Genomic DNA, 55,899 nt, shown 5'->3' with positions numbered 1-55,899 from the left:
GTTGCTCGCCACTCTCTACAGCTGTGTTGGAGACGGACGGAACGACTGTACGGCCATGAAGTGCTCGCGGGACACCGGATGACGGGGCCGGCCGGGGCCTGCGGGATCAGCGCTTGCCGAGGCGTTCGGTGAGGGCGGCCAGGATCGTCGGCGGCACCAGGTGGGAGACGTCGCCGCCCCAGGCCGCGACCTCCTTGACCAGGGAGGACGACAGGAAGCTGTAGGTGGGGTTGGTGGGCACGAAGAGGGTCTCCACGCCCGACAGGCCGTTGTTCATCTGGGCCATCTGCAGCTCGTAGTCGAAGTCGCTGACGGCCCGCAGGCCCTTGACGATGGCCGGGATGTCGCGCTGCTTGCAGAAGTCGACGAGGAGGCCGTGGAAGGACTCGACCCGCACGTTCCCGTAGTCGGCGGTGACCTCGCGGATCAGTTCGATCCGCTCCTCGACCTCGAAGAGGCCCTTCTTCGACTGGTTGATCATCACCGCGACATAGACCTCGTCGTAGAGGCGGGACGCGCGGGCGATGATGTCCAGGTGACCGTTGGTGATCGGGTCGAACGACCCGGGACAGACGGCTCGGCGCACTTGAGATCCCTCGCTCTCAGGTCCGGTCATGGTGCGTCTTCGCACGTGGAGGCGGCGCGACCGTACCAAAACGTTCCCTCACCGTAACGGCGGGTACGCAGGGCTTCGAAACCCTCCGGCCACCCGAACTCGCCACCCCTGGTGCTGCGCTCCACGGTGACGAGGGCTTCCTCCGCGAGCCACCCCTCCGTGCGGAGTGTGAGCAGGATCTCGCGAAGATCGTGGTCCGTGACCGCGTACGGGGGGTCGAGGAAGACGAGGTCGTACGGCTCGCCCGGCGGGGAGGTGCGGATGATCTGCTCCGCCTTGCCCGATTTGACCTCGGCGCCGGGCAGGCCGAGGTTGTGCACGTTCTCCCGGACGACACGGGCTGCCCGGGTGTCCGCCTCGACCAGCAGGGTGTGGCCGGCGCCACGGGAGAGCGCCTCCAGGCCGACGGCGCCGGAGCCCGCGTAGAGATCGAGCACGCGTTCGCCGTCCAGCGGGCCGCCGAGCAGGGACTGCCAGGTGGAGAAGAGGCCCTCGCGGGCGCGGTCGGAGGTGGGGCGGGTGCCGGTCCCCGGCGGAACGGCCAGGCGGCGTCCGCCGGCCGCGCCGGCGATCACGCGGGTCATCTCGGGTCCTTGGTCGTGGGGGCCTTTACGGGTTCAGTCTGGCAGGCGGGCGCAGGGGGTGCGTTCCGTCGTGGGCGTCCGCGGCTCCGTCGTGGCTGGTCGCGCGGTTCCCCGCGCCCCTGGTGAGCCGCGCTCACCCCTTCTCCAGGTACTGCTCGCGCTCCTCGTCCAGCAGGGCGTCCAGTGCCGTGCGCAGGCCGGGCAGGCCGGCGAGATCGGGGTCGGCGGCGACCAGGGCCGCGGCCTCCTCGCGGGCCTCGGCGATGATCTCCTCGTCCTCGATGACGGCGAGCACCCGCAGGCTGGTGCGGGCGCCGGACTGGGCCTGGCCCAGGACGTCGCCCTCGCGGCGCTGTTCGAGGTCGATGCGGGAGAGCTCGAAGCCGTCGAGCGTGGCGGCCACCGCGTTCAGGCGCTGCCGGGCCGCGCTCGCCTCGGGCATCTCGCTGACCAGCAGGCAGAGTCCGGGGGCTGAGCCACGGCCGACACGGCCGCGCAGCTGGTGGAGCTGCGAGACACCGAAGCGGTCGGCGTCCATGATCACCATCGCGGTGGCGTTCGGCACGTTCACACCGACCTCGATGACCGTCGTGGCCACCAGCACGTCCGTCTCGCCGGCGGCGAACCGGCGCATCACGGCGTCCTTGTCGTCGGGCTGCATACGGCCGTGCAGGACCTCGACGCCGAGCCCCTGGAGCGGGCCGGCAGCGAGCTGGGCGGCCATGTCCAGGACGGCGAGCGGCGGACGCTTCTCCGCCTCGTCCTCGGGGCTCTTCCTCTGCGCGGCTTTGGGGTCGTCCTCCTCGTCGCCGATACGGGGGCAGACGACGTACGCCTGATGGCCCTGGGAGACCTCCTCGCGTACCCGCTCCCAGGTCCGGGCGAGGAAGTGCGGCTTGTCGGCGGCCGGGACGACATGGCTGGCGATCGGGGAGCGGCCCGCCGGGAGCTGGTCGAGGACGGAGGTGTCGAGGTCGCCGAAGACCGTCATGGCGACCGTGCGCGGGATGGGGGTGGCGGTCATGACCAGCAGGTGCGGCGGCTGCTTGCCCTTACCCCGCAGGGCGTCGCGCTGCTCGACACCGAAGCGGTGCTGTTCGTCCACGACGACCAGGCCGAGGTCGTGGAACTGCACCTTGTCCTCGATCAGCGCATGGGTGCCGATCACGATGCCGGCCTCACCGGTGACCAGGTCGAGCAGGGCCTGGCGGCGGGCGGCGGCCCCCATCGAGCCGGTGAGCAGCACGATCTTGGTGGCGTGCTCCGCGCCGCCGAGCATGCCGCCCTCGGCCAGCTCGCCCATCATCTCGGTGACGGACCGGTGGTGCTGCTGTGCGAGCACCTCGGTGGGCGCGAGCAGGGCGGCCTGCCCGCCCGCGTCGACGACGGCGAGCATGGCACGCAGGGCGACCATCGTCTTGCCCGATCCGACCTCGCCCTGCAGCAGCCGGTGCATCGGGTGGTCGGTGGCCAGGTCGTCGAAGATCTCCCGGGAGACCTTCTGCTGGCCCTCGGTGAGGGTGAAGGGCAGGCGGTCGTCGAAGGCCGCGAGGAGGCCGTCCGGGGCGGGGCTGCGGGGCACCGCCGGGAGCTGGGCGTCGGCGTGCCTGCGGCGGGCCAGGGCGACCTGGAGGACGAACGCCTCGTCCCACTTGAGGCGGTCACGTGCGGCGGCGATGTCCGCTTTGGTGTGCGGGCGGTGGATCTGCAGCAGGGCCTCGGGGAGGGAGACCAGGCCACGGCCCTCGCGCAGGGACTCCGGGAGCGGGTCGAGGGCCTCCTGGGCGCTGGGCAGCACGGTCTGGACGGCCTTGCCGATCTTCCAGGACTCCAGCTTGGCCGTGGCCGGGTACATCGGGATCAGGGCGCCCGCCCAGGTGTCGACCGCCTCCTCGGTGTCACCCTTCAGCAACTCGTACGCCGGATGCGCCAGTTGCAGCCGGCGGTTGAAGACGGAGACCTTGCCCGCGAACATCGCGCGGGTGCCCGGCAGCAGTTCCTTGTGGGGCTTGTGCACTCCGGCGCCGAAGAAGACCAGTTGGAGCCTGCCGCTGCCGTCCGTGATCGTCACTTCGAGACGCTGGCCCTTGCCGCGGGGCGCCTTGGCGGAGGCGAAGCTGTGCAGGCGCGCGTCGGCGACCTGGGCGACCACCGTGACGTGCTCGTCCATGGGGAGGTCGGCGAGGTGGGTGAGCTGGCCCCGCTCCTCGTATCTGCGCGGGTAGTGGTGCAGCAGGTCGCCGACGGTGTGCAGGCCGAGGTGCTCGGCCATCACCTTGGCGGTGGCGGGGCCGAGCACCTTCTTCAGTGGTTCGTCCAGTGCGGGCACGAGATCCATTGCACACCACGGCACTGACAACGGCCCACAGGCCTCGGCGGCGGATCCGTATACGTCTTGGGAAATCCCTGGTCAGGCGGTTCGCTCCGGCTCTAGGATGGCGCGTTCCGGCCATCCTTTCGCGGTCACCGCCTCACCGGGACCGCCCGACCCCGCGCCGAAGCGCTCCCCCCACCGGCGCCGTGACGATGGACTCCCAGACCTCACAGGCATCACAGGCCTCCCCTTCACCTCATACGTTCCAGGTCGATCTGCGCGGGCTGGTGGACCTGCTCTCCCATCACCTCTACTCCAGCCCCAAGGTCTACCTGCGCGAACTGCTGCAGAACGCGGTCGACGCCATCACCGCGCGCCGTGCCGAGCAGCCCGACGCCCCGGCGCGGGTGCGGCTGTACGCGGAGGAGGGCGCCCTGCGGGTGGAGGACTCCGGCATCGGCCTCACCGAGACCGATGTGCACGAACTGCTGGCGACGATCGGGCGCAGTTCCAAGCGGGCCGACGGCATCCAGGAGGTGCGCGCCGAGTTCCTCGGGCAGTTCGGCATCGGCCTGCTCGCCTGTTTCGTGGTGGCGGAGCGGATCCGGGTCGTCAGCCGCAGCGCCCGTACGCCCGATGCCCGTCCCGTGGAGTGGACGGCGACGGACGACGGCTCGTACACCGTGCGGACGCTGCCGGACACGGCCCGGCCCGAACCGGGCACGACCGTGTACCTGGAGGCGCGGGCGGGCGCCGGCGAGTGGCTCACCGAACGGCGCGTCCTGGCGCTGGCGCGGGACTTCGGCTCGCTGCTGCCCTACGACGTGCGGGTGGGCGACGAGGAGGTCACCGACCTGCCCGCGCCCTGGGACCGGCCCTACCCCTCCCCCAGCACCCGGCGGGTCGCCCTGGCCCGGCACTGCCACGACCTGTTCGGCTTCACCCCGCTGGACGCGATCGAACTGAACGTCCCGCTCGCCGGGATCCGCGGGGTGGCCTACGTGCTGCCCTCGGCGGTCAGTCCGGCGCAGCGCGCGCGGCACCGGGTCCACCTGAAGGGCATGCTGCTCACCGAGCGGGCCGAGCAGCTGCTGCCCGACTGGGCGTTCTTCGTGCGCTGTGTGCTCGACACCGACAGCCTGCGCCCGACGGCCTCGCGCGAGTCGCTGTACGAGGACGAGACGCTGGCCGCGGTACGGGACGCCCTGGGCGAAAGGATCCGGTCCTGGTTGACGGGTCTCGCCGCCGGTGACCCGGAGCGGCTCGCGGCCTTCCTGTCGGTGCACCACCTGGGCGTGAAGTCCCTGGCGCGGCACGACACGGAGATGCTGCGCACGATGCTGCCGTGGCTGCCCTTCGAGACGACGGACGGGCAGCTGTCGCTGGAGGAGTTCGCGCTGCGCCACCCGGTGGTGCACTTCACGCGCACGGTCGAGGAGTACCGGCAGGTCGCCCCGATCGCCTCCGCGCAGGGCGTCGGGGTGGTCAACGGCGGTTACACCTATGACAGCGAGCTGGTCCAGGCGCTGCCGTCGGTGCGTCCGGGCACGGTCGTCGCCGAGCTGGACGCGGACACCGTGACGGCGCACCTGGACGCCGTCGACCCGGCCGAGGAGCTGGCGCTGTCGGGCTTCCTGGCCGCGGCGCGGGCCAAGCTGGACCCGCTGGGCTGCGACGTCGTCCTGCGCGCCTTCCACCCGCTGTCCGTGCCCGCGCTGCACCTGGACGACCGGGCGGCCCGGCACGAGCAGGCCCGGGCGGCGGCCGAGGAGGAGGCGGACGGCCTGTGGGCGGGCATCCTGGGCTCGCTGCGCGGCAGCGCCCCCCGCGCGCGTCTGGTGCTCAACCACCTCAACCCGCTGATCCGCCGGATCAGTTCCGTGAACGACCCGGAACTCGTGGGCACCGCCACGGAGTCGCTGTACGGCCAGGCCCTGCTGATGGCGCAGCGCCCGCTGCGGCCCGCCGACTCCGCTTTGCTCAACCGGGCCTTCATCGGCCTGCTGGAATGGGCCACCCACAGCGACTCCGACTCCCCGGGGACGGTCACCGATGAGTGAGATCACGGACTTCGACGCGCTGCGCCGGGCGATGGCGGAGAACTCCGAGCAGCCCGAGGGACCCGCACGCAACGCGCGCGCGGAGCAGTTGCTCGTCCAGGCGGAGACGCTGAACGTCCCCCTCGCCGTGATCGAGGCGCTCGGACACCAGCTGAAGGTCTACAACTACAGCTCCGAGAAGGACAAGATGTTCGTCCCCTTCGCGCGCCTGCTGCGCATGTGGGACGAACACCCGGAGGACTTCGACGAGTACGAGACCCACGCGTTGCACTGGGTCTTCAAGTGGATGTCGGCCGGGATGCTCGACCAGCCGCACATCCCGCTGGCCTCCGTCGAGAAGTGGCTCGGCGAGATGGAGCACCGCTACCGCCTCGCCGGGCACTCCGAACGGGCCGTGCGCAGCGCCGAGTTCAGCGTGGCCGCGCACGTCGGTGACGCCGGCCGCGCCGAGCGGGCCTACGAGGCGTGGCTGGCGGCCGACCGCGACGCCATGGCCGACTGCCACGCGTGCGAGCTGCACGGACAGGGCTGGTGGCAGGTGGAGCGCGGCCGGGACGCGGAAGCCCTGGAGCTGTGGGCGCCGGTCCTGGACGGCGAGTTCGCGTGCGCCCACGAGCCGCACACCGTCCTGGCGTCCTCCCTGACGCCGCTGGTGCGGCTCGGCCGCCTCGACGAGGCGCGCGCGCACCATCTGCGGGGGTTCCGACTCGTGCGCGCCATGGAGAGCATGCGCGGGGCGTACGCGGACCATGTCGAGTTCTGCGCGCTCACCGGCAACGAGGCGCGGGGCCTCGAGCTGCTGGCCGAGCGGCCGGCGTACTTCACCGACACCGGGCATCCGCGCAGCCGGATGGACTTCATGGGCGTGGTGGCCCTGCTCATGGACCGGCTGACCGAGCTGGGGCTCGGCGACCAGGACGTGCCGGGGCCCGCGGACCGGTCGTGGTCCGCCCGCGAACTGGCGGCCCACGCGCGTGCGGAGGCTCTCGGCCTGGCGGCGCGGTTCGACGCGCGCAACGGCACGGCGCACGTGAGCGAGCGGGTACGCGCGCGTATCGAGCAGCGTCCGCTGGTGGGACGGCTCGCGCTGGGGGTGCGCTCGGACCGGCTGGGGTACACCGCGCGTCCGGTCGCCACGGCGCCTGTGACGCCCGCGTCCCCCGCGAGCGGCGAGGAGCCGGACCTGACGGCGCTGCTGGCCGAGGCGCGGCAGCTGTCGGACACGCTGCGGCCGAACGCCGTCGAGGCCTGGGCGGCCGTGGCGCGGGCCGCCGAGGGAGCCGAGCTGGACGCCCGTGACCGGGCGGAGATCGCCGACCACGAGGCGATGGACCTGGGTCCCGCCGGCGCGGAGCTCTTCGAGCAGGCCGCCGAGCTGTACGGGGCGGCCGGCGACCCGGGCGAGGCCCTGGCCGCACGCGCGCGTGCGGCGTACGTCCGCGCGCTCTCCGGTCGCGTCGACGAGGCCGTCGAGGCGGTGGCCGGGCCCTACGACGAGGTCCTCGCGCTGTACGCCGAGGACGGCACGGGCGTACGGCAGACCGCGTCCGTCCTCATGGGCCGGGCACGGATCCTGATGCGGCGGGTGCACGCGGCCGACGAGGCGACCGGGGACGCAGACGCCCGGAAGACCTTCCTGGCGGAGGCCGAGGCGGCCGTACGGGAGGTGATGGCGCTCGTCGGTGGCCACGGCGCCGACGACGTCCGGCTGGCCGCGCGGGCGGCCGAGGCGCGGGCGATGCTCGCCGAGCTGGCCGTGCACCACGGTGACGTCGAGAAGGCCGCCGCGCTGTTCGCCGGGGCCGCGACGGCGTACGTGGAGGCGGGGCTGCCGTGGTTCGCGGTGGAGTACGAGGCGAGGCTCGCCGGTCTCGCCCAGCACCTCGGGGACACCACCGAGGCCGAGCGGGCGCTGCGGGCGGCCCTGGAGCACGGCGGACCGCACCTGGAGGCCACCGGACGGGCCCAGCTGCACCTTCAGCTCGCGGAGGTGCTCGGCGGCCGGGGGCAGTCCGGCGAGGCGGCCGAGCACGCCCTGGAGGCGGCCCACTGGGCGGACGAGGCGGGCGAGGGGCCGACCTTCGGCGTCTGGGCACGGCACCTGCTCGGCGGCTTCCTGCTGCGGCAGGGCCAGTGGGCCGAGGCCGCGGAGGTGCTGGAGTCGGCGTTGCCCGATCTGAGTGCGGAGACGCACGGCGACGGCGCGATCGTGCAGACGCAGTGGTGGCTGGGTGACTGCCTGAGCGAACTCGGCGAGCACCGGGCGGCGGCCGAACGCCGCCTCCAGGCCGCCGAGACCGCCCGGCACTGGCCCGAGCAGCACGACCACGCCACCCTGGCGCACCTGGCCGCCGAGTCCCTGGGGCACGCCGGAATGCCGGCCGAGGCGGACCAGGCATACACGCGCGCGGGCGAGCTGTGGCGCTCCCTGGGCAACGTCCACGGTCTCGTCCGCGCCCTGCGCGCCCGCGCGTGGCTCGCGCTGCGCACGGACGACGGCACCGAGGCCGCGCGCGAGTTGATGGCGGCGGCCGTCCACGAGTGCGTCAGCGCCCTGAGCACCGCGGGGGACGAGGAGTCGCGGCAACGACTCACGGCCGAACTCGGGCACACCCACCGTCAGTTCGGCGACCTGCTCGCCCGCTCGTCGGCCGAGGACGCCGAGGACGGCTCGATCCGGGCCACGTTCGAGGAGGCCCTGACGGAGGTCGAGGAGGCCGTCTCCGTGTTCGCCTCGCTCGGCGCCGACGCCCGGCACGCCCGTACCGGGGCGGAACTCGCCGCGGGCTGGCTGGCGGCCGACCTGGGCCGCGGCAGCGAGGCGGCCGCACGCGCGCGTGCGGTCCTGGAGGAGTACGCCGACGCCGCCGAGGACGACGAGGGGGCGGGAGAACGGCAGACCGAGGCGGAGCAGATGCTGCGGGTCGTACGGGAGGGGCTGGACGACTGAGGGGCACCGACGGGCGACCCGGCGGACCGCCCTGTTCCGGCCCGCCTCGGTCTACTCCACCCCGATCAGCAGCAACGCCCCCTGCCGCCCACCGCGGTACACGACCGTGTCCACGGCGAGATAGGCCTCCCGTACCCGGCCCTCCAGGTGCTCGGCGACGGACTCCGGGGCCTCGTCCCCGAGCACCAGCGTCACCAGTTCCCCGCCGGCCGCGAGCATCCGGTCCAGCACGGTCGCGGCGACGCCCGTGACGTCCGTGCCGATCATGGCCACGTCCCCGTCGATCAGCCCGAGGACGTCACCGGCCTGGCAGATGCCGGCCATGGTCCACGCCTGGCGTTCCGCGAGGGCGACCTCGCCGTAGCGGGTCGCGCCCGCCGCGGAGGTCATGGACACGACGTCCTCGTCGAAGCGGCGGTCCGGCTCGTGCACCGCCAGCGCCGCGATGCCCTGGACCGCGGAGCGGGTGGGGATCATGGAGATCCGGACGCCCTCGGCGCGGACCTGCTCGGCCGCCACGGCGGCCGTGTGGCGCAGCTCGGGATCGTTGGGCAGCAGCACGACCTCGCGCGCGTGGGCCCGCCGGAGGGCCTCGACGAGCTCCCCGCTGGCGGGTGGCTCCCCGGGGCGCGCCAGCACGGTCGTGGCGCCCGCCTCCGCGTACAGCCCGGCCAGTCCCTCCCCCGGCACCACGGCCACCACGGCCCGCTGGACGCGCTCCCGGGGTCGTCCTTCGCCCCGCACCGTGTGCACGTCGTCCGCGCCGAAATGCGTGATCCTGATCCGGTACGGCCGTCCGGCCTCGACGCCCGCCTCGACAGCGGCACCGGGGTCGTCGACATGCACATGCACGTTCCACAGCCCGTCGCCGCCGACCACGACGAGAGAGTCCCCGAGGACGTCGAGCCGCTCCTTCAGCCGCACCACGGCGAGGTCGCCGGCCTCGAGCAGGTAGATCACCTCGTACGCCGGGCCGTCCTCCTCGGTGCCGTCCGCGCACTCGGTCCGGCCGCCGGTGCCCTCGTCGTCGGGGTGCGCACTCACACGCGTGTGCCGTGCCTCGACCGCGACCGCTCCCGGCACCTCCCCCGTGAGCGTCTCCACCAGAGCGGCCAGCACCGCGACCAGCCCGCGCCCGCCGGCGTCCACCACTCCGGCGCGCTCCAGCACGGCCAGCTGCCCCGGGGTCGCTGCCAGCGCGGTCCGGGCCCCCTCGTAGGCGGCCCGCGCGACCGTCCCGCAGTCGCCGTCCGCCAGAGCGGCCGCTTCGGCGGCGGCCGAGGCGACCGACAGGACCGTGCCCTCCACGGGGTGTGCCACGGCCTGGCGGGCGGCGTCGGCCGCCCGGCGCAGCGCGCGCCGCAGGCCCTCCTCGTCGGTGTGGGTCTCGTCACTGCCGGCGGCGAGCACCTGCGCCATGCCGCGCAGCAGCTGCGCGACGATCGTGCCGGAGTTGCCCCGGGCGCCGATCAGCGCCCCGTGGGCCATCGCCTGCGCGGCCTCGGCCAGCGAGGGCCGCCCCGGGTCGGCCGCGTCGACCTCGTGCGCGGCGAAGACGGCCTCGACCGCGGCCGCCGCCGACTCGACGGTCAGATACAGGTTGGTGCCGGTGTCCCCGTCCGCGACCGGGTACACGTTGATCGCGTCGATCTCCTCACGCGCGCGTCCGAGCGCCTCCAGCGCGAGACCGCACCAGGTGCGCACCGCGCGGGCATCGAGGAACGTCTGCGGCACCTGCGCCTCCTAGGACCTGCCCGGACGATCAATGTCGCGGACGCGGAGTCCGACTGCTGGACGTGGGACGCAGCGTAGTGCCGGGACCCGTGACCACCGGAAGAGGGCGGGGCGGTGCCCTGAGCGGTCATGGTAATTTCGTTGAACGGGAGCAGCCGTTGTATGCTGCTCCGGTTGCCCGATCCCGATCGGGCCATTCCCCTGGCAGCGCCACTCAGAACTCAGACGGCTCGCGAGAGCCTAAGATTTCGGTCCCGGCATGCCGGGATCAACCGTAAGTGCATCTGAAGTCTTTGGAGTGACCCGTGGCTGCCAACTGCGACGTCTGCGGCAAGGGGCCGGGCTTCGGCAACAACATCTCGCACTCGCACCGCCGTACGTCCCGTCGCTGGAACCCGAACATCCAGCGTGTGCGTACCGTGGTGGGCGGGACGCCGAAGCGCGTGAACGCTTGCACCTCGTGCATCAAGGCCGGCAAGGTCTCGCGCTGACGCACCTCCCCCGAGTTCTCGGCTTCGCCGGAACAGGGGGACCCCCAACGCGCGCGGCCACTGCTGGTTCGCTGCTTGAGCCGGTCCACCCCAGGTGGACCGGCTTCTTGCTGTGCGCTTCCGCCGGGTGCCCCGCGCACGGATCGCGCGCAGGACGTCAGTGGCGGAACCGCCAGCCGTGATCCACCGGCCCGATCCCGCCGCCGAGCGCGAACCCGGCCGCGATCGCCCCGGTGACGTACTCCTTCGCCGCCCTTACCGCTTCCGGCACGGCCAGCCCTCGCGCCAGACCGCACGCGATCGCCGAGGCCAGCGTGCAGCCTGTCCCGTGGGTGTGCCGGTTGTCGTGCCGGGGCGCGCGCAGCCAGATCTCCTCGGAACCGTCGGAGAGCAAGTCCACCGCCTCCCCGCGCAGATGTCCGCCCTTGATCACGACCCATCGCGGCCCGTACGCCAGCATGGCCTCGGCCGCCTCGCGCATCCCGGCCTCGGACTCCACCCTCAGCCCGGTCAGTTGCGTCACCTCGTCGAGGTTGGGGGTCACCACGGTCGCGGCCGGCAGCAGCTCGGTCCGTACCGAGTCCAGCGCGGAGGCCGCCAGCAGCGAGTCGCCGTGCTTGGAGACCCCCACCGGGTCGACGACGGCCGGGGCGTCCGTACCGATGATCAACTCCGCCACCGCCTCGACCAGTTCCGCCGAGGCCAGCATCCCGGTCTTCACGGCCTGGACGCCGATGTCGTCGACGACGCTGCGGTACTGGGCCCGCACGGCCTCCACGGGCAGTTCCCAGGCGCCCTGCACACCGAGGCTGTTCTGCGCGGTCACCGCCGTGACCACGCTCATGCCGTGCACACCGAGCGCGAGCATGGTCTTCAGGTCGGCCTGGATGCCGGCGCCGCCGCCGGAGTCGGACCCGGCGACGGTCAGCACCCTGGGGGGCGCGCTCATGACTCGATCCCTCCGAAGTGGTCCCAGCCGCCCTTGGAGGTCCAGGGTGCCCCGTCGACGGTCACCTGGGGCAGCGCGGACGGGTTGAGCACCTCGCCGATCACCTTCCAGCGGGCCGGCAGCTTCACGTCCGGCGGGAAGGTCGCCACGATCGCGTGGTCCTCCCCCCCGGTGAGCACCCACTGGAGCGGGTCGACGCCCACCGCCTGACCGATGTCGTGCATCTGCGAGGGGATGTCGATGGCGCCGGACCGGACGTCGATGCGGACCTTGCTCGCCTCCGCGATGTGCCCGAGGTCCGCGATCAGCCCGTCGCTGACGTCGCACATCGCCGTCGCGCCCAGCCCGGCCGCCGCCGGACCGGCGTGGTAAGGCGGCTCGGGGCGCCGATGTGCCTCGACGAAGGCGCGCGGCGAGCGGAAGCCCCGTGAGAGGACCGCGTATCCGGCGGCCGACCAGCCCAGCCAGCCGGTCACCGCGACGAGGTCGCCGGGCTGCGCGCCGGACCGCGTGACAGGCTCCTGGTTGCGCAGGTCGCCGAGCGCGGTGATCGACACCGTGATGGTGTCCCCGCGCACGACATCGCCGCCGACCACGGAGGCGCCCGCGACCTGGCACTCGTCGCGCAGCCCGTCCATCAGCTCGGTCGGCCACGTGACCGGGAGTTCGGCCGGCACGACCAGCCCGAGCAGCAGCGCGGTCGGCACGGCGCCCATGGCGGCGATGTCGGCGAGGTTCTGCGCGGCGGCCTTGCGCCCGACGTCGTACGCCGTGGACCAGTCCCGGCGGAAGTGCCGTCCCTCCAGCAGGATGTCGGTGCTGGCCACGACCCGGCGGTCGGGCGCGGCGACCACCGCGGCGTCGTCCCCCGGCCCGACCCGCACCGCCGGGGTGGTGGTGAGGCGGGAGGTGAGCTCCCTGATGAGCCCGAACTCCCCGAGCTCACCGACGGTCCCCTTCATTTCCCTTGCACCCCTTCTGTCCCTGTGCGTGTCCGGTCGCGGGCCATCAGTGTCCTGGATACGGTCGCGGTGACCGCCGACCGGCCCCCCTCGGCCGTCCTTCCGGCCCACCCGTACGTCAATTTCCGTCCTGCCCGTACCCCGGCGCGCGTGCCCTGGTCGGCGCAGGTCTCCCCGCGACGAGCGGGGACGCGATACCGTGGCGTTCCTTTTCCCCACATGATCCTCGTGGCCGCCCTGGAGGTTCCGTGGTACAGGCGTACATCCTGATCCAGACCGAGGTCGGCAAGGCGTCGACCGTCGCCGACACCATCAGCAAGATCCCTGGTGTGATCCAGGCCGAGGACGTGACGGGACCGTACGACGTCATCGTGCGCGCCCAGGCCGACACCGTCGACGACCTGGGCCGCATGGTGGTCGCCAAGGTCCAGCAAGTGGACGGCATCACCCGCACCCTGACCTGCCCGGTCGTCCATCTGTAGTCCCCGTCTACCCTTGGCCGGTGAAGATTTCCCGTCACCGGCTCATCGGTCTGCCCGCGTCCGCGCTGCTGATCGCCGTCGTGGGCTGCTCCTCGGCAGACGACGGCGCGAGCGTCGCGGTTCCCAGCCCCTCCCCGGCGGTCACGAAGCTGTGCCAGAACCTGGACAAGGCGCTGCCCCACACGGTGGACGGCCTCGGCCGGAACGACCCCGAGCCCGGTTCCGTGCTCACGGCGGGCTGGGGAAGCCCGGTGATCATACTGCGCTGCGGGGTGGTCCGGCCGCCGAAGATGATCGACCCGAAGGTGGCCGAGGGCGGGGACCCCGACGCCGTGGCGGGGGGTGTGAACGGCGTCGACTGGCTGCAGGAGGCGGCCGACGGGGGCTACCGGTTCACCAGCGCGAACCGCACGGCGTACGTCGAGGTGAGCGTGCCCGAGGGGCAGGACAGCGCGGGGGTTCTCGTCGATCTGGCCCCGGCGGTGAAGTCGGCGATTCCCGAGGGGATCGCCGACTGATCGCGGCGACGGGTCAGCGCAAGCCCGTCGATCGGTCCAGGGCCGCCTGGATCAGGCGGTCCACCAGCTCGGCGTAGGTCACGCCGCTCGCCTGCCACATCTGCGGGTACATCGAGATCGGTGTGAAGCCGGGCATCGTGTTGATCTCGTTGATCACGAACTCCCCGTCCTCGGTGAGGAAGAAGTCCGCGCGGACCAGGCCCTCGCAGGACGCCGCCTCGAACGCGTCCACGGCGAGCTTCTGCACCTCGGCGGTCTGCTCGTCGGTGAGGGGTGCCGGGACGAGGCCGGGGGTCGAGTCGATGTACTTCGCCTCGAAGTCGTAGTAGGCGTGCGCCTCCGGGGGCGGGATCTCCGCCGGGACGGACGCCCGGGGACCGTCCTCGAACTCCAGGACACCGCACTCGATCTCACGGCCGCGCAGCGCCGCCTCGACGATGATCTTCGGGTCGTGGCGCTGGGCCTCGGCGATCGCCTCGTCGAGGCCCTCGAAGGACTCGACCTTGGTGATGCCGATCGACGACCCCGCGCGCGCGGGCTTCACGAACAGCGGCCAGCCGTGCTCGCCGGAGAACTCGGCGATCCGCCGCCGGGCCCCCTCCCGGTCGCGCTGCCACTCACGGGGCCGGACCACCAGGTAAGGGCCCACCCGCAGCCCGAACGAGGTGAACACCCGCTTCATGTACTCCTTGTCCTGGCCGACCGCCGAGGAGAGCACGCCGGAGCCGACGTAGGGGACGCCGGAGAGTTCCAGGAGGCCCTGGAGGGTGCCGTCCTCGCCGTACGGGCCGTGGAGCACCGGGAAGACCACGTCGACCTCGCCCAGGGCCTTGGGCACGGATCCCGGCTCGCTGTAGACGACTTCGCGGTTCGCGGGGTCGACGGGGAGCACGACGGCGCCTTCGCCCGAGTCGGCGAGGTCCTCGACGGTGGGCGTACGGCGGTCGCTGATCGCCATCCGCTCCGGCTCGTCGGCGGTGAGCGCCCACCGGCCGTCCTGGGTGATGCCGATCGGCAGGACCTCGTACTTGGTCCGGTCGACGGCCCGCAGTACGGCGCCGGCGGTGACCACGGAGATCCCGTGCTCGGAGCTGCGCCCGCCGAACACGACGGCCACACGCGGCTTGCGGGACGGCTGCTCGGGGCTCTGGGGGAGGTTCTCGGTGCTCATATCGCGTTGAGAGTACCCGGTGGTAGGAGCCGGACACAGCGTCCGTCGGCCGCGTCGCTCAGCGTCGTTCCGCCTTCGCGCTGCGCGACATCAGCTCCTTGAGGGCGACCACGGGCGGCTTGCCCTCGTGCACGATTTCGACCACCGTCTCGGTGATCGGCATGTCGACGCCGTGCCGTCGCGCCAGATCCAGCACCGACTCGCAGGACTTGACGCCCTCGGCGGTCTGCTTGGTGACCGCGATGGTCTCCTCCAGGGTCATGCCCCTGCCGAGGTTGGTGCCGAAGGTGTGGTTGCGCGAGAGCGGCGAGGAGCAGGTGGCCACCAGGTCGCCGAGGCCCGCGAGGCCGGAGAAGGTCAGCGGGTCCGCGCCCATCGCCAGGCCCAGCCGGGTCGTCTCCGCGAGGCCGCGGGTGATCAGCGAGCCCTTGGCGTTGTCGCCGAGCCCCATGCCGTCCGCGATGCCGACGGCCAGGCCGATGACGTTCTTGACCGCGCCGCCGAGTTCGCAGCCGACGACGTCGGTGTTGGTGTACGGGCGGAAGTACGGGGTGTGGCAGGCGGCCTGGAGCCGCTGGGCGACCGACTCGTCGGTGCAGGCGACCACGGAGGCGGCCGGCATCCGGGCGGCGACCTCGCGCGCGAGGTTGGGTCCGGTGACCACGGCGACCCGCTCGGCGGGCACGTCGGCGACATCCGCCACGACCTCGCTCATCCGCATGGCGGAGCCGAGTTCGACGCCCTTCATCAGGGAGACCAGGACCGTGTCCGGGGCGAGCAGCGGCGCCCAGGCGGCGAGGTTGCCGCGGAGCGTCTGCGAGGGGATGGACAGCACCGTGAAGTCGGCGTCGGCCGCCGCCTCGGCGGGGTCGGTGGTGGCGCGCAGGTTCCCGGGGAGTTCGAAGCCCGGGAGGTAGTCGGGGTTGGTCCGGCCGGAGTTGACCGCCTCGGCTACCTCCGCCCGGCGCGCCCACAGGGTGACCTCGCACCCCGCGTCGGCGAGCACCATCCCGAACGCCGTACCCCACGAACCGGCGGCGAAGACCGCCGCCTTGACCGGCTTGCTCACTTGCTCTGCCCCTCCTCGCCACCGGCCTGCCCGGCCGTTTCCCGACCCGTCTGACCTGCCGCTTCACGGCCGGTGTCCCGGGTCGTCTCCCGGACCGGCCCTCCGAGCGTGTGCTCGCCCGGCTCGGCGACGGCGGTCCGCCCGAGCTTCTGGGCCTCCGTCCGGCGCCGCTGCTCGACGCGCTCGTCCTTCGGGTCGTACGGCGACTCGGGGGCCCGCTCGCCGCGGACCTCCTCCAGGTGGCCGGTGATCGCGGCCATGATGACCTCGGTGGCCTCCTTGAGCACGTCCGCGGTCATCTCCTTGTCGTAGAAGCGCGAGAGGTCCACCGGGGGGCCCGCCAGCACCCGATGTGTCTTGCGCGGGAGGAGACTGGGCTTCTTGGCGTACGGCGGCAGCAGTTCGTTGGCGCCCCACTGGGCGACCGGGACGACCGGGCACCTCGTCTTCAGCGCGACGCGCGCGGCACCGGTCTTGCCGGTCATGGGCCAGCCGTCCGGGTCCCGGGTGATGGTGCCCTCGGGGTAGAACGCGACGCATTCGCCGCGCTCCACCGCGTCGATCGCGGCCCGGAAGGCACTCAGCGCGTCCGTGCTCTCCCGGTACACGGGAATCTGGCCGGTGCCACGCATCATGGCTCCGACGAATCCCTTCCTGAAAAGGCCGCTCTTCGCCAGGAATCGCGGAACCCGTCCGGTGTTGTACTGAAAGTGCGCGTACGCGAAGGGGTCGGCGTGTGAATTGTGGTTCACCACGGTGATAAAGCCACCCTCGGCCGGAATGTGCTCCATTCCGCGCCAGTCCCGCTTGAGCAGAACCACCAGCGGCGGTTTACAGATCACCGCTGCGAGGCGGTACCAGAAGCCGATTCTGCGGCGGGGCACACGGACACCTTCCTTCTGAGGCCTGGGGGCCGCACAAGTGTCGCCCCCGGCCGTCGGTCTGTCGAGAACACCGTACGCCCCGACCCCGCGCCCGCCGGGAGGGTCGGGTGACAATGACCGCGACAAGAGAGGGACGAACGCCCGTGCTGTGGACCTTGGTGGTACCCGTGAAGTCGCTTGCGCGGGCCAAGAGCAGGCTCGCGGACGCGGCGGCCGACACGTTGCGTCCGGGCCTCGCCCTCGCCTTCGCCCAGGACACGGTGGCCGCGGCGCTGGCCAGCCCGGCCGTGGGCGATGTGGCAGTTGTCACGGACGACGAACTGGCCGGCCGGGAGTTGGCCGCGCTGGGCGCCCGCGTCGTCTCCGACGAACCGGGGGGCGGCCTGAACGCGGCGCTCGCACACGGGGCGGCGGCCGTACGCGCCCGGCGCCCGAAAAGCCCGGTCGCGGCCTTGAACGCCGACCTTCCGGCGCTGCGGCCGGCGGAATTGGCCCAGGTCCTGGACGCGGCCGCGGAATTTCCGCGGGCATTTCTCGCGGATGCGGCGGCAATCGGTACGACGCTGCTGGCGGCGGCACCGGACCGGGAATTGCTCCCGGCATTCGGTTTGGATTCGCGGGCCCGCCATCGCTGCGGCGGGGCCCAGGAACTCGCTCTCACGGGCGTGGATTCCGTGCGCCAGGACGTGGACACCGCCGAGGACCTGCGCGCGGCACTCGCCCTCGGAGTGGGGCCCCGTACGGCCGCGGCGACCGCGCGGCTGCTGATTTCGGGGCAGTAGGCTGCCGTCATGCACGCCACCGCTTACACGTACGACGCCGCGACGCGCAGCGGGCAGGTGCTGCTCGACGACGGGACCCCGGTGCCCTTCGACGCCGCCGCGTTCGACGCGGGCGGGCTGCGACTGCTGAGGCCCGGGCAGCGGGTCCGGCTCGAGGTGGAGGGGCCGAAGGAGCGTCCGAGGATCACGCTGGTGACGCTGCAGACGCTCTGACCTGCCCCTGAACACGCCGCGGGCCGGGCTCCCCGACGGAGTCCGGCCCGGCGCGTGAGTACCCTGCGCCCTCGTCTACTTGCGGGCGGTGGCCTTCTTGGCGGTGGTCTTGCGGGCCGAGGTCTTCTTGGCGGGGGCCTTCGTGGCGGCCGCCTTCTTCGCCGGGGCCTTCTTCGCCGTCGCCTTCTTCGCCGTGGTCTTCGCGGCGGTGGTCTTGGCGGTCGCCGAGGTCTTCTTCGCGGTCGTCTTCTTCGCGGCGGCCGTGGTCTTCTTCGCGGCGGCCGTCGTCTTCTTGGCCACCGTCTTCTTGGCCGTGGTGGCCTTCTTCACGGCCGCCTTGGCGGTCTTCTTGGCCGCGGCCTTCTTGACCGTGGCCGCGGCACCGCCGGTCAGGCTGCCCTTGGGCGCCTTCTTGACGGCCACCTCGCCGCCGCGCGGGAGCTTCTTCGAGCCGCTCACCAGGTCCTTGAAGCCCTGGCCGGCGCGGAATCGCGGCACCGAGGTCTTCTTGACCCGAACCCGCTCGCCGGTCTGGGGGTTGCGGGCGTAGCGAGCCGGACGGTCGACCTTCTCGAATGAGCCGAAACCGGTGACCGACACCCGCTCACCTGCGACGACGGCGCGGACGATGGCGTCCAGTACATGGTCGACAGCTTCGGCGGCCTGCTGGCGGCCGCCCATCTTGTCGGCAATCGCTTCTACGAGCTGCGCCTTGTTCACGTCTTCCCCTTCGGAGACATCGCCAGAACGAAAGTGTTCAAGCTTTTTCGCACGTTAGGCAGATATATACCGCAAATCAAACACGAAACGGGCTAATCACCCTTGTGCCGCAACCGACTCGGCTGCTCCTGACGCGATTCAGCCTTCCTCTTCGGGGAATCGCCCCGCTTCGAGGTCGTCGATGAACCGCTCCAGACGCTTTGTCGCGTCGGCGAGGTCGTGTTTGGCCGCGGCCGTGATGACCAGCAGCTTCCGGGTCAGCGCCATCCGTACGCCCTCCGGGACTTGCAGTGCGCGCACCCTTGCGTGCGCTTCTTTGAGTTGGTCCGCGACCGCCGCATAGAGCCTGAGTTGGCCGTCGCGTTCCATGCACAGATTGTGCCATCTGGGGCGAGTTGTCGCCTGCCCGGGGGGTAACTGGCGCCGAGAACGGCCCTCCGGCACGCTGCCGAGGCCGCGTTGTCAAGTCCCGCGTACCCCGACAACAACCGGCATAACGTGGCGAGTTGAAGGCACGGAACGGGCCGGGTGCGGCCATCCGGGTGTGAAAAAAGGCCGCACCCCCGATCGGGCCGATCGGGGGTACAGCCGGGGTGTTGGGGTGGCCGAAAAGCGACCGCCGGGGGCCGAAGGTTCAGACCTTCAGCGTGCGCGGCTTGTAGGCGGGCCGCACCGCCTCGTAGGCGGCGATGTCGTCCTCGTTCTGCAGCGTGAGGGAGATGTCGTCCAGCCCGTTCAGCAGCCGCCAGCGGGAGTTCTCGTCCAGCTCGAAGGAGGCGGTGACGCCCTCCGCCCGCACCTCGCGCCCGACCAGGTCGACGGTCACCTCGGCCTGCGGGTCGCGCTCGGTGAGCTCCCACAGCGCGTCCACGACCTTCTGCTCCAGCACGACCGTGAGCAGGCCGTTCTTCAGCGAGTTGCCCCGGAAGATGTCGGCGAAGCGGGAGGAGACCACGGTCTTGAAGCCGTAGTTCTGCAACGCCCAGACGGCGTGCTCACGCGAGGAGCCGGTACCGAAGTCGGGGCCGGCGACCAGTACGGTCGCCCCCTGGCGCTCGGGCCGGTTGAGCACGAACTCCGGGTCCTTGCGCCAGGCCTCGAAGAGCCCGTCCTCGAACCCGTCCCGGGTCACCTTCTTGAGCCAGTGGGCGGGGATGATCTGGTCGGTGTCGACGTTGCTGCGGCGCAGCGGGACGGCCCGGCCGGTGTGCGTGGTGAATGCTTCCATGATCCTCAGACTCCAGCGGGCGTACGGGTCTCGGCGTGGGAGAGGTCGGCCGGGGCGGCGAGGTGCCCCAGGACCGCCGTCGCGGCGGCGACCTGCGGCGACACCAGATGCGTACGGCCGCCCTTGCCCTGCCTGCCCTCGAAGTTGCGGTTGGAGGTGGACGCCGAGCGCTCACCGGGGGCCAGCTGGTCGGGGTTCATGCCCAGACACATGGAGCAGCCCGCGTGCCGCCATTCGGCGCCGGCCTCCTTGAAGACGACGTCCAGCCCCTCGGAGACGGCCTGCAGACCGACCCGCGCGGAGCCCGGTACGACCAGCATCCGTACGCCGTCGGCGACTTTGCGGCCCCGCAGCAGGTCCGCGGCGGCGCGCAGGTCCTCGATGCGGCCGTTGGTGCAGGAGCCTACGAAGACGGTGTCCACCTCGATGGAGCGCAGCGGCTGCCCGGCCTCCAACCCCATGTACTCCAGGGCCTTTTCGGCGGCGAAGCGCTCCGAAGCGTCTTCGTACGATGCGGGGTCGGGGACGTCCGCCGAAAGCGGTGCGCCCTGGCCGGGGTTGGTGCCCCAGGTGACGAACGGCGACAGCGCGGCGGCGTCGATGACGACCTCGGCGTCGAACTCGGCGTCGTCGTCGGTCCTCAGGGTCTTCCAGTAAGCGACCGCGGCGTCCCAGTCGGCGCCCTCGGGGGCGTGCGGGCGGCCCTGGAGGTAGGCGAACGTGGTCTCGTCCGGGGCGATCATGCCCGCGCGGGCGCCGGCCTCGATCGACATGTTGCAGATGGTCATCCGGGCCTCCATCGAGAGCTTCTCGATGGCCTCGCCGCGGTACTCCAGGATGTAGCCCTGGCCGCCGCCGGTGCCGATCCGGGCGATGATCGCCAGGATCAGGTCCTTGGCGGTGACGCCTTCGGGCAGCGCGCCGTCCACGGTGATCGCCATGGTCTTCGGGCGGGCCATGGGCAGCGTCTGGGTGGCCAGCACATGCTCGACCTGCGAGGTGCCGATGCCGAACGCCAGCGCGCCGAACGCGCCGTGCGTGGAGGTGTGCGAGTCGCCGCAGACCACGGTGGTGCCGGGCTGGGTCAGACCCAGCTGCGGGCCCACGACGTGGACGACGCCCTGCTCGACGTCACCGAGCGGATGCAGACGCACACCGAACTCGGCGCAGTTCTTGCGCAGTGTCTCCAGCTGGGCGCGGGAGACAGGGTCGGCGATGGGCTTGTCGATGTCGAGGGTCGGGGTGTTGTGGTCCTCGGTCGCGATGGTCAGGTCGAGTCGGCGCACCGGCCGGCCGCTCTGGCGAAGGCCGTCGAAGGCCTGCGGGCTGGTCACCTCGTGCAGCAGGTGCAGATCGATGTAGAGGAGGTCGGGCTCGCCCTCGGCGCGCCGGACGACATGGTCGTCCCAGACCTTCTCCGCGAGTGTCCTACCCATCGCTTTCCCTCCGGACGGCACATATGGTGTGCCGACCCAACTAGAGATCTTGAGGAGCGGCAGCCCACGCACCGTTCTCCGCGTGTCCGCCGCGAGGCCCTTCCATCCACCGGGCCGCTGTGACTTCGTGACATCAAGGGTGGCGCGTTCCACCGGAAATTGAACTTGCGTTTCACAGAGTGAGACGCAAGTATCGTTTCATGGACAACAGTAGCGGCGTCGGCGTTCTGGACAAGGCGGCACTCGTCCTGAGCGCTCTGGAGTCGGGGCCGGCCACCCTCGCGGGTCTGGTCGCGGCCACCGGACTGGCACGACCCACGGCTCACCGCCTGGCCGTGGCTTTGGAACACCACCGCATGGTGGCGCGCGACATGCAGGGCCGTTTCATCCTCGGGCCGCGCCTGGCCGAGCTGGCCGCGGCGGCCGGTGAGGACCGTCTCCTTGCCACCGCGGGGCCGGTGCTGACCCACCTCCGGGACATCACGGGCGAGAGCGCGCAGCTCTACCGCCGCCAGGGCGACATGCGCATCTGCGTCGCCGCCGCGGAACGCCTGTCCGGACTGCGGGACACCGTCCCGGTCGGTTCGACGCTCACGATGAAGGCGGGCTCCTCCGCGCAGATCCTCATGGCCTGGGAGGAACCGGAGCGCCTGCACCGGGGCCTGCAGGGCGCCCGCTTCACGGCGACGGCACTGTCCGGAGTGCGACGCCGGGGCTGGGCTCAGTCGATCGGCGAGCGGGAGCCGGGCGTCGCGTCCGTGTCCGCGCCCGTGCGCGGCCCGTCGAACCGCGTGGTGGCCGCCGTCTCGGTCTCCGGCCCCATCGAGCGCCTGACCCGCCACCCCGGCCGGATGCACGCCCAGGCGGTCATCGACTCCGCGGCCCGGCTCTCCGAGGCCCTCCGCCGCAACGGCTGACCCGCGAGACCCACAGGCCGGACCGACCACACGGACCGCTCGATCCGGCACAGGCCACGCAAGTCACTCCGGTCACACAGGCCACACCGGCCGTCCATACAGCACGAAGACGCCCTGGGGGCCGGCCTCGACGCCGCGGCGGGCCCCCAGGGCGCACAGTGCTTCAGTGGTTCCGGTCCCGTTCCGCTCAGACCGCCCGGAGTCGCTCGGCCGCCCGCTCACCGCGCCGGGCGACCGGCACCACACCCGTGGCCCGGCCGAGCCCGAAGGCGGGCATGTTCACGTACACCGACTCGTAGCCGCCGGCCGGCACGGCGTACGTCTCGTGCCAGAAGCCGACCTTGTCCTTCCCCTCGCGCACCCGCCGGTTGAACGCCGCCCAGGCGGGCCGGTGCTCCTTGTCCGCGGCGGAGGCGTACGCGAAGAGCTTGTCGGTCGATTCCCAGTACTGCACCACGTACAGCACCCGCGGCCCCAGCAGGGTCTGCGCGCCGAGCATCCCGTGCTCCCGCTCCCGCGACAGCTCCCGCAGCATCCGTGGCATCGCCCGCACCACCGGCAGCCAACTGCGCACCGCCAGAAGGCTGTTGAAACGCATCCCGATCACGAACACCACGACGTCCCCGTGCGCGTCCGCGGTCGTTCGCCCCGCGATCGGCTTGTCACCCATGACGAAACCCACCTTCCCCCTGAGACAGTCCTTGAGGACAGCGATTGGATAGTGCCGCTATCCATGATTGGATAGTGACACTCTCCAATGTGGGACGCAAGGGGAAAGAGCAAGGGAGTCGCCCGGCCATGAGGCTGTCCGAGCTGAGCAGGCGCAGCGGTGTCGCCACCGCCACGGTGAAGTTCTATCTGCGTGAGGGGCTGCTGCCGCCGGGCCGCCGGATCACCGCCACCCAGGCCGAGTACGGCGAGGAGCACCTGCGCCGGCTGCGCCTGGTGCGGGCGCTGATCCAGGTCGGCGGGGTCTCCGTGGCCTCCGCCCGTGAGGTGCTCGCGGCGCTGGACGACGACTCCCTGGATCAGAACGAACGCCTGGGCACCGCTGTCTGGGCCCTGCCCCACGGCGGGCCCGCCGGCCCCGACGACCCGGCGACCGGTGCGGCACGGCAGCGCGCCGACCGCCTGCTGGAACTGCTCGGCTGGAGCTACGGTCCCGTGACCGACGCGCAGCCTCCGGCGTACGGGATGCTGGTGAACGCGATCGCCACGCTGGAGCGGCTCGGATATCCCTGCGCCTTCGAGGACTTGGAGCCGTACGCCCGCGCCCTGGGGCGGCTCGCCGTCAACGACCTGGACCTCGTGGAGCGCTACGGCGGGACGGCGGACGAGCAGGTGGAGGCGGCGGTGGCGCTGACCGTGCTGTACGAGCCGGTGCTGCTCGCGCTGCGCAGGCTGGCGGAGGCGGAGGAGTCACGCCGCAGGTTCGGCAGGCACTGAACACACGACGAGGGGCCCCCACCGAAGTGGAGGCCCCTCGATCACGTACCCCCGACCGGATTCGAACCGGCGCTACTGCCGTGAGAGGGCAGCGTGCTAGGCCGCTACACAACGGGGGCGTGGACTCTGCGTTTCCGCAGGCCCGAGCTGGTCTACCTGGACTCGAACCAAGACTAACTGAACCAGAATCAGTCGTGCTGCCAATTACACCATAGACCAATATGGTTTAGACCAGACAGTACCCCCGACCGGATTCGAACCGGCGCTACCGCCTTGAGAGGGCGGCGTGCTAGGCCGCTACACAACGGGGGCCTAGATCCTTACGGATCAGTACCCCCGACCGGATTCGAACCGGCGCTACTGCCGTGAGAGGGCAGCGTGCTAGGCCGCTACACAACGGGGGCTTTGCAGATAAGCTCTGCGAGCTGGCCTACCTGGACTCGAACCAAGACTAACTGAACCAGAATCAGTCGTGCTGCCAATTACACCATAGGCCACTGGAACGCAAGCCCCTACAGGGGATCTCGTTCTAGTTCGCTCCCCCGGGTTCTGGCCTTTCGGCCCGTTCCCCGGCGGCGCAGGAAGAACATTACCTGAAGGTGGACGGGGCTCCAAAACGACTATCCGAGCCGAGGATCGCGGGGAGTTCGGCGAGGGAGGCGATCCGGTGCGCGCCGGCCGGAGCGTCGGCCCAGGTGTGCGCTCCGTCGCGATCGATCCACACCGAGACCAGCCCGGCGTCGGCGGCACCGCGCCAGTCGATCTCCGGGTGGTCGCCGACGTACGCGACCAGGTGCGGCGGCAGGTCCAGCGCCTCGCACGCCGCGAGGAAGGCGCCGGCCTGCGGCTTGGAGACGCCGAGCTCGGCGGCGCACAGGATCGCCTCGAAGCGGTCGTGGACGCCGAGCACGCGCAGTTTGCGGTCCTGGACGTGCAGGCTGGAGTTGGAGAGCACCGCGTGGCGGTGGCTGGCGGCGAGGGTGTCGAGGACGGGCAGCACGTCCGGGAAGAGGGCCCAGGCGGCCTCGTAGTGCCCGATGTACCGCGCGAACCAGGCCTCCGCCGCGGCGTCCGTGAGTTCCCGCTCCAGGAACACCCGCACGCGGTCGCGTCGCTGCCCCTCGAAGGACACCTCACCGGCGGCGAACCGCGCCCACTGGTCGTCGGTGACCGCCCGCCACCGCGCGAGGGCCTGCCCGGCGCTCCCGAACCCGTCGAGCAGGCCCTCGGCCGCGAGGTGCGCGTGCATCCCCGCGCGGTCCGCGGTCGTGTAGTCGAACAGCGTGTCGTCGACGTCCCAGACCACCGCCCGAATGCTCATGTTCCGACGGTAGCTCCGCCCCCGGCGGCGCGGAGGCGGATCGGCGATCGTCAGGCCGCCCCGTCGCCCGGGTCCGGGGCCACGAAGAAGTCGGTGAGAAAGCAGGTGATCTCGCCGGACGCGGTGCGGCCGATCCAGGTGGGGTAGGCGCCGTCGCCCCAGCCGGAGGTGAAGGCGGCCACGGTGTGCCCCGTGTCGGGGGACGCGACCAGGTGGACCACCGCCGACCAGTCGCTGTCCTCGAAGGCGTCCCACAGCGGGCCCTCGTCACCCTCCGTCTCCTGGAAGCCCTTCTCGGCCGCGGCGTCGTAGAAGCAGCCGGTGCCGGCGTCCACGCCGTAGCCGAAGAACTCGTCGTCCTCCAGTTCGGCGAGGTCCTGGCCGGGGAGCAGGGCCAACTCCCAGGTCTGCGCGGGTTCGTCGCGGATCACCAGCCGGGCCGCCGCCACACGGCGATGGGGCTCGTCGGCCTCGGGCTCGCCGAGGGTCGCGACGGCGGCCTCCACCCGGTAGCGGCCGGGGGCGACGGTGGCCGTGAAGGGTTCGACGTCGCCGCTGCCGAGGTACACGAACGGGTCGCAGGCGACGACCTGGCCGGTCGGCAGGTCCAGTTCCCCGCCGTCGGTCACGTGGATCACGCCACTCGTCCCGGACTCGTGGGTGAACGTGCTGCCCGGCGTGAACAGCCAGGTGTAGTCACGGGAGGACATCGGCATGACAGCGCCTTTCCGGATCTTGTGAGCGAGTGAGCCGGAACACTAGTACGCACCGTCGGCACGCATGCGTGAGGGGCGGCGGCCTTCCCGGCCGCCGCCCCTCATCCGCGGGTGTGCCCTACGCGGCGAGCTTCGCGAGCGCCGCGTCGATGCGGGCCAGGGTCTTGTCCTTGCCCAGGATCTCCAGGGACTCGAAGAGCGGCAGGCCGACCGTGCGGCCGGTGACGGCGACACGGACCGGGGCCTGGGCCTTGCCGAGCTTGAGGCCGTGGGCCTCGCCGGCCTCCAGGACGGCCGTCTTCAAGGACTCCGGATCGGCCCAGTCCGCCGACTCCAGCTTCTCGCGGGCGGTGCGCAGCAGGGCGTCGGAGCCCTCCTTCATGGCCTTGGTCCAGCCGGCCTCGTCGAAGACCGGCTCCGGCAGGAACAGGAAGTCGACGTTGTCGGTGATCTCGGACAGGACCTTCAGACGGGTCTGCGCGTGCGGGGCGACGGCCTGCCACTTCAGCTCGTCGAACGCCTCCGGCGCCCAGGTGGCGAACGGGGCCTGCAGCCAGGGGCGGCAGCGCTCCGTGAAGTCCTTCACGTCCAGCATCCGGATGTGGTCGCCGTTGATCGCCTCGCACTTCTTGAGGTCGAAGCGGGCCGGGTTGGGGTTCACGTCCGTGACGTCGAAGGCCGCGACCATCTCGTCGGTCGAGAAGATGTCCCGGTCCGCCGAGAACGACCAGCCCAGGAGGGAGAGGTAGTTGAGAAGGCCCTCCGGGAGGAAGCCGCGCTCGCGGTAGAGGTTGAGCGACGACTGCGGGTCACGCTTGGAGAGCTTCTTGTTGCCCTCGCCCATCACGTACGGCAGGTGGCCGAAGTCCGGGATGCCCTTGGCGACGCCCAGCTCGATCAGCGCCTTGTAGAGGGCGATCTGCCGCGGGGTGGAGGAGAGCAGGTCCTCGCCGCGCAGGACGTGGGTGATCTCCATCAGGGCGTCGTCCACCGGGTTGACCAGCGTGTAGAGCGGGGCGCCGTTGGCGCGGACGATGCCGTAGTCCGGGACGTTCTCCGGGGTGAAGGTCAGTTCGCCGCGGACCAGGTCGGTGAAGGTGATCGTCTCGTCGGGCATGCGGAAGCGGACGATCGGGGCGCGGCCCTGGGCCTGGTACTCCTCGACCTGCGCCGCGGTCAGCTCTCGGCAGTGGCCGTCGTAGCCGGACGGCTTGCCGGCGGCGCGGGCGGCCTCGCGGCGGCTGTCCAGCTCCTCCTGGGAGCAGTAGCAGCGGTAGGCGTGGCCGCCGTCGAGGAGCTTGCCGGCGATGTCCTTGTAGAGGTCCATGCGCTGCGACTGGCGGTACGGCGCGTGCGGGCCGCCGATCTCGGGGCCCTCGTCCCAGTCGAAGCCGAGCCAGCGCATCGCGTCGAGCAGCTGCTCGTAGGACTCCTCGGAGTCGCGGGCCGCGTCGGTGTCCTCGATGCGGAAGACCAGAGTGCCGCCGTTGTGCCGGGCGAACGCCCAGTTGAACAGGGCGGTGCGGACCAGGCCCACGTGCGGGTTACCGGTGGGCGAGGGGCAGAAACGGACACGTACTGGGGAGGCGGGTGCGCTAGCCACGCTTGACAACCTTGTTGGTGAGAGTGCCGATGCCTTCGATGCTGACGGAGACCTCGTCGCCGACAGCGAGGGGGCCGACCCCCGCGGGGGTGCCCGTGAGGATCACGTCGCCGGGGAGCAGCGTCATGGCCTCGGTGATGTTGACGATCAGATCCTCGATCGGGTGGATCATCTCGCTCGTGCGGCCGAGTTGGCGTTGCTGTCCGTTGACGGTCAGCTGGATGGTGAGGTCGCCGGGTTCCAGGTCGGTCTCGATCCAGGGGCCGAGCGGGCAGGCGGTGTCGAAGCCCTTGGCCCGGGCCCACTGCTTCTCGCGCCGCTGGACGTCACGGGCGGTGACGTCGTTGGCGCAGGTGTAGCCGAGGATCACGTCCTTGACGCGCTCGCGCGGCACCTCGCGGCACATGCGGCCGATCACGACGGCCAGCTCGGCCTCGTGGTGGAGCTCCTCGGAGAAGGAGGGGTACTGGATCTCGTCGCCGGATCCGATCACCGAGGTGGACGGCTTGAAGAAGGCGAACGGCGCGTCGGGCACCTCGTTGCCCAGTTCCCGCGCGTGCTCGGCGTAGTTGCGGCCGAAGGCGACGACCTTGTTGGGCAGGACCGGCGGCAGCAGCCGTACCTTGCTCAGCGGCACCTTGGTGCCGGAGAGCTCGAAGTCGGCGAACGGGATGCCCCTGATGATGTCGAGAACGAGCTCGTCCGGCTTGTCGCCCTCGACCGCGCCGAAGGCGACGTTCCCGTCGATGGAGAACCTGGCGATGCGCACGGGATCCTTGCGCCCCTTACCTGAGCTGGGTGGAGTCTGATCGCTCCAGGCTAACGCGGCAAAGGGCGGGCGCCCCGCGCAATTGCCGCGCGGGGCGCCCGGTGGCGTGGTGGGCGCTACTCGGCCACCGCGGCCCCCACCGGGACGTCCATGAGGATGGTGCGCCGGGGGTTGGCGGTCCGGGTGGGAAGGTCGACGGAGTGCTCCGGGAGGTCCAAGGGTGCCAGCTCGCCGGCGCCGTCGAGGTGCGCCAGAGTGGTACGCCGCGGGTTGGCAGTCGTGTGGAACATCGTCGTCGTCTTCACGGTTCTACTTGACCCTGTCGTGTGCGGGGCGCCCGAGGCGCCGGTTGGCAGAATGCTGTCTCTTGTAAAGCGTCAGGCTAAACATCCGATTCCCGACCGACGGCGGGGAGCGCCCCCGGGTTCAGTGTGAGTTTCCTCACGGAGTCGCGATCAAAACGGTCAATTCCGGCTCGCAACCCATGCCAACGAAACGGACATTGAGCCCCTGAAGCCCGCATTCCGCTCCTGATCATGGCGACTGGGACACGCGGCGGGCTCCAGCGACTCGTTGGGTTATGTCCGGTATAAGGCGGAGGTCGTTCTACGTGTCGTGACGTCTCCCTCACACGGCGTAACAGAGGTCACAGCCTGACCAACTGGCCTTGTTGGAGATCCTGCACTGTGCTGGAATTCCACGGACCGCCGCAGGATCGAGCCGGCGCGCAGGGGGCGCGAATTCAACGTCGCTCCTGACGAGTGAGCGGCGAGAGGGGAAGTCCAGCGCCGGTCACTCACGACCACCCGGGTGCGCATTCAGGGCGCCCCCGACGACGCCGACACCGTCCTTCCGTTCACGCGGAGGGGCGCCTGGTCCAGAGGTTGCGACGCTAGTGCAGGGACGATTCAAGAGGGATGGCAGTGCTTCGGCCGAGCCGGAGCCGCACGGCGGGACCGACCGCGGTTCCTCGCCCCAGCACGCCCAGGCTCAGGGCCAGGCCCCGGCCGGTGACGGCGGTCCGCGCTCCGGGCGGCCCGGCGCCTCGGCGTCCCCGGGCTCGCCGGCGTCCGCTCCGGCGGTGAGGCCGCCGCAGGGCGCGACGGGGCCGGGGACGCGAATAGCGCTGCGCAACTGGCGCATCTCGACCCGCTTGGTGGCTCTGCTCACGCTCCCGGTGGTCGCGGCCACCTCGCTCGGCGCGCTGCGCATCAGCCAGTCCATGGACGACATCGAGCAGCTCGACAACATGAAGCTGCTCACCGAGATGACCAAGCAGGCCACCGAACTGGCCGCCGCGCTCCAGGAGGAGCGCGACCAGTCCGCCGGCCCGCTGGCACACGGCTCGACCGCCAGCGCCATCACGGTCAAGGGCTTCCAGGACAAGACGGACCGCGCGCTGGAGAACTTCCTCGCCGCGTCCGAGGAGGTCGACGCCGCCAGCAAGGACGGCAACCTCCAGGGTGTGCGCGAGAGCCTCGTCGGTCTCGCCCGCGACCTGAACAGCCTCAACGAGGTCCGCAACAACGCCTACGAGGCCGAGGACAACTCCACGCAGACCGTGGAGGCCTACCACCGCCTCATCACGCACCTGCTGGACCTCTCGCAGGACATGGCCGAGGCGACCAGCAACCCGGAGATGATCCAGCGCACCCGCGCGCTGTCCGCGTTCTCCTCCGCCAAGGAGTACGCGTCGATCCAGCGCGCGGTCCTGGCGGCGGCCCTGCCCGCCAACAACAAGACCTTCGGCGACCTCTCCGAGAACGACCGGCTGTACGCCGAGTCGGCGCTGGAGAGCCAGGTCTCCGAGCTGCGCAGCTTCTCCAGCATCTACGAGGCCGGCGCCGAGGAGCTGCTCAAGCCCATCGACCAGGGCAACGCGACCATCGAGGCCACCGACAAGTACGCCGGCCGCGCGCTCAAAGAGAACGGTCTGGCGGGCCTGGAGAAGCGCTCGTACCGCGACTGGCTGGACGACAGCTCCACCAAGATCCAGCAGATGAAGAACATCGAGCGCACTCTGCTGGAGGACATGGAGCAGAAGGCGCGCGAGCTGCGCAGTGAGTCGGAGCGCGAAGCGATCATCTCCGGTGTGCTGGTCCTGATGGTGCTCGGCGTCTCGCTGGTCGGTGCCTTCGTGGTGGCCCGCTCCATGATCCGCTCGCTGCGGCGCCTGGAGGACACGGCGACCAAGGTCGCCCAGGAGCGACTGCCCGAGCTGGTCAAGCAGCTCTCCGAGTCCGACCCGCAGGACGTCGACACGTCCGTGGAGTCGGTCGGTGTGCACTCCCGCGACGAGATCGGCCGGGTGGCCACCGCCTTCGACGACGTGCACCGCGAGGCGGTCCGCCTCGCCGCCGAGCAGGCCCTGCTGCGGGGCAACGTCAACGCGATGTTCACCAACCTCTCGCGCCGCTCCCAGGGCCTCATCCAGCGCCAGCTGTCGCTGATCTCCGAGCTGGAGTCCCGCGAGGCGGACCCGGACCAGCTGGCCTCGCTCTTCAAGCTGGACCACCTCGCCACCCGTATGCGCCGGAACGGCGAGAACCTCCTCGTCCTCGCCGGTGAGGAGCCCGGCCGCCGCTGGACCCGTCCGGTCCCGCTGGTCGACGTGCTCCGCGCCGCCGCGTCCGAGGTGGAGCAGTACGAGCGCATCGAGCTGGCCTCGGTGCCGACCACCGAAGTGGCCGGCCGTGTGGTCAACGACCTCGTGCACCTGCTGGCCGAGCTGCTGGAGAACGCGACCTCGTTCTCCTCGCCGCAGACCAAGGTCAAGGTCACCGGTCACGCGCTGCCCGACGGCCGCGTGCTGATCGAGATCCACGACACCGGCATCGGCCTCTCCCCCGAGGACCTCGCCCAGATCAACGAGCGGCTCGCCTCGCCGCCCACCGTGGACGTCTCCGTCTCCCGCCGCATGGGTCTGTTCGTGGTCGGCCGCCTCTCGCAGCGCCACGGCATCCGCATCCAGCTGCGCCCGTCCGACTCCGGTGGCACGACCGCGCTGGTCATGCTGCCGGTCGACGTGGCCCAGGGTGGCCGGAAGCCGCAGGGCATGCCCGGTCAGGGCGGCCCCGGTGGCGCGGGCGGTCCGGCCGCGGCGCAGGCCGCCGCCGGTGCGGCCGCGGCCCGCCGCGGCAACGGTCCCTCGCTGGGCGCGGGCGCGCCGGGTGGCGGGGCTCTCGGTGCCGGCGCATCCGGTGGTGCCGGCGCGTCCGGCGGTGGCCGGCTCGGTGCCGGTCAGGGCCCGCGGGCCGCGCTGCCGGGCCGCGACGGGGGCGGTGCCCCGGGCGGGGCACGTGGCCCGCAGACTCCGCCGGCCCCGCAGCAGGGTCAGGAGACCCGAGGCCCCGTGGCGCCGCAGCGCGGCAACGGGAACCCCGGTGGCGAGCGCGGCCGGCGTGGCCGTCAGACGCAGCTCCCGCCGCAGCGCGGAGCCCGGGCCGAGCTGCCCGGCGGCAACGAGCAGCGCCCCAGCTGGAGCGACGAGAACGCGCAGCCGCCGGTGCCGCGTGCCGCGCTGGACACCCCGCGCGGTCACGACGAGCAGCGCGACCCGTCCCAGACGGCCCCCATGCCGAGGATCGACGAACGGCACGGTCCGGGCGCCACCTCGGAGATGCCGGCCGTTCCCCGCATGGACGACCGCCACAACCCCGGCGGCCCCGCCGACTTCCCGCATCAGGGCGCGAACAACCCGCAGGGCGGCGGCCAGTTCGTCCGCCCGGACGTCTTCGGCAGCGCGGGCAACCACCAGAACAACCCGTCCACCACGGGCCAGTTCGCCGTACCGCAGGCCTACGACAACGGTTCCACCGGTCAGTACCCCGCGCCGCAGCAGCGGCAGGACTACGGCGTGAACGGTCAGTACGCCGCACAGCAGGGCTACGACAGCGGTTCCACGGGTCAGTACCCCGCCGTGCCGGGCTACGGCAACGGGGCTACCGGCCAGTACGCCGGGTACGACGGCTCGTCCACCGGGCAGCACGCGCAGCCCGGGCACCAGAACCCGTCGGCCACCGGCCAGTTCGAGCGACCGCAGGGTGACTTCGGAGGCCAGCGGCCGCCGGTCCCGCAGCACCATGTGCGCCAGGAGCCGGAGGCGCTGCCGCCGGCCCCGGGTCCCGGCGACGGACGCACGCCGCTGTACGACACGCTGGAGACGAACTGGTTCCGCGGCCAGCAGGGCCAGCCGGCTCCCCAGGGTCAGGCGGCTCCCCAGGGTCAGGCGGCTCCCCAGGGTCAGGCGGGCCCGCAGGGCCGGCCCGGCCCGCAGTCCTCGCCGGGCCACGCCCCGCGTCCGCAGGGCAACGGCTCCGCGCCGGCCCCGCAGGCACCGCAGGGTCCTCCGGCTTCCCAACGTCCCGCCGCCCCCGCATGGCGCAGCTCGCCGAACGACGACCTCGTCCGGCAGGCGGAGCGCGTGCGACAGCCGGCCGCGGGCGGAGTCACCACCTCCGGCCTGCCGCGTCGCGTGCCCCGGGCGAATCTCGTCCCGGGCACCGCACAGCAGCAGCCGCACCAGAGCGGTCCGCAGGTCTCGCGCGCCCCACAGGACGTCCGCGGCCGGCTGACCAACCTCCGTCGGGGTATCGCACAGGGCCGTCAGGCCGGGTCCGGCCAGACGGGCAGTTTCCAGAGCCCCACTCACCAGCAGGAGCGTTAGTTGAGTCCGATGAGCCAGGCGGCACAGAACCTCAACTGGTTGATCACCAACTTCGTGGACAACACCCCCGGGGTGTCCCACACCGTCGTCGTGTCCGCCGACGGTCTCCTCCTGGCGATGTCGGAGGGTTTTCCGCGCGACCGCGCCGACCAACTCGCGGCGGTCGCGTCGGGACTCACCTCGCTGACAGCCGGGGCATCCCGGATCTTCGAGGGCGGCAACGTGTCGCAGACCGTCGTGGAGATGGAGCGAGGATTCCTTTTCCTCATGTCCGTCTCCGACGGCTCGTCCCTCGCCGTTCTCGCCCACCCCGATTGCGACATCGGCCTCGTCGGCTACGAGATGACGCTGCTGGTGGACCGCGCGGGAGCAGTGCTCACGCCGGACCTCCGCGCCGAACTCCAAGGAAGTCTGCTCCACTAACGCCCCCGGATCCACCCGTCTCACCAAATCACCGTCCGGCCGACACAATCCCCCCACCGGCCCCCGTCAGACGGCACGCCTGACCAACTTGCTGTCCCGCCCGGAGGATTCATGACCCCGCCCACCGCCTCTCATGATCCGTACACAGATCCGTACGGGGACGAGGGCGACCAGCCGCTGGTCCGTCCGTACGCGATGACCGGCGGCCGGACCCGGCCGCGCTATCAGCTCGCCCTCGAGGCGCTGATCAGCACCACGGCCGACCCGGCAGCGCTCATGGGACTGCTCCCGGAACACCAGCGCATCTGCCACCTGTGCCGCGAGGTGAAGTCGGTCGCCGAGGTCTCGGCGCTGCTCGCCATGCCGCTCGGGGTTGCCCGAATTCTCGTGGCGGACCTCGCCGAAGCCGGACTCGTCGCCATCCACCAGCCGGGTGGCGACGAGAACAACGGCGGCGCGCCCGACCTGACACTGCTCGAAAGGGTGCTCAGTGGCCTTCGCAAGCTCTGAACCGAGAGGTGCCACCACCTCTGCCAAGATCGTGGTGGCCGGCGGCTTCGGCGTGGGCAAGACCACGTTCGTCGGCGCCGTCTCGGAGATCAACCCGCTGCGCACCGAGGCGGTGATGACGTCCGCGAGCGCGGGCATCGACGACCTCACGCACACCGGGGACAAGACCACCACCACGGTGGCGATGGACTTCGGCCGCATCACGCTGGACCAGGACCTGATCCTGTACCTCTTCGGTACACCGGGCCAGGACCGCTTCTGGTTCATGTGGGACGACCTGGTCCGCGGCGCCATCGGTGCCGTGGTGCTCGTGGACACCCGCCGACTGGCCGACTGCTTCCCGGCCGTGGACTATTTCGAGAACAGCGGTCTGCCGTTCGTCGTCGCCCTCAACGGGTTCGACGGCCAGCAGCCGTACGCTCCGGAGGAAGTCCGCGAGGCGCTGCAGATCGGCCCGGACGCCCCGATCATCACCACCGACGCGCGGCACCGGTCGGACGCCAAGTCCGCGCTGATCACGCTGGTCGAGCACGCGCTCATGGCGCGGCTGAAGTAGCATTCAAATGATCTGAGGCGTACGGCAGTTGCCGTAGGCGTCTTCATCGTGGCGGCGGAGCCGGCTGTGGCCTTTGACACGGCCGGCTTCGGTGTTCATAACGTTTCGGCAGAGGAATCCACGAGTCCCGCCACGCGTCGCGGTCACCTGGTGTCGCTACGCGCACGAAAGCCCCGTCATTTGACGGGGCTCGCTCTTTATGACCGTTTTATCTGGTGCTTACGTCGGAGCGAATCCACTCATTCCCATGTTTGGAAGAGCGCAGGTCGACGTGCTGGAATGCCTGAACTGCCCAAAGGTCAAAGACGTACTCAGTGGTCGATGGCGAACCGGGCTCTGAGACAGTGCGGCACGACGTAGGTGCCCGCCGCCGAGAGGTTGTTGGTCGAGTGAGGCGAAGCAACAAAGGTCCCGAGCCGCCCGCCCGGGGCAACTTCACCCCGCCGCCGCGCGGAGCGGCGCCCGCCCCTGCTGTGCCCGGACCGGAGCAGGAGGCCGCGCCCGCTTCGAGCGGCGGCCGTTTCTCCCCGCGCAACTGGCGCGTGGCGACCCGGCTGAACGCGATCCTGTTCATCCCCGTGATGGTCGGTCTGGTCATGGGCGGCTTCCAGGTGAAGAGTTCGATCGACACCTGGCAGGAGGCCGAGGACGCGGAGAGCACCGCGCGTCTGGTCCGGGCCTCCCTGAACTACGGTGACGCGCTCTACAACGAGCGGGACGTCACCGCGGCCCCGCTGCTGCTGGGCCGCGACCAGGCCACGGTCACGGCGATGCGCAAGAAGACCGACGCCGCCGCGGACCTGTTCGACGAGGCCGCCCGGAACATGCCGCAGAAGCCGGGCCTGGTGCGCCGGCTGACCCTCTTCCGTGAGGCGGAGCCCAAGCTCCAGCCGCTGCGTGAGGCCGCGTACACGGCCAAGCTCGACGGCGTGAAGACGGAGGAGGGCTATGTAGAGATCGTCCACCCCCTGATGGAGTTCTCCAACGAGCTGGGTCTGGGCACCGGAAACATCACCAGCTACGGCCGTACCGTCTACGCGCTCTCGCTGACCAAGGCGGCGCTGTCGCTGGAGCGGTCCATCGGCACGCACATCCTGGTCAAGCCGGGTCCGAAGGACGCCGACCTGGCCAGGCAGCGCGTGGCGCTCTCCTCGTACGCCTACCTGGAGGGCATCGCCATCCAGGAGTACATCGGCGGTGGCACCGAGGCGGACGCGCAGAAGCTCGAGGACGCCAAGAGGCAGATCGAGGCGGACGGCAAGCGACAGGCCCAGGAGGCCCTGGCCAAGAACCCGGACTACAAGGCTCCGCCGTCCGACCCGACCGTGATGGTCGGGGCCATGGCCGGTCTGACGACCACCGAGCCCGCCGCCCGTGAGGCGCTCGCCCAGCAGGGCATCAGCGCCGAGAACTGGTGGGCGGTCAACACCCTCAAGTACAACGCGTACCGGCAGATCGAGTCGGACATGGCCGACACCGCGGTGAACGAGGCCGCGAGCATCGCCGACAACGCCAAGCAGGACGCGATCATCACCGGTGCCATCGTCGTGGTCGCCCTGCTCGCCGCGTTCATCCTGGCCGGCATGGTGGCCCGCCAGATGAGCCGCTCGATGCGCCAACTGCGCAACGCCGCCTTCGGCATCGCCGAGCAGCGCCTGCCGATGCTGGTCGACCAGCTCTCGCGCACCGACCCCGGTCGTGTCGACACCCGTGTCTCGCCCATCCCGATCTCCTCCACGGACGAGATCGGCGAGGTCGCCCGGGCCTTCGACCAGGTCCACCGCGAGGCCGTCCGGCTCGCCGCCGAGCAGGCCCTGCTGCGGGGCAACATCAACGCGATCTTCACCAACCTCTCGCGCCGCAACCAGTCGCTGATCGAGGGCCAGCTGACCCTGATCACCGACCTGGAGAACAACGAGGCCGACCCGGACCAGCTGGAGAACCTCTTCAGGCTGGACCACCTGGCCACCCGTATGCGCCGCAACGGCGAGAACCTCCTCGTCCTCGCGGGCGAGGAGCCGGGCCGCCGCTGGGACCAGCCGGTCCCACTGGTCGACGTGGTGCGCGCCGCCTCCTCCGAGGTGGAGCAGTACGAGCGCATCGAGATATCCGGTGTGCCGGAGGCCGAGATCCACGGCCGTGCCGTGACCGACCTCGTGCACCTGCTGGCCGAGCTGCTGGAGAACGCGACCACGTTCTCCTCCCCGCAGACCAAGGTCCGCGTCACCGCGACCCGGCTGCCCGACGGCCGGGTGATGGTCGAGATCCACGACAAGGGCATCGGCCTGACCGCCGAGGACTTCGCGGACATCAACCACAAGCTGGCCAACCCGCCGACCGTGGACGCCGCGATCTCCCAGCGCATGGGTCTCTTCGTGGTCGGCCGGCTGTCCGACCGGCACGGCATCCGCGTCCAGCTGCGCCCCTCGGGCGAGCAGGCCGGCACCACCTCGCTGGTCATGCTCCCCGACGCCATCACCCACGGCGGTGGCGGCGAGCAGGCTCCGGCCGCCGACGAGTTCACCGTCTCGCAGATCATCCCGGAGCAGCAGTTCCAGGGGGAGAGCTTCAGCGCGCCGCCGATGCTCACGGCAGCCGAGCTCGGCTTCGACGACAGCCGCTACGAGGTCCCGGACGACATCCGCGACCTGGACCCGGTGGGCCGCTCCCTGATGCGCGAGGAGCGCCGCGCGGCCCTGGAGGCCCAGGCGCACGGCCCGGAGCACGAGGGGCAGGCCTACGCGGACGGCGGCCAGCCGTACGACGACGGCCGGAACGGCTACCCCGACCAGGCCGCGGCCTTCGGTCAGCAGCCGGGTTACCCGGAGCAGACGTCGTACGAGGACCAGCAGCAGCAGTCGTACGAGGAGCAGTACTACGCGCCGAACGGGATGCCGCAGAGCGATGGTTTCCCGACCAACGGCGGTTATCCGGAACCGGGTTATGCGGAGCAGGCCCAGCACGAGCCCTCGGCGGCCCCGGCTGCTTCCACGGACTCCTTCTCGGCGTTCGAGGATTCGTCCTACCAGGGCGACTGGCGGCAGCGCGACGGCTACCGGAACGGCTACGGCGAGCAGTACGCGCCCGAAGCGGAACCCGCGCAGACCGCTGACGCGGGCGAGCGGGACCGCGTAGGCTTCGACCGTCCGGCACCGGGCCGCTCCGCCCCGCACGCGCTGACCGACGCCGGGCTTCCCCGCCGGGGTTCCCCCGGTGGCGGCCAGGCGGCCGGCCGGTCCGTGAGCCAGGACGCGATGGCCCCCGCGGCGGAGGACGACAACGACGACAGCTGGCGCTCGGCCAACGACGAGCGCTGGCAGCAGGCCTCGCAGCTGCGCAAGCCCAAGGCGGGCGGGGTCACTTCCTCCGGCCTGCCGCGGCGGGTACCCAAGGCCAATCTGGTCGAGGGCACCGCGGAGTCGACCCCTCAGGGCGGCCCCCAGGTCTCCCGCGCTCCCGAGGACGTCCGGGGCAGGTTGAGCAACCTGCGCCGGGGAGTCCAGCGGGGACGCAGCGCGGGAAGTGAAACGAACGGCCAGGCCACCAGGAACCAGCATGGTGGGCCTGACAGCACCTACAACCAGGAGCGTTAGTGTGAGCCCGATGAGCCAGGCGGCACAGAACCTGAACTGGTTGATCACCAACTTCGTGGACAACACCCCCGGGGTGTCGCACACGGTGGTGGTCTCCGCCGACGGACTCCTTCTGGCGATGTCCGAAGGCTTCCCCCGCGACCGCGCCGACCAGCTCGCGGCCGTCGCCTCCGGTCTGACCTCGCTGACCGCCGGCGCCTCGCGCATCTTCGAGGGCGGCAGCGTGAACCAGACGGTTGTGGAGATGGAGCGAGGGTTCCTCTTCATCATGTCCGTCTCCGACGGGTCGTCCCTCGCGGTTCTTGCCCACCCGGAAGCGGACATCGGCCTCATCGGGTACGAGATGGCACTTCTTGTCGACCGCGCGGGCACCGTCCTGACGCCGGATCTTCGCGCGGAGCTCCAAGGAAGCCTTCTCAACTAAGAGACAGACGGTGCGATTTCGCGTCCCGTGGCCGTAAGGTTTCGGGACGCGGCTCCACAGCGATGGGTGCCCGGCACAGTCGGAGGAGGAGAAAGTGGCAACACCCCCAAGCGGTTCATCATCGGGCAACTGGTCGTACGGCCCTGGCCAGGGGCAGAACGACGGTTCCGGGAACCGGTACAACTTCCCCTCCGCACCGAGCCACCGGCAGCCGTACGCGCCACAGGGCCCTGGTCCCTCGCCGTACGACCAGCCGAGCGCGCCGCGCATCCAGCCGGTGCAGCCGCAACGCCGCACCCCTGAGCCGGCGCCCGCCGGGGCGTCGAACAACCCCCTGGTGCGCCCGTACGCCATGACGGGCGGTCGCACCAGGCCGCGGTACCAGCTCGCCATCGAGGCACTGGTGCACACCACCGCGCAGCCGCACCAGATGCAGGGGCAGTTGCCCGAGCATCAGCGGATCTGCAACCTCTGCCGGGAGATCAAGTCGGTGGCCGAGATCTCGGCCCTGCTGGCGATCCCTCTCGGTGTTGCCAGGATCCTCGTCGCCGACTTGGCGGAGGCGGGCCTGGTCGCCATCCATCAGCCCGGCGGCGACGAGAACGCCGGCGGCCAGCCAGACGTGACACTGCTCGAAAGGGTGCTCAGTGGACTTCGCAAGCTCTAGCGGCGGTCCTTCCCGCTCCACCACCTCGGCGAAGATCGTGGTGGCGGGTGGCTTCGGCGTGGGCAAGACCACGTTCGTCGGCGCCGTCTCGGAGATCAACCCGCTGCGTACCGAGGCCGTCATGACGTCAGCTTCGGCCGGCATCGACGACCTCACCCACACCGGGGACAAGACGACCACCACGGTCGCCATGGACTTCGGTCGCATCACACTGGACCAGGACCTGATCCTGTACCTGTTCGGCACGCCCGGCCAGGACCGTTTCTGGTTCATGTGGGACGACTTGGTGCGCGGCGCCATCGGCGCGATCGTCCTCGTGGACACCCGCCGACTGGCCGACTGCTTCCCCGCGGTCGACTACTTCGAGAACTCGGGTCTGCCGTTCGTCATCGCCCTCAACGGCTTCGACGGCTCGCAGCCCTACCAGCCCGACGAGGTGCGTGAGGCGCTCCAGATCGGGCCGGACACCCCGATCATCACGACGGACGCCCGCCATCGTGCGGACGCCAAGTCGGCGCTGATCACGCTTGTCGAGCACGCGCTCATGGCGCGCCTGCGGTAGGCGGCGCCGTACGACCCCGAAGGGCCCTCTCCGTCACGGAGGGGGCCCTTCCTCGTGGACGACCCTCTCCTACGGCGCCAGGGCCCACCCGAGGGCTCGTACAAGGCAAGAGGGGCCCCTCCTCGGTGGAGGGGCCCCTCTTGACGTCGTGGAGTCCGTTTCCGGCGCGGGGTGGTGAACCGGCCGGCGCCGTACGGCCTAGCCGTGCCAGCTGTGCGGGGCGCGGAAGCCGGGCTCGCGCTCCAGGCGGCGCCAGCCGGCCTTCGCGCGGCCGCCGCCGTGCGCGCGGGCGGCCGTGGACGTGTGGGCCGCCGCGCGAGCCAGGAGGATGGCCGTCAGGGCGGCGACTTCCTCGGGCTCTGCGTGGCCCTTCTCGACGCGGATGTCAGGGTTGCTCATGGCAGTCAGTCTCCGTGGATGAGGTTTCCGCGGGGCTGCCGCGGAGCGTCCGCTGGGTTACTGCGGCGGGTTGCCGTGCTTGCGCGAGGGCAGGTCGGCGTGCTTGGTGTGCAGCATCGCCAGGGACCGGGCCAGCACCTCGCGGGTCTCCGCCGGGTCGATGACGTCGTCCACGAGACCGCGCTCGGCCGCGTAGTACGGGTGCATGAGCTCGGACTTGTACTCCTTGACCATCTTCTGCCGCATGGCCTCGGGGTCCTCCGCGTCGGCGATCTGGCGGCGGAAGATGACGTTGGCGGCACCCTCCGCGCCCATCACGGCGATCTCGTTCGTCGGCCAGGCGTAGGTGAGGTCGGCACCGATGGACTGGCTGTCCATGACGATGTAGGCGCCTCCGTACGCCTTGCGCAGGATCAGGGAGATCCGGGGCACGGTCGCGTTGCAGTACGCGTAGAGCAGCTTCGCCCCGTGGCGGATGATCCCGCCGTGCTCCTGGTCGACGCCCGGAAGGAACCCGGGGACGTCCAGGAAGGTGACGATCGGGATGTTGAAGGCGTCGCACATCTGGACGAAGCGTGCGGCCTTTTCACTGGCCTCGATGTCCAGGACGCCCGCCAGCACCTGCGGCTGGTTGGCGACGATGCCGACGACCTGGCCGTCCAGCCGGGCCAGCGCGCAGATGATGTTGCGCGCCCAGCGCTCGTGGACCTCCAGGTACTCGCCGTCGTCGACGATCTCCTCGATGACCTTCGTCATGTCGTACGGCCGGTTGCCGTCCGCCGGAACCAGGTCCAGCAGGACGTCGGAGCGGCGCTCGGCGGCGTCGGAGGAGTCGACCCGGGGCGGGTTCTCGCGGTTGTTCTGCGGCAGCATCGAGAGGAGGTAGCGCACCTCCGCGATGCAGGTCTCCTCGTCGTCGTACGCGAAGTGGCAGACGCCGGAGGTCTCGGCGTGCACGTCGGCGCCGCCGAGGCCGTTCTGGGTGATCTCCTCGCCGGTCACCGCCTTGACCACGTCGGGGCCGGTGATGAACATCTGCGAGGTCTCGCGGACCATGAAGACGAAGTCGGTGAGGGCGGGCGAGTACGCCGCGCCACCGGCGCACGGGCCGAGCATCACGCTGATCTGCGGGATGACGCCGGACGCCTTGGTGTTGCGCTGGAAGATGCCGCCGTAGCCGGCCAGGGCGCTGACGCCCTCCTGGATCCGGGCGCCGGCACCGTCGTTGAGCGACACCAGCGGGGCACCGGCCGCGATGGCCATGTCCATGATTTTGTGGATCTTCGTGGCGTGGGCCTCGCCGAGGGCGCCGCCGAAGATGCGGAAGTCATGGGCGTAGACGAAGACCGTTCGGCCCTCCACCGTGCCCCAACCGGTGATGACACCGTCGGTGTACGGCTTCTTGGTGTCCAGGCCGAAGCCGGTCGCCCGGTGCCGCCGCAGCTGCTCGACCTCTCGGAAGGAGTCCGGGTCGAGGAGCAGCTCGATGCGCTCCCGGGCCGTCAGCTTGCCCTTGGCGTGCTGCGCCTCGGTCGCCCGCTCGCTGGGACCGGCCATCGCCTGCGCGCGGATCTCGTGCAGTTCGGCCACTCGCCCGCGAGCGTCCGTCGGCTCACCCGTCGGCACGCTCGTCGACTCACCCGTCGCCTCATCCAAAACGGTCATGTAGCGACCTTACGAAGGGGAGCAAGGAAAGCGAGCCGTTGACTTCGTACAGTCTCCGGGTCGTTTTCCTGGTACCACTGAACAGAACCGAGGCGTTGTGCAGCCTTTCCGACTGCCCGGAGGGCTTCGGCGTTGTAGAGGTCACACAAACCGGCAAGCTGCGGGCCACCCGGGATTCATGTCCGGCGGATGCCATCCGTCGGGTGAAACCCGAGTCTGCCACGAGACCCGGACGACACTCCGACGAAGAGCTTGAAACTTGAAGGGAATAGGTCTACGGTCACTCTCGTTGGCATGGTTGAACATTCAACAGCCCCGTCCCCAAGGAGTTCATGATGGGTATCTTCGGCAACAGGAACAGCGGCACCGCGGCCAAGACCGCCGACGTCAGCCCCGAGCTGGCCGCCCTGACCGGCGAGTACACGATCGATCCCTCGCACAGCTCGATCGGCTTCGTCGCCCGGCACGCCATGGTCACGAACGTGAAGGGCAAGTTCCTCGATCACACCGGCACGCTGTCCCTGGACGGCTCCGACCCGTCGCGGTCCACGGCCACGCTCGACGTCAAGATGGAGAGCATCAGCACGGGCAGCGCCGACCGTGACGGCCACCTGAAGAGCGCGGACTTCTTCAAGACGGACGAGTTCCCGACGATGACGTTCCGGTCCACCAAGGCCGAGGCGCTCGGCGGCAACGACTACCGCATCACCGGCGACCTCTCGATCCTCGGCGTGACCAAGCCGCTCACGATCGACCTGGAGTTCCACGGCGCCGCGAAGGACCCGTTCGGCAACGACCGCGTCGGCTTCGAGGGCAAGGCCGAGATCCTGCGCTCCGAGTGGGGCCTGACCTGGAACGCCGCGCTGGAGACCGGCGGCGTCCTGGTCTCGGACAAGATCAAGCTGAACTTCGACATCTCCGCGATCAAGAACGCCTGACGGCGGTACGACCGCACGTCGACGTCTTGCGAGCGCGCCCGCCCTCCACTCCCCCCGAGGAGAGGGCGGGCGCTCGCCGTGCACTCCCCGAGACGTGCGCTCCCCCGCGATGCGATGAGGGCGGGCGCCCTCCGCGCCCCGGGCGGGTCCGGAGGGGACGGACTCTGTGGGATGCTGCGCCGATGAGCTGGCTGCCGCCCGACTTCGTCCATCCCCTGCGTGTCGTGATCCCCGAGGGGGACGGTCATGACCTGCGACCGATCAGCGGCGCCGACGCGCCGCTCGACTACCCCGCCGTGATGGGATCGCGGGAGCGGTTGTGGTCGGTGTACGGCAAGGCCTGGGGATGGCCGTCGGCCACCATGTCGTACGAGGCCAACGAGGCCGATCTGGAGCGGCACGCCGCCGAGATCGACGCGCACGAATCGTTCAACTACACCGTGGAGAACGCGGACGGCACCGCGCTGCGCGGCTGCGTCTACATCGATCCGCCGGAGAAGGCCGGGGCGGACGCCGAGATCTCCTGGTGGGTGGTGGACAGCGAGGTCGGCGGCCGGCTGGAGCGGGCGCTGGACCTGTTCGTGCCGCGCTGGATCGCCGAGCAGTGGCCGTTCGAGCAACCGCGTTACGTGGGGCGGGACCTGACCTGGGACGAGTGGCTGGCGCTGCCCGACCGGTGAGTCCGCCGGTCCGAAGGTCCGGACCGCGAAGGGGTGTTCGTCGGCCGTCACGCCGAGGGTGGCCGGATTCCGGTGCTTGTGTGGAGGGTCACAGCCTTCTCATAATCCTCGCACGGGAATTGACATGCGCCTGACATTCCCGCCATCCCCGTACCCCCCACGGAAGGCGTCAAGGTGAAGACTTTCCTCAAGGCCCTCAAGAGATGCGCGGTCGCCGCCACCGCCGCGCTCGCGGTCGTCAGCCTTCAGCCCGTGTCGGCCGCGCAGGCGGCCCCGGCGCCCGTCGTCGGCGGGACCCGTGCCGCCCAGGGCGAGTTCCCGTTCATGGTCCGGCTGTCGATGGGCTGCGGCGGCGCGCTCTACACCCAGCAGATCGTGCTGACGGCCGCGCACTGCGTGGGCGCCAGCGGCAACAACACCAGCATCACCGCGACCGCCGGCGTCGTGGACCTGCAGTCGACCAGCGGCCGGGTCCAGGTCCGCTCCACCAAGGTCCTCCGCGCCCCCGGCTACAACGGCAACGGCAAGGACTGGGCCCTCATCAAGCTCGCCCAGCCGATCAACCTGCCGACCCTGAAGCTCGCCACCACCACGCAGTACAACACCGGCACCTTCACCGTCGCCGGATGGGGCGCGAACCGCGAGGGCGGCGCCCAGCAGCGCTACCTGCTCAAGGCGGACGTGCCGTTCGTCAGTGACGCCACCTGCCGCTCGTACAGCGGCTACAGCGGGCTCATCGCCAACGAGGAGATCTGCGCCGGGCTCGCCGCGGGCGGCGTGGACACCTGCCAGGGCGACTCCGGCGGCCCGATGTTCCGCCGCGACGCGGCCGGTGCCTGGGTCCAGGTCGGCATCACGAGCTGGGGCATAGGCTGCGCCCGCCCGAACGCCCCCGGTGTCTACACCGAGGTCTCCACCTTCGCCTCGGCGATCGCCTCGGCGGCGGCCACGCTCTAGCCGCCCTTCCGTTCAGCGCCCCGCAGACGATCGGGCCCGGTGCCGTAGCGGCACCGGGCCCGACCCGTGGACGCGCACGGACCTCAGAAACCTCCTCCGAAGTCCCCTCCCCCGCCGACGTCGCCGCCGCCACCGAAACCGCCGAAGCCGCCGCTGAAGTCGTCCGAGTCGAAGTCGGCGCCGGAGACGTCGCCGCCCTGGTGGCCGCCGGAGCCGAAGTCGCCGTAGCCCGAGCCGTAGTCGGAGGCGTAGGACGGGGTCGCCATGGCGCTGCCGAGCAGGGTGCCGACCAGCAGGCCGGGGAGGATGCCGCCGCCGAAGTAGCCGCCGGCCCAGGGACCGTAGGCCGGGCCCGCGTCCCAGTACGGGCGCCGTCCGGAGGCGGTGTCGACCTCGCGGACCAGCGGGTCCTGGCCGTCGGACAACCTGGCCCGGTCGGCCGCGCAGACCGGCACCTCACGGGTCGCGCCCTGCGCGGGCGTCCAGGTGACGTCGGCGACCGAGGGGCCGTGGCGCGGATCGAAGAAGCACGGCGGACGGCGTTCGGGGAGCGGGCGCCCCTCGCGGCGGGCGGCGAGGGACGCGAGCGCGAAGCGGCCGTCCTCCAGGGACTGCGTGACCGGCCGTACGTCCTCGGGCCTGATGGCCGCCGCCATCTGCGACTTGGCCCGCTCATAGGCGTCCAGCGCGTGCGCGTAGTCCGCGCGCATGGCGTCGTCGGCGCCCGGTTCGCCCGGTCGGAAGTCCAGACGGTCCAGTTCCTCGCCGAAGGCGGTGATGTCCTCGTCGACCACCACCCGCAGCTTCTCCAGCGCGTCCCGCTGCTCCTGCTCCTGGCGGCGGCGATTGCGGCGGACGAGCCCGTAGGCGCCCACGCCACCGGCGGCCAGCACCGCACCGAGCGTGATCAGGCCGGTGGCCGAGACGCCGTCGCCGCCGCCCTCGCCCCAACTGCCCGGGGCGGCGCCACCGACGTTGCGCAGGGCGCCGTCGACGAAGTCGTTCAGCTGCGCCTTGACGTCACCCGCGCTCTGTACGGACGTCACGAGGTTGGACACGGCCGAGCGGCTCAGCACGGCGCTGTCGGCGCGAGCGTCGAAGGCGTCGCCGAGCCGGATGCCGTAGAGGCCGGTCACGCCGGTCTCGGTGCGCAGGTTCTGGAAGAGGTTCTGCGTGGTGTGACCGGCCGGGAGGACCGCCACGAACACGGGTTTGCCGGCATCCCTGATCTTGTCGGCGAGCGCCTCGGCGTCCGAGGTGGACAGCAGGCCGGAGGCGGCCGGGTCCACGTAGACCGGGCTCTCGCGCAGGGCCGCGGCGACCTTGGACAGGTCGGTGGCCGCGTGTGCGCCCGGCGCACCGGCCACCAGTACCGCCAGCAGGGCGGCGACAGGCACGATCAGCAGGCGTACGAGCCTTTGTACGAGCGCGGCCTTCATATGTTCGAAACTACCCGAACGGGCAGAGAAACGGACATCGCTCCCGGAAGGGAAATTTCCTCGCGGGGCCGACTGGGCACCGGAGCCGCCGTGCTGCGGATAGGCTTCCCGCGCCCCATCGTGGAGATACGGGAAGCCGTGCCGGTGGCCGGTCGGGCCCGCGGACCCGTGTCCGGGCCCTCACCGGGCGCAGCAGCAAAGGGGCCGTATCGACGCCCGTGACCTGGAGCTCGAGATGACCACACCGCAGGATCTGCTGATCGTCACGCTCAACATCCCCTCCAGCCATGACCTGGGCCAGGGCGACCTGTCACTCGCCCTGGCCGGCGCGGAAGTGATCGACCTCGTCGACGCCGGAGCCCTGACCCTGGAGGACGATCGCCTCGTGCCCGGCGCCGAGCGCGCCACCGGGGATCGCCTGCTGGACGAGGCGGGGGCTTCGCTGGTGCGGCAGCCGCCCTACGAGACGGTCGAGGAGTGGCTGTGGCGCCGCGGGCGCGGGCTGGCCGACGCCTACGTCGCGGCCCTGGAGGCGGAGACGCCGACGGCGGACACGGGACGCCGTCACTGGCTGCGCCGGCGGAGCGAACCGGCCCCGGCGGTGGTCGACTCGCCCTCACGCCACCACGCGAACGAGCGCTGGGCCGAGCAGGAGCCGGTTCTGGTGGGCCTGGCGAACGCCCTGGGCATCGGGGAGCCGGCGGTGAACGGGACGGACACCACCGCACCCGACGACGCCACCATGGAACCGGCGGGGCCCGGGGACGCCGACGAGGGCGACGACGGGCCGGTGGTGACCGTGCTCGCCGCCCTCGGTGACGCGCTGACGGAACTGGAGGCCGTACGGCAGCGCCGCCGCATCGAGGAGGACGCCTTCGACAACGTGTGGCGGGCTCCCTGACCTTCACCTGACCGGACCCGGCCGCCGCGTCACGGCGACGGGCGACGGGCGACGGGCACCGGGCCGTCCTGGGGCGCCGGTACCGCCCCGGGGCCCGGCCTCACCCGGGCCCCGACGCCGGGCAGCCGCCGTCGGCCCCTGGGCGGGCGGCGAGCGGTCACGCTCGCCGCCCCCGGCGGGGCGTGGTCTACGCCGCCGGTTCCACGCCCGCGTGCAGGAGGCCGTAGGTGTAAGCGTCCTCCAGAGCCTGCCAGGAAGCGGCGATGACGTTGTCCGCGACGCCCACCGTGGACCATTCGCCCGCGCCGTCGGAGGTGGCGATGAGGACCCGCGTCGTGGACTGGGTGCCGTGCTTGCCCTCCAGGATGCGGACCTTGTAGTCCACCAGCTCCAGCTTGGCGAGCTGGGGATAGATCTTCTCCAGCGCGACCCGCAGCGCCCGGTCCAGGGCGTTGACGGGGCCGTTGCCCTCGGCGGTCGCGACGATGCGCTCGCTCTTGGCCCACAGCTTCACCGTGGCCTCGTTGGCGTGGCTGCCGTCGGGCCGGTCCTCGACGATCGCGCGCCAGGACTCGACCTCGAAGTACTTCAGCGGCCTGCCCTCGACCTCGGCGCGCAGCAGCAGCTCGAAGCTGGCGTCGGCGGCCTCGTAGGTGTAGCCCTTGAGCTCGCGCTCCTTCACGCGCTCGACGACCCGCCCGACCAGCTCGCGGTCGCCGCCGAGGTCGATGCCGAGCTCCTTGCCCTTGAGCTCGACGGAGGCGCGGCCCGCCATGTCGGAGACCAGCATCCGCATGGTGTTGCCGACCTGCTCGGGAGCGATGTGCTGGTAGAGGTCCGGGTCGACCTTGATCGCGGAGGCGTGCAGGCCGGCCTTGTGCGCGAAGGCGGAGACCCCGACGTAGGGCTGGTGGGTGGAGGGCGTCAGGTTGACGACCTCGGCGATGGCGTGCGAGACGCGGGTCATCTCGCGGAGGTGCCCCTCGGGCAGGACCTGCTTGCCGTACTTCAGTTCCAGGGCGGCGACCACGGGGAAGAGGTTGGCGTTGCCGACGCGCTCGCCGTAGCCGTTCGCCGTGCACTGGACGTGTGTGGCGCCGGCGTCGACCGCGGCGAGGGTGTTGGCCACCGCGCACCCGGTGTCGTCCTGCGCGTGGATGCCGAGCCGGGCGCCGGTGTCGGCGAGGACCGTCGAGACGACGGCCTGGATCTGGGCGGGGAGCATGCCGCCGTTGGTGTCGCACAGGACCACGACGTCGGCGCCGGCCTCGGACGCGGCCCGGACCACGGCCTTGGCGTACTCGGGGTTGGCGCGATAGCCGTCGAAGAAGTGCTCGCAGTCGACGAAGACGCGGCGGCCCTGCTCCTTGAGGAAGGACACCGTGTCGCGGACCATCTCCAGGTTCTCGTCCAGCGTGGTGCGCAGAGCGAGCTCGACATGCCGGTCGTGCGACTTGGCGACCAGCGTGATCACCGGGGCCCCGGTCGCCAGGAGTGCCCTGACCTGCGGGTCCTCACTGGCCTTGACTGCGGGGCGGCGGGTGGCGCCGAACGCGACCAGCTGGGCGTGGCGGAACGTGATCTCCTGCTGGGCACGGGCGAAGAACTCCGTGTCCCGCGGGTTGGCGCCCGGCCAGCCGCCCTCGATGAAGCCCACGCCGAAGTCGTCCAGGTGCCGTGCGATGGCCAGCTTGTCCGCGACGGTGAGGTTGATGCCCTCCCGCTGGGCGCCGTCACGCAGGGTGGTGTCGAAGACGTGGAACGAATCGTCCAGCTCGCTGGTTTCCGTCATGGTCTGAAGGCTCCTGAGTTATGGATCTCGGTCTGTACCGGAATGACCGGCTCCACCGTTCCCTATGATCCCTCGCGCTGGACTTCCGGCTGATGGTGGGCCAGAAAAAGCGAAAAACCTCTCGCGGGTGCGAGAGGTCTGCGCGCGGGTCGAGGACGACGGTGTCCGCCCGTACGTGGTCGTACGTGGCGGTCACTGCGGACCGGCGCGCCTGCTGCCAATAATCATCGTGGCGAACGAGAGCACGGAGGCAGTCTGGCACAGGCCGCCCCACGCCTCACCGGTGTCTCATGATGCGGGCGGCGCGTCCCGCCGCGGCGGACATCGCGGCGGCGGGCGGGCGCATGGGCGGTCCGCTCCCGTTCGCGGTGGGTGACGTGACCTTCCGGGCCGGCCTCGACCGGAGCGCGGAGGGGGCGGCAAGCCGCCGCACATCCAGGTGCGGCGGCCGGGCCCGGCCGGTCACCCGTGCGGAGACCGATCTGTCGCCGGCCCTGACCCGTCCGTCGTCGCCCCCACCGGGCCGTCGTCGCGCCGCGCCGCCTCGGCGCCGCGCCGTACGAGCCCGTCGTCCAGGAACTCCCGGACATGGCGCAGGATCTGCGCGCGGTCGGTCCCGCGCAGTCCGATGGCCACGTGGAGGGAGAAGCCGTCGAGCAGCGCGCGCAGCCGGGCGGCGAAGCGGTCGGGGTCGACGGCGCGGAACTCACCCCGCGACATACCCTCGGCGATCAGCGCGACCAGGTCGCGGTGCCACGCGCCCTCGATGGCCGCCTGCCGGGCGCGGGCGTCGTCGGCGGCGTTCTGCGAGCGGTTCCAGACCTCCAGCCAGAGGGTCCAGTGCGGGTCGCGGTGGCCGTCGGGCACGTACAGGTCGACGTAGGCGTCGAGGCGCTCGCGGGCGGGGTCGGCGCGGGTCAGCAGCCGGCCGCGCTCGGCACCGAGCCGGCCCTCGCTCCACTCCAGGGTGCGCAGCAGCAACTCGTCCTTGGAGCCGAAGTAGTACAGCAGGTGCCCGCTGCTCATCCCGACCTCGCGGCCGAGCGCAGCCATGGTGAGCTTCTCCAGACCGCGCTCGGCGATCATCTCCATGGCGGCGGCGAGGACTTCCTCACGCGGCGGTGCCTGTCTGCGCCCACCTGCCATCGCTGCTCCTAGATCCTCGGCTGCTGCTGGGTGATGCAGTGGATGCCTCCGCCCCCCGCGAAGATCGTACGGGCGTCCACCAGGGTCACCGTGCGCTCGGGGAACAGGCGGTGGAAGACGCCCGCGGCCAGTTCGTCGCGCGGGTCGTCGAAGGCGCACAGCACGACGCCGCCGTTGCAGAGGTAGTGGTTGATGTAGGAGTAGTCGGCCCAGTGTCCGTCGGCCTCCAGGACGGTCGGGGCGGGGACCTCGACGACCTCCAGCGCCCGGCCGCGGGCGTCGGTGGCCGACCGGAGGCGGCCGATCACCTCCTTGGTGACCTCGTGGTCGGGGTGCGCGGGGTCGGGCTGGTGGTGGGCGACCACGACGCCGGGGCGGGCGAAGGCGGCGACGATGTCGACGTGGCCGAGGGTGCCGAAACCGTGGGGAGGGTAGTCCCCGGTGAGGCCGCGGGGCAGCCAGAGCGCCTTGCGGGTGCCGAGGTGGGCGTGGATCTCGGCCTCGACCTCCTCGCGCGTCCAGCCCGGGTTGCGCTCGGGGCCGAGCTGGACCGTCTCCGTCAGCAGGACCGTGCCCTCGCCGTCGACATGGATCGCGCCGCCCTCGTTGACGAGCCGCGAGGCGTACGTCTTCGCGCCCGCGAGGTCCGCGACATATCCGCCGATCTTCGCGTCGTGCTCCCAGCGGGCCCACTCCTGGGCGCCCCAGCCGTTGAACGTCCAGTCCACGGCGGCCAGTTCACCGGCACCGCCGGTCAGGAACGTGGGGCCGATGTCGCGCATCCACGCGTCGTCGAGGTCGCGTTCGACCGTTGCGACGCCCTCGCCCAGCAGGGTGCGGGCCTGCTCCGACTGCCCGGGACCGCACACCACCGTCACCGGCTCGAAGCGGCGGATCGCGCGGGCCACCGCGGCCCAGGCGGCCCGGGCGGCGGCGAGGTCCCCGGGGTCGTCGAAGGTGGGGTTCGGGCCCGGCCACGCCATCCAGGTCCGCTCGTGCGGGGTCCACTCGGCGGGCATGCGGTAGCCGTCGGCTGCGGGTGTGGTCATCTCGCCGGTCCTCAGAGGAAGTACAGACGGTTGAGGGAGACGGACTCGGCCGGTTCGGAGCGCAGCGGGTCGCCGTCGAGGGTGACCAGTCCGGTGCGCGGGTCGACATCGACCTGCCCTGTACGGGAGTTCAGGAGCAGGTCGGCCGGGCCGATCCCGCGGGTGCCGCGCACGGCGACCCTGCGTCGGCGGGTCGGCATCGTGTCGTGGCCCTGGTCCAGGGCGGCCCGGGCGACGAACGCGACGGAGATGTCGGCGGGTGTGGCGCCGTGCGCGCCGAACTGCGGTCCCAGCACGAGGGGTTCGCAGGTGTCGGTGGCCGCGTTGGGGTCGCCCACCACGCCGTACGCCGGGAAGCCGGACTTCAGCACGAGCTGCGGCTTGGCGCCGAAGTACTCGGGCCGCCACAGCACCAGGTCGGCGAGCTTGCCGACCTCGATCGACCCGACCTCGTGCGCGAGGCCGTGCGCGACGGCCGGGTTGATGGTCAGCTTGGCCATGTACCGCAGGACGCGTTCGTTGTCGTGCTCGTCCGGGGCGCCGAACTCGGCCTTCATCTTCCCGGCCATGGCGAACGTACGGCGGACCGTCTCGCCCGCGCGCCCCATGCCCTGCGCGTCCGACGAGGTGATGCCGATGGCGCCCAGGTCGTGCAGCACGTCCTCGGCGCCCATCGTCCCGGCGCGGATGCGGTCGCGGGCCATGGCGGCGTCGCCCGGCAGGTCGGTCTTGAGGTCGTGGACGGAGACGATCATGCCGTAGTGCTCGGCGACCGCGTCCCGGCCGAAGGGCAGGGTCGGGTTGGTGGAGGAGCCGATGACATGGGGCACCCCGGCCATCTTCAGCACGTTCGGGACGTGCCCGCCGCCGCAGCCCTCGATGTGGAACGCGTGGATGGTGCGGCCCTCCAGGACGCGCAGGGTGTCCTCCACCGAGAGGCATTCGTTCAGACCGTCGCTGTGCAGGGCGACCTGGACGTCGTGCTCCTCGGCGACGCGCAGCGCGGTGTCGAGGGCGCGGGTGTGGGCGCCCATGTCCTCGTGCACCTTGAAGCCGCTCGCGCCGCCCTCGGCCAGCGCCTCGATCAGCGGGGCCTCGTGGGAGGACGAACCCCGGCCGAGGAAACCGATGTTGACCGGCCAGGCGTCGAAGGCGCCGAACGCGTGCTTCAGTGCCCAGGGGGAGTTGACGCCGACCCCCCACACCGGTCCGAACTCCTGGCCGATGATCGTGGTCACGCCGGACGCCAGGGACGCCTCCATGACGCGGGGCGACAGCAGATGGACGTGGGTGTCCACGGCCCCGGCGGTGGCGATCAGGCCCTCTCCGGAGACGATCGACGTGCCCGTGCCGACCACGACGTCGACCCCGTCGAGGGTGTCGGGGTTCCCGGCCCGCCCGATCGCGCTGATCCGGCCCTCCCGGATGCCGATGGACACCTTGCGGATGCCCTGCACCGCGTCGATCACGACGACGTTGCTGATCACGACGTCACAGGTGTCGCGGACGGCGGCGGCCTTGAGGTGCAGCCCGTCGCGGGCGGTCTTGCCGAAGCCGGCGAGGAACTCGTCGCCGTACCGCTGGGAGTCGGACCCCACCCGGATCGTCAGGCCGGAGTCGCCGAGGCGGATCCGGTCGCCGGCGCGCGGGCCGTGCGTGGCGGCGTAGGCGTGCGGGTCCACGTGGACGGACTCACTGATCTCCCGTCCCTTCGAGCGGCTCATCGCCCGCCCCCTTCCGGTGACGGCGCCGTGGTGCCCAGATAGCCGCAGGCGGCGGCCCGTCGCAGCGCCTCCTCCTTAGCCCCCGGCGCGTCCAGCGGGCCGTCGACCAGTCCGGCGAAGCCGATCGCGATCCGCTCGCCGCCGATCGGGACGAGCCCGACCTCCCGGCTCTCCCCCGGCCCGAAGCGCACGGACGACCCGGCGGGCACCGCGAGCCGCATCCCGTAGGCGTCGGCCCGAGCGAAGTCCAGCCGCGGGTTGGCCTCGAAGAAGTGGAAGTGGGAGGTCACGGAGACGGGCACGGTCGCCGTGTTGGTGACGGTCAGCCGCACCACCGCCTCGGGTTCGGTGTGCCCGGGCCCCGGCAGCAGCGCGCCCGGCGCCCGCTCGCCCAGCCGGCCGCCGATCGGCGCGGACACGACCGCGAGCCGTGAACCGTCGTCGAAGACGGCCTCGACGTGCACCTCGGTGACGATGTCGGCGACGCCCGGCAGGACGTCGTCCGGGCCGAGCACCGCGCGGGCGCGCTCGACGGCCTCGGCGAGCCGGGCGCCGTCGCGGGCCGCCTCGCAGACGGTGTCCGCGATGAGCGCGGTGGCCTCCGGCACGTTCAGCCTCAGGCCGCGGGCCTTGCGGGACCGGGCCAGCTCCGCGGCCGAGAAGAGCAGCAGCCGGTCACGTTCCGTGGGAGTCAGTCTCATGACGCGGGAGCCTCCTTGCGGTCACCGCTTTAGAGCATCACTCTAAACAGGAGAGTCCCGCAAGGGAAACGTCCGCGACGCGACACGCGCCACGGAGGAAGAAGCTCACATCGAACACTGCTCAAACATCTCCGGCTCGAACATCGCCCGCGCGGTGCTCGGCCCGGACGCCCTCGCCGCCGCGCGCGTCGATCGAGGGCGAGGCCGTTCGGGCCGAAGCGGGGACGCGGTGCCGGCGTCCGCGACCCGGCGCGGCGCACCCCGGCGCCGGGTACGGACGTGGCGCCGGGGGTGACCCGCCCGGTCAGGCCAGGGGGTGCATCCAGCCGTGCGTGTCCTCGGCAGTGCCGCGCTGGATGTCCAGGAGGGCCTGGCGCAGGCGCAGGGTGACCTCACCGGGCTCCTCGCCCGACTGCTGCCACTCGCCGGACGCGCGCTTGACCGTGCCGACCGGCGTGATCACGGCGGCCGTACCGCACGCGAAGACCTCGGTGAGGCTGCCGTTAGCGGCGTCGCGCTGCCACTCCTCGACGGAGATCCGGCCCTCCTCGGCCTCGTAGCCCAGGTCGCGGGCGACGGCGAGCAGGCTGTCGCGGGTGACACCCTCCAGGATGGAGCCGGTGAGCACCGGCGTGACGATCTTGTCCCCGTAGACGAAGTACAGGTTCATGCCGCCCAGTTCCTCGACCCAGCGGTGCTCGACGGCGTCGAGGTAGCAGACCTGGGCGCAGCCCTTGGCCGCCGCCTCGGCCTGGGCGAGCAGGGAGGCCGCGTAGTTGCCGCCGGTCTTGGCGTCGCCCATGCCGCCGGGGACCGCGCGGACGCGGTCCTCGGAGACCCAGATGGAGACCGGCTTGACGCCGCCCGGGAAGTAGGCGCCGGCCGGGGAGGCGATGACGATGAAGAGGTACTCGTTGGCGGGCTTCACACCCAGTCCGACCTCGGTGGCGATCATGAAGGGGCGCAGATAGAGGGATTCCTCGCCGCCGTGCGCCGGGACCCACGCCTTGTCCTGGCGGACCAGGGAGTCACAGGCCTCGATGAACGTCTCGACCGGCAGCTCAGGCATCGCGAGCCGGCGGGCGGACCGCTGGAAGCGCAGGGCGTTCTGGTCGGGCCGGAAGGTGGCGACCGAACCGTCGGGACGGCGGTACGCCTTCAGGCCCTCGAAGATCTCCTGCGCGTAGTGCAGGACGTGGGTGGCGGGGTCGAGGGAGATCGGCGCGTACGGGACGAGCTGTCCGTCGTGCCAGCCGCGCCCCTCGGTCCACTTGATGGTGACCATGTGGTCGGTGAAGTGGCGGCCGAACCCGGGGCTGGCGAGGATGGCCTCGCGCTCCGCGTCGGAAAGCGGGTTGGCGGACGGCTTGAGCTCGATCGTGGGCGTCGTCATGAGTGGTTGTCCTTCACCGTTGGTAGTGACGGGCCGCGCTCGCGCCCATACTGCCAGTGGCCAGTGCTAGGACGTCCGAGCATTCCCTCATTCCGCGGCTCCGCGTTCGATTATCGCGCGCGGGTGCCGTGGTCGGAAAACGGCATGAATGCGGCCCAGGGGTTGATGGTCGCACCCGGCGGGGACAGTGAAAAGCCGCCGGTTGCGGATTGCGACCCGGCGGCTGTCGAGTGGTCTGCGTGATCGGCGAGACTTCGAGTGTCGCGGCGGGGTCAGCCGGCTACTCGTACGGCGAGCGCGTCGCCGATCTCGGAGGTGCTGCGGGCCGGCTTGCCGACGCGGTCCGCGAGGTCGGCGGCGACCGCCTCCTCGATCCGCGTCGCCTCGCCCTCCAGGCCGAGGTGGCGCAGCAGCAGCGCGACGGAGAGGACCGTGGCGGTGGGGTCGGCCTTGCCCTGGCCCGCGATGTCCGGCGCGGAGCCGTGCACCGGCTCGAACATCGAGGGGAACTCGCCGGAGGGGTTGATGTTCCCGCTCGCGGCGACGCCGATACCGCCGGAGACGGCCGCGGCGAGGTCGGTGATGATGTCGCCGAAGAGGTTGTCGGTGACGATGACGTCGAACCGCTCGGGTTGGGTGACGAGGTAGATGGTCGCCGCGTCGACGTGGATGTACTCGGTGGTGACCTCGGGGTACTCCTCGGCCACCCTGTCGAAGACGTTCGTCCACAGGTGGCCCGCGAAGGTGAGCACGTTGTTCTTGTGGACCAGCGTGAGCTTCTTGCGCGGACGCGCCTGAGCGCGGGCGAAGGCGTCGCGGACGACGCGCTCGACACCGAAGGCCGTGTTGACGGACACCTCGGTGGCGACCTCGTGGGCGGTGCCCTTGCGGATGGTGCCGCCGTTGCCCGTGTAGGGGCCCTCGGTGCCCTCGCGGACGACCACGAAGTCGATCCGCGGCTCACCGGCGAGCGGGGTGGCGACGCCGGGCAGCAGCTTGGACGGGCGCAGGTTGACATGGTGGTCGAAGGCGAAGCGGAGCTTGAGCAGGAAGCCGCGCTCCAGGACGCCAGAGGGGACGCCGGGGTCCCCGATGGCGCCCAGCAGGATGGCGTCGTGCTGCTTCAGGGCGTCGAGATCCGCGTCGGTGAGGGTCTCACCGGTGGCGTGGTAGCGCCGGGCTCCGAAGTCGTACTCCTTGGTCTCCAGCTTCACATCCTGCGGAAGCACGGCGGAGAGGACCTTCAGGCCTTCGGTCACGACCTCCTGGCCGATGCCGTCACCGGGGATCACTGCGAGATCGATGCTGCGAGACATGCAGGCACCCTACTCCTCGTCCCAGAAGATGACATGCGCTGTCCGCGATGCGGACGGCGTGCGGGCGCCCGGACGTGGTCCGGGCCGACCGCGCCGACCGCATCGGGGGCGGCGCGGACGCCAGGTGTCCGCGCCGCACCCCGTCGGGCGCGGCTCCCGCGTGGGGATGGGGCAGCCGGTCTCAGTGACCGGTCTCGCCGCCGTTGTCCCGGCGGTCGAGGGCGCGCTGGAGGGCGGCTGCGGCGTTCTTACGGTCGGAGTCACTCGTACGGGAGACGTGGCGGACTCGGCGGCGGACGGTCGTCTCGGCCATGGGAAATCGACTCCTTCGAATGCGGGGAGTGCGGCAGGGGTTTTCGAGACGCCGGGTGGGGCGGGGAGCGGACCGCAGGGGTTGCCTGCGCGGGGTCCGGCTCACGACCGCCATTCGCTGGATCTGGCGAGACGTTCGGCTCCTACAAAA

The 55,899-nt window shown here is 71.3% G+C and carries 51 protein-coding genes and 5 tRNA genes; 21 read left to right on the top strand and 35 right to left on the bottom strand.

The window, feature by feature from the left end; all coding sequences use genetic code 11:
• Positions 1–106: 106 nt before the first annotated feature.
• The 3 genes from coaD to recG all read right to left on the bottom strand — a co-directional run bounded on the left by coaD (position 107) and on the right by recG (position 3,538).
• Complete coding sequence (gene coaD / locus ACWCPM_RS12285) at positions 107–586, bottom strand: pantetheine-phosphate adenylyltransferase (protein WP_450976063.1); 480 nt, start codon at positions 584–586, stop codon at positions 107–109.
• A 26-nt stretch (positions 587–612) separates the two neighbouring features.
• On the bottom strand, positions 613–1,200 hold the full coding sequence (gene rsmD, locus ACWCPM_RS12280; RefSeq protein WP_450976062.1) for a 16S rRNA (guanine(966)-N(2))-methyltransferase RsmD: 588 nt from the start codon (positions 1,198–1,200) through the stop codon (positions 613–615).
• 133 nt (positions 1,201–1,333) lie between these two features.
• Positions 1,334–3,538: an ATP-dependent DNA helicase RecG gene (gene recG / locus ACWCPM_RS12275; protein WP_450976061.1), complete on the bottom strand. Its 2,205-nt coding sequence runs from the start codon at positions 3,536–3,538 to the stop codon at positions 1,334–1,336.
• 188 nt (positions 3,539–3,726) lie between these two features.
• On the opposite strand from recG, the gene ACWCPM_RS12270 reads away from it, so the two are divergent.
• Together ACWCPM_RS12270 and ACWCPM_RS12265 are read left to right on the top strand one after the other, a co-directional pair.
• Positions 3,727–5,574, top strand: coding sequence for an HSP90 family protein (locus tag ACWCPM_RS12270; RefSeq protein ID WP_450976060.1), 1,848 nt, complete (start codon positions 3,727–3,729; stop codon positions 5,572–5,574).
• Positions 5,567–8,524, top strand: coding sequence for a tetratricopeptide repeat protein (locus tag ACWCPM_RS12265; RefSeq protein WP_450976059.1), 2,958 nt, complete (start codon positions 5,567–5,569; stop codon positions 8,522–8,524). Before ACWCPM_RS12270 ends, ACWCPM_RS12265 begins: the two co-directional genes overlap by 8 nt.
• Before the next feature lie 51 nt (positions 8,525–8,575).
• On the opposite strand, the gene ACWCPM_RS12260 is transcribed toward ACWCPM_RS12265, so the two are convergent.
• Complete coding sequence (locus ACWCPM_RS12260) at positions 8,576–10,258, bottom strand: DAK2 domain-containing protein (RefSeq protein ID WP_450976058.1); 1,683 nt, start codon at positions 10,256–10,258, stop codon at positions 8,576–8,578.
• Between the two features lie 305 nt (positions 10,259–10,563).
• On the opposite strand from ACWCPM_RS12260, the gene rpmB reads away from it, so the two are divergent.
• Positions 10,564–10,749, top strand: coding sequence for a 50S ribosomal protein L28 (gene rpmB, locus ACWCPM_RS12255; protein WP_003993230.1), 186 nt, complete (start codon positions 10,564–10,566; stop codon positions 10,747–10,749).
• Between the two features lie 157 nt (positions 10,750–10,906).
• Here the strand turns inward: rpmB and thiD are convergent, their stop codons facing one another.
• Both thiD and ACWCPM_RS12245 read right to left on the bottom strand, forming a co-directional pair.
• Positions 10,907–11,698 carry a bifunctional hydroxymethylpyrimidine kinase/phosphomethylpyrimidine kinase gene (thiD, locus tag ACWCPM_RS12250; RefSeq protein ID WP_450976057.1) on the bottom strand — a complete coding sequence of 264 codons (792 nt, stop codon included), beginning with the start codon at positions 11,696–11,698 and terminating at the stop codon, positions 10,907–10,909.
• Positions 11,695–12,660 (bottom strand): thiamine-phosphate kinase, encoded by a 966-nt coding sequence (locus ACWCPM_RS12245; protein ID WP_450976056.1) that lies wholly within the window; start codon positions 12,658–12,660, stop codon positions 11,695–11,697. The genes thiD and ACWCPM_RS12245 overlap by 4 nt, the downstream gene beginning before the upstream one ends.
• A gap of 248 nt (positions 12,661–12,908) precedes the next feature.
• Here ACWCPM_RS12245 and ACWCPM_RS12240 point away from each other — a divergent pair, with 248 nt between their 5' ends.
• Both ACWCPM_RS12240 and ACWCPM_RS12235 read left to right on the top strand, forming a co-directional pair.
• Positions 12,909–13,142: an Lrp/AsnC family transcriptional regulator gene (locus tag ACWCPM_RS12240; RefSeq protein ID WP_019068732.1), complete on the top strand. Its 234-nt coding sequence runs from the start codon at positions 12,909–12,911 to the stop codon at positions 13,140–13,142.
• A gap of 20 nt (positions 13,143–13,162) precedes the next feature.
• The gene (locus ACWCPM_RS12235; protein WP_450976055.1) at positions 13,163–13,660 is read left to right on the top strand and encodes a DUF3515 domain-containing protein; all 498 of its coding nucleotides are present in this window, start codon (positions 13,163–13,165) and stop codon (positions 13,658–13,660) included.
• A gap of 13 nt (positions 13,661–13,673) precedes the next feature.
• Here the strand turns inward: ACWCPM_RS12235 and ACWCPM_RS12230 are convergent, their stop codons facing one another.
• Genes ACWCPM_RS12230 through ACWCPM_RS12220 form a run of 3 tightly spaced genes read right to left on the bottom strand, consistent with a single transcriptional unit; the run spans position 13,674 to position 16,784 of the window.
• Positions 13,674–14,831, bottom strand: a complete 1,158-nt coding sequence (locus ACWCPM_RS12230; RefSeq protein ID WP_450976054.1) for a D-alanine--D-alanine ligase family protein — start codon at positions 14,829–14,831, stop codon at positions 13,674–13,676.
• Between the two features lie 58 nt (positions 14,832–14,889).
• On the bottom strand, positions 14,890–15,900 hold the full coding sequence (locus ACWCPM_RS12225; protein WP_450976053.1) for an NAD(P)H-dependent glycerol-3-phosphate dehydrogenase: 1,011 nt from the start codon (positions 15,898–15,900) through the stop codon (positions 14,890–14,892).
• Complete coding sequence (locus ACWCPM_RS12220; protein WP_450976052.1) at positions 15,897–16,784, bottom strand: lysophospholipid acyltransferase family protein; 888 nt, start codon at positions 16,782–16,784, stop codon at positions 15,897–15,899. Before ACWCPM_RS12220 ends, ACWCPM_RS12225 begins: the two co-directional genes overlap by 4 nt.
• Before the next feature lie 143 nt (positions 16,785–16,927).
• On the opposite strand from ACWCPM_RS12220, the gene cofC reads away from it, so the two are divergent.
• Together cofC and ACWCPM_RS12210 are read left to right on the top strand one after the other, a co-directional pair.
• Positions 16,928–17,566, top strand: a complete 639-nt coding sequence (gene cofC, locus ACWCPM_RS12215) for a 2-phospho-L-lactate guanylyltransferase (protein ID WP_450976119.1) — start codon at positions 16,928–16,930, stop codon at positions 17,564–17,566.
• A gap of 9 nt (positions 17,567–17,575) precedes the next feature.
• Positions 17,576–17,779, top strand: coding sequence for a hypothetical protein (locus ACWCPM_RS12210; RefSeq protein WP_450976051.1), 204 nt, complete (start codon positions 17,576–17,578; stop codon positions 17,777–17,779).
• Positions 17,780–17,854: 75 nt separating this feature from the next.
• Here ACWCPM_RS12210 and ACWCPM_RS12205 read toward each other — a convergent pair whose 3' ends face one another.
• The 4 genes from ACWCPM_RS12205 to leuC form a co-directional block, all read right to left on the bottom strand.
• Entirely contained in the window at positions 17,855–18,499 is a 645-nt protein-coding gene (locus ACWCPM_RS12205) for an HU family DNA-binding protein (protein ID WP_450976050.1), read from the bottom strand.
• Between the two features lie 138 nt (positions 18,500–18,637).
• On the bottom strand, positions 18,638–18,868 hold the full coding sequence (locus ACWCPM_RS12200) for an SCO5555 family protein (RefSeq protein WP_450976049.1): 231 nt from the start codon (positions 18,866–18,868) through the stop codon (positions 18,638–18,640).
• 265 nt (positions 18,869–19,133) lie between these two features.
• Positions 19,134–19,727: a 3-isopropylmalate dehydratase small subunit gene (gene leuD / locus ACWCPM_RS12195; protein ID WP_450976048.1), complete on the bottom strand. Its 594-nt coding sequence runs from the start codon at positions 19,725–19,727 to the stop codon at positions 19,134–19,136.
• A gap of 5 nt (positions 19,728–19,732) precedes the next feature.
• Positions 19,733–21,163: a 3-isopropylmalate dehydratase large subunit gene (leuC, locus tag ACWCPM_RS12190; protein WP_450976047.1), complete on the bottom strand. Its 1,431-nt coding sequence runs from the start codon at positions 21,161–21,163 to the stop codon at positions 19,733–19,735.
• Between the two features lie 200 nt (positions 21,164–21,363).
• Between leuC and ndgR the strand changes: the two genes are divergently transcribed.
• Positions 21,364–22,080 carry an IclR family transcriptional regulator NdgR gene (gene ndgR, locus ACWCPM_RS12185; RefSeq protein ID WP_030928691.1) on the top strand — a complete coding sequence of 239 codons (717 nt, stop codon included), beginning with the start codon at positions 21,364–21,366 and terminating at the stop codon, positions 22,078–22,080.
• A gap of 187 nt (positions 22,081–22,267) precedes the next feature.
• On the opposite strand, the gene ACWCPM_RS12180 is transcribed toward ndgR, so the two are convergent.
• The gene (locus ACWCPM_RS12180) at positions 22,268–22,750 is read right to left on the bottom strand and encodes a DUF4188 domain-containing protein (RefSeq protein ID WP_450976046.1); all 483 of its coding nucleotides are present in this window, start codon (positions 22,748–22,750) and stop codon (positions 22,268–22,270) included.
• Positions 22,751–22,878: 128 nt separating this feature from the next.
• Here ACWCPM_RS12180 and ACWCPM_RS12175 point away from each other — a divergent pair, with 128 nt between their 5' ends.
• Positions 22,879–23,526: a MerR family transcriptional regulator gene (locus ACWCPM_RS12175; protein ID WP_450976045.1), complete on the top strand. Its 648-nt coding sequence runs from the start codon at positions 22,879–22,881 to the stop codon at positions 23,524–23,526.
• Positions 23,527–23,572: 46 nt separating this feature from the next.
• Here ACWCPM_RS12175 and ACWCPM_RS12170 read toward each other — a convergent pair.
• The 10 genes from ACWCPM_RS12170 to ACWCPM_RS12125 all read right to left on the bottom strand — a co-directional run bounded on the left by ACWCPM_RS12170 (position 23,573) and on the right by ACWCPM_RS12125 (position 28,240).
• Positions 23,573–23,645: transfer RNA gene (locus tag ACWCPM_RS12170), tRNA-Glu, on the bottom strand.
• A 28-nt stretch (positions 23,646–23,673) separates the two neighbouring features.
• Positions 23,674–23,745: transfer RNA gene (locus tag ACWCPM_RS12165), tRNA-Gln, on the bottom strand.
• Positions 23,746–23,765: 20 nt separating this feature from the next.
• Positions 23,766–23,838: transfer RNA gene (locus tag ACWCPM_RS12160), tRNA-Glu, on the bottom strand.
• Positions 23,839–23,857: 19 nt separating this feature from the next.
• Positions 23,858–23,930 (bottom strand) — tRNA-Glu (locus tag ACWCPM_RS12155).
• Positions 23,931–23,951: 21 nt separating this feature from the next.
• Positions 23,952–24,023, bottom strand: a tRNA-Gln gene (locus ACWCPM_RS12150).
• 92 nt (positions 24,024–24,115) lie between these two features.
• On the bottom strand, positions 24,116–24,847 hold the full coding sequence (locus ACWCPM_RS12145; RefSeq protein WP_450976044.1) for an HAD family hydrolase: 732 nt from the start codon (positions 24,845–24,847) through the stop codon (positions 24,116–24,118).
• Positions 24,848–24,897: 50 nt separating this feature from the next.
• On the bottom strand, positions 24,898–25,563 hold the full coding sequence (locus ACWCPM_RS12140) for a DUF4241 domain-containing protein (RefSeq protein ID WP_450976043.1): 666 nt from the start codon (positions 25,561–25,563) through the stop codon (positions 24,898–24,900).
• A 118-nt stretch (positions 25,564–25,681) separates the two neighbouring features.
• Entirely contained in the window at positions 25,682–27,166 is a 1,485-nt protein-coding gene (gltX, locus tag ACWCPM_RS12135; protein ID WP_450976042.1) for a glutamate--tRNA ligase, read from the bottom strand.
• A complete protein-coding gene (locus ACWCPM_RS12130) occupies positions 27,159–27,935 on the bottom strand; it encodes a fumarylacetoacetate hydrolase family protein (protein WP_450976041.1) in 777 nt (258 codons plus the stop codon). The genes gltX and ACWCPM_RS12130 overlap by 8 nt, the downstream gene beginning before the upstream one ends.
• A gap of 116 nt (positions 27,936–28,051) precedes the next feature.
• On the bottom strand, positions 28,052–28,240 hold the full coding sequence (locus ACWCPM_RS12125) for a hypothetical protein (protein WP_450976040.1): 189 nt from the start codon (positions 28,238–28,240) through the stop codon (positions 28,052–28,054).
• A 590-nt stretch (positions 28,241–28,830) separates the two neighbouring features.
• Here ACWCPM_RS12125 and ACWCPM_RS12120 point away from each other — a divergent pair.
• The 8 genes from ACWCPM_RS12120 to ACWCPM_RS12085 all read left to right on the top strand — a co-directional run bounded on the left by ACWCPM_RS12120 (position 28,831) and on the right by ACWCPM_RS12085 (position 39,336).
• The gene (locus ACWCPM_RS12120; protein ID WP_450976039.1) at positions 28,831–32,601 is read left to right on the top strand and encodes a sensor histidine kinase; all 3,771 of its coding nucleotides are present in this window, start codon (positions 28,831–28,833) and stop codon (positions 32,599–32,601) included.
• Positions 32,602–32,610: 9 nt separating this feature from the next.
• On the top strand, positions 32,611–33,024 hold the full coding sequence (locus tag ACWCPM_RS12115) for a roadblock/LC7 domain-containing protein (protein WP_450976118.1): 414 nt from the start codon (positions 32,611–32,613) through the stop codon (positions 33,022–33,024).
• Between the two features lie 111 nt (positions 33,025–33,135).
• Positions 33,136–33,534, top strand: a complete 399-nt coding sequence (locus ACWCPM_RS12110; protein WP_450976038.1) for a DUF742 domain-containing protein — start codon at positions 33,136–33,138, stop codon at positions 33,532–33,534.
• On the top strand, positions 33,515–34,090 hold the full coding sequence (locus ACWCPM_RS12105; RefSeq protein ID WP_450976037.1) for a GTP-binding protein: 576 nt from the start codon (positions 33,515–33,517) through the stop codon (positions 34,088–34,090). Before ACWCPM_RS12110 ends, ACWCPM_RS12105 begins: the two co-directional genes overlap by 20 nt.
• A gap of 389 nt (positions 34,091–34,479) precedes the next feature.
• Positions 34,480–37,683 (top strand): nitrate- and nitrite sensing domain-containing protein, encoded by a 3,204-nt coding sequence (locus ACWCPM_RS12100; RefSeq protein WP_450976036.1) that lies wholly within the window; start codon positions 34,480–34,482, stop codon positions 37,681–37,683.
• A gap of 10 nt (positions 37,684–37,693) precedes the next feature.
• Positions 37,694–38,107 (top strand): roadblock/LC7 domain-containing protein, encoded by a 414-nt coding sequence (locus ACWCPM_RS12095; protein ID WP_005479603.1) that lies wholly within the window; start codon positions 37,694–37,696, stop codon positions 38,105–38,107.
• 94 nt (positions 38,108–38,201) lie between these two features.
• Entirely contained in the window at positions 38,202–38,774 is a 573-nt protein-coding gene (locus tag ACWCPM_RS12090; protein ID WP_450976035.1) for a DUF742 domain-containing protein, read from the top strand.
• Complete coding sequence (locus ACWCPM_RS12085; protein ID WP_073491198.1) at positions 38,755–39,336, top strand: GTP-binding protein; 582 nt, start codon at positions 38,755–38,757, stop codon at positions 39,334–39,336. The genes ACWCPM_RS12090 and ACWCPM_RS12085 overlap by 20 nt, the downstream gene beginning before the upstream one ends.
• Before the next feature lie 198 nt (positions 39,337–39,534).
• On the opposite strand, the gene ACWCPM_RS12080 is transcribed toward ACWCPM_RS12085, so the two are convergent.
• A complete protein-coding gene (locus ACWCPM_RS12080) occupies positions 39,535–39,735 on the bottom strand; it encodes an acyl-CoA carboxylase subunit epsilon (RefSeq protein ID WP_450976034.1) in 201 nt (66 codons plus the stop codon).
• Between the two features lie 57 nt (positions 39,736–39,792).
• Entirely contained in the window at positions 39,793–41,325 is a 1,533-nt protein-coding gene (locus tag ACWCPM_RS12075) for an acyl-CoA carboxylase subunit beta (RefSeq protein WP_450976117.1), read from the bottom strand.
• Positions 41,326–41,735: 410 nt separating this feature from the next.
• Between ACWCPM_RS12075 and ACWCPM_RS12070 the strand changes: the two genes are divergently transcribed.
• The 3 genes from ACWCPM_RS12070 (at position 41,736) to ACWCPM_RS12060 (ending at position 43,975) form a co-directional block, all read left to right on the top strand.
• Complete coding sequence (locus ACWCPM_RS12070; protein ID WP_450976116.1) at positions 41,736–42,338, top strand: YceI family protein; 603 nt, start codon at positions 41,736–41,738, stop codon at positions 42,336–42,338.
• Between the two features lie 182 nt (positions 42,339–42,520).
• Entirely contained in the window at positions 42,521–43,018 is a 498-nt protein-coding gene (locus ACWCPM_RS12065) for an N-acetyltransferase (protein ID WP_450976033.1), read from the top strand.
• Positions 43,019–43,192: 174 nt separating this feature from the next.
• A complete protein-coding gene (locus ACWCPM_RS12060) occupies positions 43,193–43,975 on the top strand; it encodes a serine protease (RefSeq protein ID WP_450976032.1) in 783 nt (260 codons plus the stop codon).
• An 83-nt stretch (positions 43,976–44,058) separates the two neighbouring features.
• On the opposite strand, the gene ACWCPM_RS12055 is transcribed toward ACWCPM_RS12060, so the two are convergent.
• Positions 44,059–45,414 (bottom strand): hypothetical protein, encoded by a 1,356-nt coding sequence (locus ACWCPM_RS12055; RefSeq protein ID WP_450976031.1) that lies wholly within the window; start codon positions 45,412–45,414, stop codon positions 44,059–44,061.
• Between the two features lie 235 nt (positions 45,415–45,649).
• On the opposite strand from ACWCPM_RS12055, the gene ACWCPM_RS12050 reads away from it, so the two are divergent.
• On the top strand, positions 45,650–46,315 hold the full coding sequence (locus ACWCPM_RS12050) for a GOLPH3/VPS74 family protein (protein ID WP_450976030.1): 666 nt from the start codon (positions 45,650–45,652) through the stop codon (positions 46,313–46,315).
• 187 nt (positions 46,316–46,502) lie between these two features.
• Here ACWCPM_RS12050 and cimA read toward each other — a convergent pair whose 3' ends face one another.
• From cimA to ACWCPM_RS12010, 8 genes are all read right to left on the bottom strand, one after another.
• Entirely contained in the window at positions 46,503–48,107 is a 1,605-nt protein-coding gene (cimA, locus tag ACWCPM_RS12045) for a citramalate synthase (protein ID WP_450976029.1), read from the bottom strand.
• A 462-nt stretch (positions 48,108–48,569) separates the two neighbouring features.
• On the bottom strand, positions 48,570–49,253 hold the full coding sequence (locus ACWCPM_RS12040) for a TetR/AcrR family transcriptional regulator (protein ID WP_450976028.1): 684 nt from the start codon (positions 49,251–49,253) through the stop codon (positions 48,570–48,572).
• A gap of 8 nt (positions 49,254–49,261) precedes the next feature.
• On the bottom strand, positions 49,262–50,302 hold the full coding sequence (locus ACWCPM_RS12035) for an agmatine deiminase family protein (RefSeq protein ID WP_450976027.1): 1,041 nt from the start codon (positions 50,300–50,302) through the stop codon (positions 49,262–49,264).
• A gap of 11 nt (positions 50,303–50,313) precedes the next feature.
• Complete coding sequence (locus tag ACWCPM_RS12030; RefSeq protein ID WP_450976026.1) at positions 50,314–52,026, bottom strand: urease subunit alpha; 1,713 nt, start codon at positions 52,024–52,026, stop codon at positions 50,314–50,316.
• A complete protein-coding gene (gene ureA, locus ACWCPM_RS12025; RefSeq protein ID WP_450976025.1) occupies positions 52,023–52,727 on the bottom strand; it encodes an urease subunit gamma in 705 nt (234 codons plus the stop codon). The genes ACWCPM_RS12030 and ureA overlap by 4 nt, the downstream gene beginning before the upstream one ends.
• A gap of 304 nt (positions 52,728–53,031) precedes the next feature.
• Complete coding sequence (locus ACWCPM_RS12020; RefSeq protein WP_450976024.1) at positions 53,032–54,120, bottom strand: branched-chain amino acid aminotransferase; 1,089 nt, start codon at positions 54,118–54,120, stop codon at positions 53,032–53,034.
• Between the two features lie 272 nt (positions 54,121–54,392).
• A complete protein-coding gene (locus ACWCPM_RS12015) occupies positions 54,393–55,436 on the bottom strand; it encodes a 3-isopropylmalate dehydrogenase (RefSeq protein WP_450976023.1) in 1,044 nt (347 codons plus the stop codon).
• A 181-nt stretch (positions 55,437–55,617) separates the two neighbouring features.
• The gene (locus ACWCPM_RS12010) at positions 55,618–55,749 is read right to left on the bottom strand and encodes a hypothetical protein (protein ID WP_294004210.1); all 132 of its coding nucleotides are present in this window, start codon (positions 55,747–55,749) and stop codon (positions 55,618–55,620) included.
• Positions 55,750–55,899 lie beyond the last annotated feature (150 nt).

It is taken from the genome of Streptomyces sp. NPDC002309 (assembly GCF_053593375.1).
This window is presented reverse-complemented; position numbering and strand designations above follow the sequence as displayed.

What these genes read in the sequence shown, in the direction of transcription:
- rsmD (WP_450976062.1), bottom strand. Translation starts at nt 1,200, where the DNA reads ATGACCCGCGTGATCGCCGGCGCGGCCGGCGGACGCCGCCTGGCCGTT.
- recG (WP_450976061.1), bottom strand. Translation starts at nt 3,538, where the DNA reads ATGGATCTCGTGCCCGCACTGGACGAACCACTGAAGAAGGTGCTCGGC.
- ACWCPM_RS12270 (WP_450976060.1), top strand. Translation starts at nt 3,727, where the DNA reads ATGGACTCCCAGACCTCACAGGCATCACAGGCCTCCCCTTCACCTCAT.
- ACWCPM_RS12265 (WP_450976059.1), top strand. Translation starts at nt 5,567, where the DNA reads ATGAGTGAGATCACGGACTTCGACGCGCTGCGCCGGGCGATGGCGGAG.
- thiD (WP_450976057.1), bottom strand. Translation starts at nt 11,698, where the DNA reads ATGAGCGCGCCCCCCAGGGTGCTGACCGTCGCCGGGTCCGACTCCGGC.
- ACWCPM_RS12245 (WP_450976056.1), bottom strand. Translation starts at nt 12,660, where the DNA reads ATGAAGGGGACCGTCGGTGAGCTCGGGGAGTTCGGGCTCATCAGGGAG.
- ACWCPM_RS12230 (WP_450976054.1), bottom strand. Translation starts at nt 14,831, where the DNA reads ATGAGCACCGAGAACCTCCCCCAGAGCCCCGAGCAGCCGTCCCGCAAG.
- ACWCPM_RS12210 (WP_450976051.1), top strand. Translation starts at nt 17,576, where the DNA reads ATGCACGCCACCGCTTACACGTACGACGCCGCGACGCGCAGCGGGCAG.
- ACWCPM_RS12200 (WP_450976049.1), bottom strand. Translation starts at nt 18,868, where the DNA reads ATGGAACGCGACGGCCAACTCAGGCTCTATGCGGCGGTCGCGGACCAA.
- leuD (WP_450976048.1), bottom strand. Translation starts at nt 19,727, where the DNA reads ATGGAAGCATTCACCACGCACACCGGCCGGGCCGTCCCGCTGCGCCGC.
- leuC (WP_450976047.1), bottom strand. Translation starts at nt 21,163, where the DNA reads ATGGGTAGGACACTCGCGGAGAAGGTCTGGGACGACCATGTCGTCCGG.
- ndgR (WP_030928691.1), top strand. Translation starts at nt 21,364, where the DNA reads ATGGACAACAGTAGCGGCGTCGGCGTTCTGGACAAGGCGGCACTCGTC.
- ACWCPM_RS12180 (WP_450976046.1), bottom strand. Translation starts at nt 22,750, where the DNA reads ATGGGTGACAAGCCGATCGCGGGGCGAACGACCGCGGACGCGCACGGG.
- ACWCPM_RS12175 (WP_450976045.1), top strand. Translation starts at nt 22,879, where the DNA reads ATGAGGCTGTCCGAGCTGAGCAGGCGCAGCGGTGTCGCCACCGCCACG.
- ACWCPM_RS12145 (WP_450976044.1), bottom strand. Translation starts at nt 24,847, where the DNA reads ATGAGCATTCGGGCGGTGGTCTGGGACGTCGACGACACGCTGTTCGAC.
- ACWCPM_RS12140 (WP_450976043.1), bottom strand. Translation starts at nt 25,563, where the DNA reads ATGCCGATGTCCTCCCGTGACTACACCTGGCTGTTCACGCCGGGCAGC.
- ACWCPM_RS12115 (WP_450976118.1), top strand. Translation starts at nt 32,611, where the DNA reads ATGAGCCAGGCGGCACAGAACCTCAACTGGTTGATCACCAACTTCGTG.
- ACWCPM_RS12110 (WP_450976038.1), top strand. Translation starts at nt 33,136, where the DNA reads ATGACCCCGCCCACCGCCTCTCATGATCCGTACACAGATCCGTACGGG.
- ACWCPM_RS12095 (WP_005479603.1), top strand. Translation starts at nt 37,694, where the DNA reads ATGAGCCAGGCGGCACAGAACCTGAACTGGTTGATCACCAACTTCGTG.
- ACWCPM_RS12080 (WP_450976034.1), bottom strand. Translation starts at nt 39,735, where the DNA reads ATGAGCAACCCTGACATCCGCGTCGAGAAGGGCCACGCAGAGCCCGAG.
- ACWCPM_RS12070 (WP_450976116.1), top strand. Translation starts at nt 41,736, where the DNA reads ATGGGTATCTTCGGCAACAGGAACAGCGGCACCGCGGCCAAGACCGCC.
- ACWCPM_RS12065 (WP_450976033.1), top strand. Translation starts at nt 42,521, where the DNA reads ATGAGCTGGCTGCCGCCCGACTTCGTCCATCCCCTGCGTGTCGTGATC.
- ACWCPM_RS12055 (WP_450976031.1), bottom strand. Translation starts at nt 45,414, where the DNA reads ATGAAGGCCGCGCTCGTACAAAGGCTCGTACGCCTGCTGATCGTGCCT.
- ACWCPM_RS12050 (WP_450976030.1), top strand. Translation starts at nt 45,650, where the DNA reads ATGACCACACCGCAGGATCTGCTGATCGTCACGCTCAACATCCCCTCC.
- cimA (WP_450976029.1), bottom strand. Translation starts at nt 48,107, where the DNA reads ATGACGGAAACCAGCGAGCTGGACGATTCGTTCCACGTCTTCGACACC.
- ACWCPM_RS12040 (WP_450976028.1), bottom strand. Translation starts at nt 49,253, where the DNA reads ATGGCAGGTGGGCGCAGACAGGCACCGCCGCGTGAGGAAGTCCTCGCC.
- ACWCPM_RS12035 (WP_450976027.1), bottom strand. Translation starts at nt 50,302, where the DNA reads ATGACCACACCCGCAGCCGACGGCTACCGCATGCCCGCCGAGTGGACC.
- ACWCPM_RS12030 (WP_450976026.1), bottom strand. Translation starts at nt 52,026, where the DNA reads ATGAGCCGCTCGAAGGGACGGGAGATCAGTGAGTCCGTCCACGTGGAC.
- ureA (WP_450976025.1), bottom strand. Translation starts at nt 52,727, where the DNA reads ATGAGACTGACTCCCACGGAACGTGACCGGCTGCTGCTCTTCTCGGCC.
- ACWCPM_RS12020 (WP_450976024.1), bottom strand. Translation starts at nt 54,120, where the DNA reads ATGACGACGCCCACGATCGAGCTCAAGCCGTCCGCCAACCCGCTTTCC.
- ACWCPM_RS12015 (WP_450976023.1), bottom strand. Translation starts at nt 55,436, where the DNA reads ATGTCTCGCAGCATCGATCTCGCAGTGATCCCCGGTGACGGCATCGGC.
- ACWCPM_RS12010 (WP_294004210.1), bottom strand. Translation starts at nt 55,749, where the DNA reads ATGGCCGAGACGACCGTCCGCCGCCGAGTCCGCCACGTCTCCCGTACG.